The 56565-nt window shown below is 68.4% G+C and carries 56 protein-coding genes (2 of these 56 only partly in view); 38 read left to right on the plus strand and 18 right to left on the minus strand.

Going from position 1 to position 56565, the window contains the following annotated elements:
* The 9 genes from ABT352_RS05540 to ABT352_RS05580 all read left to right on the plus strand — a co-directional run.
* Positions 1-948, plus strand: partial view of an NAD-dependent epimerase/dehydratase family protein gene (locus ABT352_RS05540; RefSeq protein ID WP_350942726.1) — the 3' portion only. Its footprint begins 87 nt before the window's first position; 948 of the gene's 1035 nt are visible here — the last part of the coding sequence; its start codon lies off the left edge, out of view; the stop codon is at positions 946-948.
* Positions 949-992: 44 nt separating this feature from the next.
* Positions 993-2423, plus strand: a complete 1431-nt coding sequence (locus tag ABT352_RS05545) for a DUF4910 domain-containing protein (RefSeq protein WP_350942728.1) — start codon at positions 993-995, stop codon at positions 2421-2423.
* Positions 2420-3526 (plus strand): hypothetical protein, encoded by a 1107-nt coding sequence (locus ABT352_RS05550; RefSeq protein WP_350942730.1) that lies wholly within the window; start codon positions 2420-2422, stop codon positions 3524-3526. Before ABT352_RS05545 ends, ABT352_RS05550 begins: the two co-directional genes overlap by 4 nt.
* 76 nt (positions 3527-3602) lie before the next feature.
* The gene (locus ABT352_RS05555; protein WP_350942732.1) at positions 3603-5126 is read left to right on the plus strand and encodes a lipopolysaccharide biosynthesis protein; all 1524 of its coding nucleotides are present in this window, start codon (positions 3603-3605) and stop codon (positions 5124-5126) included.
* Positions 5127-5186: 60 nt separating this feature from the next.
* Positions 5187-6080: a glycosyltransferase family 2 protein gene (locus tag ABT352_RS05560; protein ID WP_350942733.1), complete on the plus strand. Its 894-nt coding sequence runs from the start codon at positions 5187-5189 to the stop codon at positions 6078-6080.
* A gap of 293 nt (positions 6081-6373) precedes the next feature.
* Entirely contained in the window at positions 6374-7270 is an 897-nt protein-coding gene (locus ABT352_RS05565; protein ID WP_350942735.1) for a phytanoyl-CoA dioxygenase family protein, read from the plus strand.
* 217 nt (positions 7271-7487) lie between these two features.
* Entirely contained in the window at positions 7488-8468 is a 981-nt protein-coding gene (locus tag ABT352_RS05570) for a hypothetical protein (protein WP_350942736.1), read from the plus strand.
* A gap of 114 nt (positions 8469-8582) precedes the next feature.
* Positions 8583-9293, plus strand: a complete 711-nt coding sequence (locus ABT352_RS05575) for a hypothetical protein (protein ID WP_350942737.1) — start codon at positions 8583-8585, stop codon at positions 9291-9293.
* 50 nt (positions 9294-9343) lie between these two features.
* Positions 9344-10696, plus strand: coding sequence for an O-antigen ligase family protein (locus ABT352_RS05580; protein ID WP_350942738.1), 1353 nt, complete (start codon positions 9344-9346; stop codon positions 10694-10696).
* A 44-nt stretch (positions 10697-10740) separates the two neighbouring features.
* Here ABT352_RS05580 and ABT352_RS05585 read toward each other — a convergent pair whose 3' ends face one another.
* Positions 10741-11289: a dTDP-4-dehydrorhamnose 3,5-epimerase family protein gene (locus ABT352_RS05585; RefSeq protein WP_350942740.1), complete on the minus strand. Its 549-nt coding sequence runs from the start codon at positions 11287-11289 to the stop codon at positions 10741-10743.
* A 234-nt stretch (positions 11290-11523) separates the two neighbouring features.
* On the opposite strand from ABT352_RS05585, the gene ABT352_RS05590 reads away from it, so the two are divergent.
* The 3 genes from ABT352_RS05590 to ABT352_RS05600 all read left to right on the plus strand — a co-directional run bounded on the left by ABT352_RS05590 (position 11524) and on the right by ABT352_RS05600 (position 16049).
* A complete protein-coding gene (locus tag ABT352_RS05590; RefSeq protein WP_350942742.1) occupies positions 11524-12321 on the plus strand; it encodes a WecB/TagA/CpsF family glycosyltransferase in 798 nt (265 codons plus the stop codon).
* Positions 12322-12473: 152 nt separating this feature from the next.
* The gene (locus tag ABT352_RS05595; RefSeq protein ID WP_350942743.1) at positions 12474-14615 is read left to right on the plus strand and encodes a glycosyltransferase; all 2142 of its coding nucleotides are present in this window, start codon (positions 12474-12476) and stop codon (positions 14613-14615) included.
* Positions 14616-14654: 39 nt separating this feature from the next.
* Positions 14655-16049: a hypothetical protein gene (locus ABT352_RS05600; protein WP_350942744.1), complete on the plus strand. Its 1395-nt coding sequence runs from the start codon at positions 14655-14657 to the stop codon at positions 16047-16049.
* Between the two features lie 138 nt (positions 16050-16187).
* On the opposite strand, the gene ABT352_RS05605 is transcribed toward ABT352_RS05600, so the two are convergent.
* Positions 16188-17066: a hypothetical protein gene (locus tag ABT352_RS05605; protein WP_350942745.1), complete on the minus strand. Its 879-nt coding sequence runs from the start codon at positions 17064-17066 to the stop codon at positions 16188-16190.
* A 1-nt stretch (position 17067) separates the two neighbouring features.
* Positions 17068-17568 (minus strand): SigE family RNA polymerase sigma factor, encoded by a 501-nt coding sequence (locus tag ABT352_RS05610; protein WP_350942746.1) that lies wholly within the window; start codon positions 17566-17568, stop codon positions 17068-17070.
* A gap of 152 nt (positions 17569-17720) precedes the next feature.
* Here ABT352_RS05610 and ABT352_RS05615 point away from each other — a divergent pair, with 152 nt between their 5' ends.
* On the plus strand, positions 17721-18839 hold the full coding sequence (locus ABT352_RS05615) for a helix-turn-helix domain-containing protein (protein WP_350943548.1): 1119 nt from the start codon (positions 17721-17723) through the stop codon (positions 18837-18839).
* A gap of 2 nt (positions 18840-18841) precedes the next feature.
* The gene (locus tag ABT352_RS05620) at positions 18842-19378 is read left to right on the plus strand and encodes a PIN domain-containing protein (RefSeq protein WP_350942747.1); all 537 of its coding nucleotides are present in this window, start codon (positions 18842-18844) and stop codon (positions 19376-19378) included.
* Between the two features lie 152 nt (positions 19379-19530).
* On the opposite strand, the gene ABT352_RS05625 is transcribed toward ABT352_RS05620, so the two are convergent.
* The gene (locus ABT352_RS05625; protein WP_350942748.1) at positions 19531-20280 is read right to left on the minus strand and encodes an ATP-binding protein; all 750 of its coding nucleotides are present in this window, start codon (positions 20278-20280) and stop codon (positions 19531-19533) included.
* Positions 20277-20702, minus strand: a complete 426-nt coding sequence (locus tag ABT352_RS05630) for a hypothetical protein (protein WP_350942749.1) — start codon at positions 20700-20702, stop codon at positions 20277-20279. Before ABT352_RS05630 ends, ABT352_RS05625 begins: the two co-directional genes overlap by 4 nt.
* A 460-nt stretch (positions 20703-21162) precedes the next feature.
* Here ABT352_RS05630 and ABT352_RS05635 point away from each other — a divergent pair, with 460 nt between their 5' ends.
* From ABT352_RS05635 to ABT352_RS05650, 4 genes are all read left to right on the plus strand, one after another.
* Complete coding sequence (locus ABT352_RS05635; protein WP_350942751.1) at positions 21163-21984, plus strand: helix-turn-helix domain-containing protein; 822 nt, start codon at positions 21163-21165, stop codon at positions 21982-21984.
* Positions 21975-22187 carry a DUF397 domain-containing protein gene (locus tag ABT352_RS05640; RefSeq protein WP_350942753.1) on the plus strand — a complete coding sequence of 71 codons (213 nt, stop codon included), beginning with the start codon at positions 21975-21977 and terminating at the stop codon, positions 22185-22187. Before ABT352_RS05635 ends, ABT352_RS05640 begins: the two co-directional genes overlap by 10 nt.
* Before the next feature lie 87 nt (positions 22188-22274).
* Positions 22275-22487 (plus strand): DUF397 domain-containing protein, encoded by a 213-nt coding sequence (locus tag ABT352_RS05645; protein ID WP_350942754.1) that lies wholly within the window; start codon positions 22275-22277, stop codon positions 22485-22487.
* Between the two features lie 496 nt (positions 22488-22983).
* Positions 22984-23760, plus strand: a complete 777-nt coding sequence (locus ABT352_RS05650) for a DUF5131 family protein (protein ID WP_350942756.1) — start codon at positions 22984-22986, stop codon at positions 23758-23760.
* Here the strand turns inward: ABT352_RS05650 and tcmP are convergent.
* Positions 23747-24955, minus strand: a complete 1209-nt coding sequence (gene tcmP, locus ABT352_RS05655) for a three-Cys-motif partner protein TcmP (RefSeq protein WP_350942758.1) — start codon at positions 24953-24955, stop codon at positions 23747-23749. The genes ABT352_RS05650 and tcmP overlap by 14 nt on opposite strands.
* 442 nt (positions 24956-25397) lie before the next feature.
* Between tcmP and ABT352_RS05660 the strand changes: the two genes are divergently transcribed.
* The 3 genes from ABT352_RS05660 to ABT352_RS05670 all read left to right on the plus strand — a co-directional run bounded on the left by ABT352_RS05660 (position 25398) and on the right by ABT352_RS05670 (position 26390).
* Complete coding sequence (locus ABT352_RS05660) at positions 25398-25610, plus strand: DUF397 domain-containing protein (RefSeq protein WP_350942760.1); 213 nt, start codon at positions 25398-25400, stop codon at positions 25608-25610.
* A gap of 118 nt (positions 25611-25728) precedes the next feature.
* A complete protein-coding gene (locus tag ABT352_RS05665; protein WP_350942761.1) occupies positions 25729-26061 on the plus strand; it encodes a transposase domain-containing protein in 333 nt (110 codons plus the stop codon).
* A gap of 11 nt (positions 26062-26072) precedes the next feature.
* Complete coding sequence (locus tag ABT352_RS05670; protein ID WP_350942763.1) at positions 26073-26390, plus strand: hypothetical protein; 318 nt, start codon at positions 26073-26075, stop codon at positions 26388-26390.
* Between the two features lie 36 nt (positions 26391-26426).
* On the opposite strand, the gene ABT352_RS05675 is transcribed toward ABT352_RS05670, so the two are convergent.
* The gene (locus tag ABT352_RS05675; protein ID WP_350942764.1) at positions 26427-26834 is read right to left on the minus strand and encodes a hypothetical protein; all 408 of its coding nucleotides are present in this window, start codon (positions 26832-26834) and stop codon (positions 26427-26429) included.
* Between the two features lie 526 nt (positions 26835-27360).
* On the opposite strand from ABT352_RS05675, the gene ABT352_RS05680 reads away from it, so the two are divergent.
* Genes ABT352_RS05680 through ABT352_RS05690 form a run of 3 tightly spaced genes read left to right on the plus strand, consistent with a single transcriptional unit; the run spans position 27361 to position 31064 of the window.
* Positions 27361-29211, plus strand: a complete 1851-nt coding sequence (locus ABT352_RS05680; RefSeq protein ID WP_350942766.1) for a sensor histidine kinase — start codon at positions 27361-27363, stop codon at positions 29209-29211.
* Positions 29208-29876, plus strand: a complete 669-nt coding sequence (locus tag ABT352_RS05685) for a response regulator (protein WP_350942767.1) — start codon at positions 29208-29210, stop codon at positions 29874-29876. Before ABT352_RS05680 ends, ABT352_RS05685 begins: the two co-directional genes overlap by 4 nt.
* Before the next feature lie 42 nt (positions 29877-29918).
* Entirely contained in the window at positions 29919-31064 is a 1146-nt protein-coding gene (locus tag ABT352_RS05690) for an alpha/beta fold hydrolase (RefSeq protein ID WP_350942769.1), read from the plus strand.
* 138 nt (positions 31065-31202) lie between these two features.
* Here ABT352_RS05690 and ABT352_RS05695 read toward each other — a convergent pair whose 3' ends face one another.
* Positions 31203-31946 carry an MBL fold metallo-hydrolase gene (locus tag ABT352_RS05695; protein ID WP_350942771.1) on the minus strand — a complete coding sequence of 248 codons (744 nt, stop codon included), beginning with the start codon at positions 31944-31946 and terminating at the stop codon, positions 31203-31205.
* A gap of 193 nt (positions 31947-32139) precedes the next feature.
* Between ABT352_RS05695 and ABT352_RS05700 the strand changes: the two genes are divergently transcribed.
* Positions 32140-32310 (plus strand): hypothetical protein, encoded by a 171-nt coding sequence (locus ABT352_RS05700; protein WP_350942772.1) that lies wholly within the window; start codon positions 32140-32142, stop codon positions 32308-32310.
* Positions 32311-32648: 338 nt separating this feature from the next.
* Complete coding sequence (locus ABT352_RS05705; RefSeq protein WP_350942774.1) at positions 32649-32945, plus strand: hypothetical protein; 297 nt, start codon at positions 32649-32651, stop codon at positions 32943-32945.
* A gap of 314 nt (positions 32946-33259) precedes the next feature.
* Here the strand turns inward: ABT352_RS05705 and ABT352_RS05710 are convergent, their stop codons facing one another.
* The 3 genes from ABT352_RS05710 to ABT352_RS05720 form a co-directional block, all read right to left on the minus strand.
* Positions 33260-33577 (minus strand): winged helix-turn-helix domain-containing protein, encoded by a 318-nt coding sequence (locus ABT352_RS05710; RefSeq protein ID WP_350942776.1) that lies wholly within the window; start codon positions 33575-33577, stop codon positions 33260-33262.
* Positions 33577-34050, minus strand: coding sequence for a hypothetical protein (locus ABT352_RS05715; protein ID WP_350942778.1), 474 nt, complete (start codon positions 34048-34050; stop codon positions 33577-33579). Before ABT352_RS05715 ends, ABT352_RS05710 begins: the two co-directional genes overlap by 1 nt.
* A gap of 358 nt (positions 34051-34408) precedes the next feature.
* Positions 34409-35035: a TetR/AcrR family transcriptional regulator gene (locus ABT352_RS05720; RefSeq protein ID WP_350942779.1), complete on the minus strand. Its 627-nt coding sequence runs from the start codon at positions 35033-35035 to the stop codon at positions 34409-34411.
* A 102-nt stretch (positions 35036-35137) separates the two neighbouring features.
* On the opposite strand from ABT352_RS05720, the gene ABT352_RS05725 reads away from it, so the two are divergent.
* The 4 genes from ABT352_RS05725 to ABT352_RS05740 all read left to right on the plus strand — a co-directional run bounded on the left by ABT352_RS05725 (position 35138) and on the right by ABT352_RS05740 (position 38376).
* A complete protein-coding gene (locus tag ABT352_RS05725; RefSeq protein WP_350942781.1) occupies positions 35138-35791 on the plus strand; it encodes a hypothetical protein in 654 nt (217 codons plus the stop codon).
* 26 nt (positions 35792-35817) lie between these two features.
* On the plus strand, positions 35818-36750 hold the full coding sequence (locus tag ABT352_RS05730; RefSeq protein ID WP_350942783.1) for a CPBP family intramembrane glutamic endopeptidase: 933 nt from the start codon (positions 35818-35820) through the stop codon (positions 36748-36750).
* A 205-nt stretch (positions 36751-36955) separates the two neighbouring features.
* On the plus strand, positions 36956-37327 hold the full coding sequence (locus ABT352_RS05735; RefSeq protein WP_350942785.1) for a MerR family transcriptional regulator: 372 nt from the start codon (positions 36956-36958) through the stop codon (positions 37325-37327).
* Positions 37328-37362: 35 nt separating this feature from the next.
* Complete coding sequence (locus ABT352_RS05740) at positions 37363-38376, plus strand: zinc-binding dehydrogenase (RefSeq protein ID WP_350942786.1); 1014 nt, start codon at positions 37363-37365, stop codon at positions 38374-38376.
* 129 nt (positions 38377-38505) lie between these two features.
* Here the strand turns inward: ABT352_RS05740 and ABT352_RS05750 are convergent, their stop codons facing one another.
* On the minus strand, positions 38506-39021 hold the full coding sequence (locus ABT352_RS05750; protein ID WP_350942787.1) for a hypothetical protein: 516 nt from the start codon (positions 39019-39021) through the stop codon (positions 38506-38508).
* Between the two features lie 301 nt (positions 39022-39322).
* Here ABT352_RS05750 and ABT352_RS05755 point away from each other — a divergent pair, with 301 nt between their 5' ends.
* Positions 39323-40453 carry a helix-turn-helix transcriptional regulator gene (locus ABT352_RS05755; RefSeq protein WP_350942788.1) on the plus strand — a complete coding sequence of 377 codons (1131 nt, stop codon included), beginning with the start codon at positions 39323-39325 and terminating at the stop codon, positions 40451-40453.
* A 35-nt stretch (positions 40454-40488) separates the two neighbouring features.
* On the opposite strand, the gene ABT352_RS05760 is transcribed toward ABT352_RS05755, so the two are convergent.
* Positions 40489-40917 carry a MerR family transcriptional regulator gene (locus ABT352_RS05760; RefSeq protein ID WP_350942789.1) on the minus strand — a complete coding sequence of 143 codons (429 nt, stop codon included), beginning with the start codon at positions 40915-40917 and terminating at the stop codon, positions 40489-40491.
* Positions 40918-40945: 28 nt separating this feature from the next.
* Here ABT352_RS05760 and ABT352_RS05765 point away from each other — a divergent pair, with 28 nt between their 5' ends.
* Together ABT352_RS05765 and ABT352_RS05770 are read left to right on the plus strand one after the other, a co-directional pair.
* Positions 40946-41632, plus strand: coding sequence for a methyltransferase domain-containing protein (locus ABT352_RS05765; protein ID WP_350942791.1), 687 nt, complete (start codon positions 40946-40948; stop codon positions 41630-41632).
* 146 nt (positions 41633-41778) lie between these two features.
* Complete coding sequence (locus ABT352_RS05770; RefSeq protein ID WP_502992836.1) at positions 41779-42420, plus strand: DNA alkylation repair protein; 642 nt, start codon at positions 41779-41781, stop codon at positions 42418-42420.
* Positions 42421-42547: 127 nt separating this feature from the next.
* Here ABT352_RS05770 and ABT352_RS05775 read toward each other — a convergent pair whose 3' ends face one another.
* Complete coding sequence (locus ABT352_RS05775) at positions 42548-43183, minus strand: TetR/AcrR family transcriptional regulator (protein WP_350942794.1); 636 nt, start codon at positions 43181-43183, stop codon at positions 42548-42550.
* A gap of 201 nt (positions 43184-43384) precedes the next feature.
* On the opposite strand from ABT352_RS05775, the gene ABT352_RS05780 reads away from it, so the two are divergent.
* The 4 genes from ABT352_RS05780 (at position 43385) to ABT352_RS05795 (ending at position 46833) form a co-directional block, all read left to right on the plus strand.
* Positions 43385-43945, plus strand: coding sequence for a hypothetical protein (locus ABT352_RS05780; protein ID WP_350942796.1), 561 nt, complete (start codon positions 43385-43387; stop codon positions 43943-43945).
* 244 nt (positions 43946-44189) lie between these two features.
* Positions 44190-45023, plus strand: coding sequence for a CPBP family intramembrane glutamic endopeptidase (locus ABT352_RS05785; protein ID WP_350942797.1), 834 nt, complete (start codon positions 44190-44192; stop codon positions 45021-45023).
* A complete protein-coding gene (locus ABT352_RS05790) occupies positions 45020-46177 on the plus strand; it encodes a sensor histidine kinase (RefSeq protein ID WP_350942798.1) in 1158 nt (385 codons plus the stop codon). Before ABT352_RS05785 ends, ABT352_RS05790 begins: the two co-directional genes overlap by 4 nt.
* Positions 46174-46833, plus strand: a complete 660-nt coding sequence (locus ABT352_RS05795) for a response regulator (RefSeq protein ID WP_350942800.1) — start codon at positions 46174-46176, stop codon at positions 46831-46833. Before ABT352_RS05790 ends, ABT352_RS05795 begins: the two co-directional genes overlap by 4 nt.
* A 132-nt stretch (positions 46834-46965) precedes the next feature.
* Here ABT352_RS05795 and ABT352_RS05800 read toward each other — a convergent pair whose 3' ends face one another.
* Positions 46966-51525, minus strand: coding sequence for a VWD domain-containing protein (locus tag ABT352_RS05800; protein ID WP_350943550.1), 4560 nt, complete (start codon positions 51523-51525; stop codon positions 46966-46968).
* Between the two features lie 419 nt (positions 51526-51944).
* On the opposite strand from ABT352_RS05800, the gene ABT352_RS05805 reads away from it, so the two are divergent.
* A complete protein-coding gene (locus tag ABT352_RS05805) occupies positions 51945-52865 on the plus strand; it encodes a TolB family protein (protein ID WP_350942802.1) in 921 nt (306 codons plus the stop codon).
* Between the two features lie 67 nt (positions 52866-52932).
* Here ABT352_RS05805 and ABT352_RS05810 read toward each other — a convergent pair whose 3' ends face one another.
* From ABT352_RS05810 to ABT352_RS05820, 3 genes are all read right to left on the minus strand, one after another.
* Complete coding sequence (locus ABT352_RS05810) at positions 52933-53859, minus strand: NAD-dependent epimerase/dehydratase family protein (RefSeq protein ID WP_350942804.1); 927 nt, start codon at positions 53857-53859, stop codon at positions 52933-52935.
* A 99-nt stretch (positions 53860-53958) separates the two neighbouring features.
* The gene (locus ABT352_RS05815; protein WP_350942806.1) at positions 53959-55029 is read right to left on the minus strand and encodes a 2-oxoacid:ferredoxin oxidoreductase subunit beta; all 1071 of its coding nucleotides are present in this window, start codon (positions 55027-55029) and stop codon (positions 53959-53961) included.
* Positions 55022-56565, minus strand: partial view of a 2-oxoacid:acceptor oxidoreductase subunit alpha gene (locus tag ABT352_RS05820; RefSeq protein ID WP_350942808.1) — the 3' portion only. The gene runs 310 nt beyond the window's last position; the window shows 1544 of its 1854 coding nt (coding positions 311-1854); its start codon lies beyond the right edge, outside the window; its stop codon occupies positions 55022-55024. Before ABT352_RS05820 ends, ABT352_RS05815 begins: the two co-directional genes overlap by 8 nt.

The raw sequence follows: 56565 nt of genomic DNA on the forward strand, positions 1-56565 counted from the left end.
CTCGACTCCGGGCTCTTCGCCGGATGCCTGCTGGGTCCCGCGCCCGACGACCCGCCGGGACACGCGGTCGACCTGCGGGACGTCACCCCCGAGGCGCTGGCGGGGATCGACGCGGTGGTGCACCTCGCCGCGCTCTCCAACGACCCGCTGGGCGCGCTCGCGCCCGAGCTGACCTACGACATCAACCACCGCGCGGCGGTGCGCCTGGCGAGGCTGGCCCGTGACGCGGGCGTACGCAGGTTCCTGTACGCGTCCACCTGCTCGGTCTACGGAGCCTCCGGCTCGGACCTGGTCGACGAGGACGCGCCGCTGCGCCCGGTCACCCCGTACGCCGACTCCAAGGTCCGGGTGGAGAACGACCTGCTCAAGCTGGCCGACGACGACTTCAGCCCGGTGTTCCTGCGCAACGCCACCGCGTTCGGGTTCTCGCCCAGGCTGCGCGCGGACATCGTGCTGAACAACCTCGTCGGGCACGCGCTGTTGTCCGGTGAGGTCAGGGTGCTGTCCGACGGCACCCCGTGGCGCCCGCTGGTGCACGCCGCCGACATCGCGAACGCCTTCGCGATGGCGTTGGACGCGCCGCGCGACGCCGTTCACGCGAAGGCGTTCAACGTCGGCACCGAGGAGAACAACGTGACGGTGGCGGAGATCGCCGCCGAGGTCGCGGAGGCGGTGCCCGGCTCCGAGGTCGTGATCACCGGGGAGAACGGGGCCGACCCGCGCTCCTACCGGGTCGACTTCTCCCGCATCCGCGCCGCGCTTCCCGGCTACCGGGCGCTGTGGACGGTGAAGGCGGGCGCGGTCGAGCTGGTCGAGGCGTACGGGCGGTTCGGCCTGACCGAGGACGCCTTCCGGCGCCGATTCACCAGGCTGGCGTGGCTGTCGGCCCGCCGCGAGGCCGGGACCGTCGACGGCGCGCTGCGACCAGGGCGGGGCGGTGAACGGTGACGGGCGAGGGCGGTGAACGAAGACCGGGAGCGGAGCACGGCGGCGTGGCGCCGGAGGTGAGAGGCGACGGCGAGACGCCGGAGGAGGAGAGCGGCGGCGAGCCGCCGGGCGTGATGAGCGGTGACGAGGTACCGAGCGTGATGCGCGGCGCCGAGGCGCCGAGCGTGACGAGCGGCGAGACGCCGGAGGAGGTGAACGGCGAGGCGCGGGAGATGCACGACCTCGTGGAGCGGCTCTACCCGCTCTGCAGGAGCATCACCGGCGACGGTGTGCGCCGCACCCTGGAGGTCGTCGGGGAGTTCCTCCGCCTGCAGGTCCGCGAGGTGCCGACGGGCACCCAGGTCCTCGACTGGACGGTGCCCAGGGAGTGGAACATCCGCGACGCCTACGTCAAGGACGCCTCGGGCACCAGGGTCGTCGACTTCGCCGCCTCCAACCTGCACGTGGTCGGCTACAGCGTCCCCGTGGCGGCGACCATGACCCTGGAGGAGCTCCGGCCCCACCTGCACACGCTCCCCGAGCAGCCCTCCCTGATCCCGTACCGCACGAGCTACTACGCGGAGACGTGGGGCTTCTGCCTCGCCCACGACACCCTGGAGAGCCTGGAGGACGGGCCGTACGAGGTCGTGATCGACTCCACGCTCGCCGACGGGCACCTCACCTACGCCGAGCACGTGGTGCCCGGCAGGGTCGCCGAGGAGGTGCTCGTCTCCTGTCACGTGTGCCACCCCTCGCTCGCCAACGACAACCTGGCGGGCATCGCGGTGGCGGTGAGGCTCGCGCGGCGGCTCGCCGGCGCCGACCCGTGGTACACCTACCGCTTCCTGTTCGCGCCGGGCACCATCGGCGCGATCAGCTGGCTGGCGCGCAACAGGGAACGCGCGAGCCGGATCAGGCACGGCCTGGTGCTGGCCTGCGCGGGGGACCGCGGCCCGCTGACGTACAAGCGCAGCAGGCAGGGCGACGCCGAGATCGACAGGGCCGTCCGGCACGTGTTGCGAAGCTCGGGGCGCGCCCACACGGTCGTCGACTTCTCCCCGTACGGCTACGACGAGCGGCAGTTCTGCTCGCCCGGCTTCGACCTGCCCGTCGGCTCGCTCACCAGGACCCCGTACGCGGGCTACCCGGAGTATCACACCTCCGCCGACAACCCGGACTTCGTCTCTCCCGAGGCGATGGCCGACACCCTGGAGACCTGCTGGGAGGTCACCCGGGTGCTTGAGGACAACCGCGCCTACCTCAACCTCAGCCCGTACGGGGAACCGCAGCTGGGCAGGCGGGGCCTGTACGGGTCGCTGGGCGGGCGCAGCGACACCAAGGAGACCCAGATGGCGATGTTGTGGGTGCTGAACCTCTCCGACGGGAGGCACAGCCTCCTGGACATCGCGGAACGTTCGGATCTTCCCTTCCGTGCCGTGGCGGAGGCGGCAGGGGCCCTTCGTGGTTCGGGACTTCTCAAGGAGTGTTCGCTGTGACGCGGTTCCAGGTCGTGACGGGCTCCCGGGCGGGCGAGGCGCTCAACCTCCGGGTCGGCGAGACGGTGGAGGTGCTCGGCGAGGCCGAGATCATGGCCACGCTGGACGAGAAGGGGGAACTGGACCGGCTGCCCTTCATGCCGGAGATGCTCGCCTTCTGCGGGCGGCGGCTCACCGTGCACAAGGTGGCGCACAAGCTCTGCGACACGATCGGCGGCAGCGGCATGCGGCGGATGGAGCGCGCCGTCCACCTGAGTGGCGCCCGCTGCGACGGGCAGGCGCACGGCGGCTGCCAGACGGCCTGCCAGTTCTACTGGAAGGAGGCCTGGCTCAAGCGGGTGGACCCGACCTCCCCTGCCTCGGACTCTCCGGTTCCGACCTCCCTGACCCCGACCTCCCCGATCCCGGATCCCTCCTCTCTCGCCTCCTCCGCCGCCTTCGTCGGTGGGAACGGTCTCGCCGCGGGCAGGCCCCTGCTGCCGATCCTGCAGGCCGCCACCAGGAAGGAGCCGGGCCCCGACGGGGAGGAGCGCTTCTCCTGCCAGGCGACCGAGTTGCTGCGCGCCGCGCCCACCTGCCTGCCCTTCAAGGACGTCAGGCAGTACGTCACCGACGTGCGCAGCGGGAACGTGGGCGTGCCCTGGATGCTGCGCTCGTTCCTCGTGGGGCTGTTCAACCGCTTCCAGCAGGTGGCGAAGCGCGTCCTGCCCAGGTGGATGTGGATCAAGGGCGGGATGCGCTGGGGTTTCGTCAGGGGCGAGGCGGGACGCACCACGCCGACGCTGAGCCTGGACCTGCGGCCGGGAGAGCTCGTCCGGGTGAAGTCCAAGGAGGAGATCCTCAAGACGCTCAACGACGACCTGCTCAACCGCGGCATGGGGTTCGAGGAGGAGATGTCGCGCTACTGCGGCCACGTCGCGCGGGTGAGCGCCCGCGTCGAGAAGTGTCTGGACGAGAAGACCGGCCGCATGCTCCGGATGAAGAACCCCTGCATCATCCTCGACGGCGTCATCTGCGCGGGCGCGTACAACGTCAGCTGCCCGCGCGAGTTCGTCCCCTTCTGGCGGGAGATCTGGCTCGAACGCGTCGAGGAGCCCGGCTGAGCGGGCCGTTCCGTGAAACAGGCGGCGAACCAGACGGACCAGACGAACCAGACGGAGAGACGGGCGGAAGACGCGGATGGAGCAGCGGACCGAGCCGAACCGTGAACAGGACGGGGACGCCGGTGAGCAGGTCGGGACGATCGGCAGGAAGGCCGGTCGCGGGCTGCGCTGGAGTCTCCTGGGCAACCTGGGCACGAAGGCGACCACCTTCGTCATGGGACTGGTGCTCGCCCGGCTCCTCGTGCCCGAGGACTTCGGCCTCTACGCCATCGCGCTCGCCGCGACCACCTTCGTCATGCACGTCAACGACGTCGGCATCATCGCCGCCACCGTGCAGTGGCGGGGCAGGGTCGAGGAGATGGCGCCGACGGCGACGGTGATGGCCGTGGTGTTCAGCGCGGGGATGTACGGGATCTTCTGGGTGGTGGCCCCGTACTTCGCGGAGCTGGCGGGCAGCGCGGAGGCCACCCCGGTGGTCCGGCTGCTCACCGTGATCATCCTCATCGACGGCGTCACCGCCGTGCGGGCGGGCTCGCTGATGCGCGGGTTCGGGCACGACAGGCTGACCAAGGCCAACATCGCGGGCTCGCTGGTCAACGCCGGGGTGGCCATCGCGCTCGCCGCGAACGGTGCCGGCGCCTACAGCTTCGCCTGCGGGCAGGTGGCTGCCAACACGGTCACCGGCGCGCTGGTGCTCGCCTGGGCCGGGCTGCCGTTCCGCGTCGGCTTCGACCGGGAGGTGGCGGTCAGGCTCCTGCGGTTCGGGGCGCCGCTGGCCCTGGGGCTCGGTATCGAGGCGGTGCTGATGAACGCCGACTACGTCATCGTCGGCGCCGTGCTCGGCCCCGTCGCCCTCGGCTTCTACCTGCTCGCGTTCAACGTCTCCAGCTGGGTGCCCAGCGTGATCGGGACCGCCCTGCGCTACGTCACCGTGCCCAGCTTCTCGCGGCTGGCCGAGCAGCGCTCCGAGTCGTTGTCGCTGGGAGTGCAGCGGTCGGTGCCGTTGCTGGTCGCGTTCGTGCTGCCGGTCGCCGTGGTGACGGCCACGCTGGCCCCGGCGATCGTGGCGTTCCTCTACGGCGAGAAGTGGGCACCGGCCGCCGGGGTCCTGGCGCTGCTGGCGGTCCTGATGGTCGTACGGATGCTCACCTCCCTCGCCTTCGACATCCTCACCTCTGCGGGCGCCACCAAGGCGACCGTGTGGATGAACCTCGCCTGGGCCGTGGCGCTGGTGCCCGCGCTGTGGGCGGGCACGCACTGGTACGGCATCCGCGGCGCGGCGGTCGGGCACGCGCTCGCCGGAGTCCTGGTCGCCCTGCCGGTGTCGGCCCTGCTGCTGAGCCGCGCGGGGGTGCGTCTCGCCCCCATCCTGCCCGCCCTCGTACGCCCGCTGCTGGGCGCCGTGGTCGCGGCGGCCGTCACGACGACGCTCGTCGGCCTGACGAGCGGGCCGACGGGCGGCGGGATGACCGCGGTTTCCGCGTTCGTCCAGCTCTGCGTGGCCGGCGGCGGGGGACTGCTCGCGTACGTCCTGATCGCCGTACCCATGACACGGCTCAAACAGCTGGGCGCACGGGTGGTCCCCGCCCGCGCCCGCTGACGGAACACCCGAACCCACGAGACCGACGAGACCGACGAGACCTGCGAGAGGAGAGGTCGGATGGAGAACTCCGACACGCTGGTGTCCATCGTGCTTCCCGTACGCAACGGGGCCGGACGGATCGAGGGCGCGATCCGTTCGGTGCTCGGCCAGGACCACGAGCGCCTCCAGCTGGTGATCTCCGACAACGCGTCCACGGACGGCACCGAGGAGATCTGCCGCGACCTGGCCGCGACCGACGACCGGATCGTCTACCGCAGGCACCCGGAGAACGTGGGCCTGTTCGACAACTTCGTCCGTACGACCGATCTGGTCGCGGGCACGTTCTTCCGCTGGGTGGGCGACGACGACCGGTTGGAGCCCACCTGCGTGTCCCGGTCTCTCCAGGCGTTCGCGGAGGACGACCGGCTCGTCCTGGTCACCACGCAGGTCGCCTACACCGGCCCCGACGGGACCGTGACCACCGCTCCCCTCGACCGCTCAGGACTCACCTCGGACGACCCGGTCGAGCGGTTCGCCGAGATGCTGGGGCTGCTCAACGAGAGTCACCTGCTCGTCGACCCGCTGTACGGCACGCTGCGGCGCGATCCCCTCGCGGGGATCCCCCGGCGGAACATGCTGCGCGAGGACGAGGTGTTCGCGGCGAAGCTCGCGCTCGCCGGACCGTGGGGGCACGTCCCCGAGGTCCTCGCCCACCGCAACTGGAAGCACGACAGCCTCTCCGCGATCGCCCGGCGCCTCGACGTGCCGCCCTGGCGGGCCCGCTGCTCCACCCTCCTGCAGTGCGCGGAACTGTTCCGCTGGCTGCGGCAGGCCGATCTCACCGCCGACCAGCGCCGCCGTGCCCGCGCCGCCGTACTCGGCATGTACGCGCGGCGCCAGCGGCTCACCGCGGCCCGCCGGGGGCGCAGGCTCGCGCTGATCGCCTCGGGGTTCGTCCCGGGCGGGCGGTGAGCGATGTCCCCTCGTGAGGCCGCCGCCGAGCCGCGGAGCCCGAGCCTCGAAGCCGGGGACCTCGGATTCCGAGGCCCAGGACCTTCCGGCCCCGTCGCTCCCGGACCGGCTGGTTCCAGACCGGTGATGCCAGAAAGACATCCCATCAGCGATCAACTCTCCCGGCCGACCCGCCGGGGCACGATCCTTCTTCAGGACTCGCGGTCCAGGAGAACAAAGTGCTCACCTACGGGCGGCTACCGGGCACCGAGTCCGCCGGATGGCGACTCGCTGACACTCATTAGGAGAACCCCGTGACCACCGTCTTCTCCAACAGCCTGGTGGACGACGACACGCGCAGGGAACTGCTCTACCAAGGGCAGGTCTTCGTCTACTCGGCGACGCCCGCCTCCACCCTGCTCGCCCTCTTCGCCAGGGAGCTGATCGCCGAGGCGTTCGGCGAACGTGACCCGGAGACCGCGCAGTTCGACATGCCGGTGGAGGAGTTCGCCGACCTGCTCGCCCGGCTCAAGCCCCGCTTCATCCATCACCCCCGGTGCAAGGAACTGCTGCCCGCGGTGCTGGAGGAGCTGGGCTGCGACCTGGACCGCACCTACTTCGACGTGCCCCGGTTGCGCACCTCCACCTCCCACGACTACCTCACCTCCGGCATCTCCTACGCCTTCCACCCTCACCGCGACTGCTGGTACTCAGCCCCGTTCAACCAGCTCAACTGGTGGATCCCCGTCTTCGAGGTGGTCCCGGAGAACGTGATGGCCTTCCATCCCCAGTACTTCGCCAGCCCGGTGCGCAACGGCAGCGCGCGCTACGACTACGCGGAGTGGAACAGGACCAGCCGGCTCACCGCCGCACAGCACGTGCGCGGCGACACCAGGGACCAGCCGCGTCCCGAGGAGGCCGTCGTGCTCGACCCGCAGGTGCGGGTGGTGCCGGAGCCGGGGGGCGTCATGGTGTTCTCCGGCGCCCAGCTGCACTCCACGGTGCCCAACACCTCGGGCAGGACCCGCTTCAGCATCGACTTCCGCACGGTGAACATCGACGACGTGCGCACCCGCCGGGGCGCACGCAACGTGGACGCGAAGTGCACCGGTACCACTCTGCGCGACTTCGTACGCTGCTCCGACCTCGACCCGATGCCGGAGGAACTGGCGCTGGAGTACGAGGCGGAGGCCCTGAGCAGGGTCGGGTGAGCGGCGGATCCCCGGCCGCACGGCCGTGACGCCGACGCCGTGACGTCGCCGACATCGTGACGCCGTGACCGTGACGCCGACGCCGTGATGCCGGGTGACGCCCGGTGAAGCCCGGTAAAACCCGGTGACGCCCGTAGTGACAAGGAGTTCGTGTGCCGCGACCAATACGCATCGTGTCCTGGGCGTCTGGCGCGCTCGGGGGAGCGGGGACGACGTAGTGGAGTTCTGGAAGACCATCCTCGACCTCGCCAAAAGGAAGCGGGTCGGGTTTCCGCTGGTCGGCCTGGCGCTCCTCGCCGCCGTGGTCGTCTTCTTCCTGGTGCCCCCGCGCTACGTGTCGAGCGCCTCCATGGTGCTGACCACGCCCCCCGCGGGAGGAACGACGGACCCGGCCAAGCCGCCGGGGCGGAGCAACCCGCTGCTGCAGTTCAGCGACGGCCTCAGAACCACGGCGGGCATCCTCATCCTGTCCATGAACACCGAGGCGGTCGCGACGGAGCTGGGGATCGTGAAGGACGGTCCCGTCGAGGTCACGATCAACGACGGGCGCACCAACCCCAACATGCTGGGCATCCTCATGAACGGCCCGTTCGTGTACGTGGAGGTGGAGAGCGACTCGGCCGAGGTCACCCGTACGGTCATGGCCAGGACCCAGTTCCGCCTCAAGACCGAACTGGTCCGCAGGCAGGAGGTGCTCGGCGCCCCACGCTCCACCTTCATCGGGTTCGTGGAGGTGGTGCCCGCCGCCTATCCCGTGATGAACCGGAGCGGTACGTGGCAGGCCGCGGGCGGAGCGGCGTTCGTCGTCGTCTTTCTCGGCCTGGGCGTCACGTACGCGGTGGAGCGCCGGAGGGTGTTCCGGCGAAGAGCCGAGGCAGGAAGGTCCGACGAGTCCCGCCCGGGCCCGGACACGGCCCCTGCTCCGTCCATGGAGGCGGCCGGGGCGGGCCGGGCCGACGAGACGCGTCCCGGTGACCGTCAGGAAAAGGCCCGGGCGCACGAGGGCGGCGAGGAGGACGCCGAGCCCGCGCCCGACAGGGAGGGCAACGGCCGTGACGGCAAGCGCGGTAGGGGACCCGGGGGCCGTGACGGCAGAGGTGCATCCGAGCCCCAGGTCACCGTGTATCCGGCGGAGGTGATGTCCCCGGCGCCCTCGGCGACACCGGGACGACAGCGACACGCGGACGACGACACGTAGTGACGACATGCGGCGACGACACGTGAACGGCTACCCGCAGGCGACGACGAGCAGGCGACGACACGCAGAACGGCGACGAGCAGGCGACCGCGACAGGCAGACGGAGGAGAACGCGTGGACTTCTGGGGGACCGTACTCATCGTGTTACGGCGTTGGTACGTCGCCCTGCCGGCGTTCCTGCTGTCCATCGGCGGCGCGTTGGGCGTCTACTCGTCGATCCCGACGGTCTACGTCTCGAACGCGGTGCTCGTGCTGACCATCCCGCCCACCGGTGGAAGCCTGCCGAGCGATCCCGAGCGCCCCAACGGACTGACCAACCCCCTGCTGAACTTCGACTGGGGCCTGAGCATGTCCGCCTCGATCCTCATCCAGGCGATCAGCGCGCCGGAGACGGTGGAGTCCCTCGGCGTACACCCCGAGGGCGACACCACCTTCACGGCCACCAACGGCAGCACCAACCCGGAGGCACTGGACGGCGGGCCGTTCGTGTACATCGAGGGCACGAGCACAACGCCGGCCGGGGCGCGGGACATCGTGACACGGGTGAGGGACCGGGCGAGGGGCGAGCTCGCCGCTCGCCAGAGACAGCTCGACGCGCCCCCGGCGACCTACATCACGATGAACGAGATGGTGCCGCCGACGGAGCCGCAACCCCAGCGAGGGGGGAAGATGCGCGGGGCCGCCGCCGCGCTGCTGCTCGGGGTGCTCGCCAGTCTCGCCTCGGTGTTCTCCCTGGAGAGTTTCCTCGACGCCAGGCGGCGAAGGCGAGGGGTGCCCGTGGCGACGTCCGGACTGCCCGCCGAGCCCTCCCTCCTGAGGCGGTGAGGGACCTGGCCTCCACACTTCGCACGGCCCCGGCCCCGGCTCCGCCCCCCGTGTCCGTCGCCTCCCTCGACCGTCCCGGCCTCCGCCGCGCCGACGGTGCCACCCTCGCCGCCGCGTTCGCGGTGGTCCTGATGCTGTCTCCGGCGCGGCTGGTCTTCCGCGGCCTGCCCTTCTCGCTCACGCCCGCCGACGCGGTCGGTCTCTTCGCCGCGCTCTGGTGGTTCTGCGCGCAGCTCACCACCACGCTCGGCGCGGCGAAGGGCTCCAATCCCGTACGTACCGCGCTTTTCCTGTACAGCGTGGCGATGCTGGCCACCTACGGATACTCCAGCGCCGCCTACCTGCCGCCCGACGAGCTCGACATGGCCGACCACAGCATCGTCCTCGTGGTGGCGACGGTGGGCATCGGACTTCAGGCGTGCGACGGCATCCGGGGCAAGGCGCGGCTGGACTTCGTCCTGAGGTGTCTCGTGATCGCCGGTGCGGTCGTCGGGGTCATCGCGGCGCTCCAGTTCGTGCTCGAATTCGACCTGACGAAGTACCTCACCTTCCCCGGCTTCCGGTTCACCTCGGATCTGCCGGCGATCCTCGAAAGAAACACCCTGCGCCGGGTCGCGGCGACCGCCGGACACCCCATCGAGCTCGGCGTGGTCTGCGCGATGATCATTCCTCTCGCGCTGCACTACGCGTTCGGCGCCCGGGACAGGGGTGAGCCCTCCCTGCGGTGGTGGGTCTGCTGCGGGCTGATCGGCACAGGGCTGATGTTCTCCGTGTCGCGCTCCGCGGTCCTCGGGATCGCCGTCGTCGGCGCGGTACTGGTCACCGGGTGGCCCGCGCGCAGGCGGCTGTGGGCGGCGATCGGCGGCGCGGGCTTCCTGGTCGCGATGAAGGTGGCCGTGCCCGGCCTGATGAGCGTCTTCCTCGGGCTGTTCACCAGCCTGTCCAGCGATTCGAGCATCCAGTACCGGACGCACGACTACGCGGTGGCGGCCACCGAGATCGGAAACCACTTCTGGGTCGGCAGAGGTCTGGGCACCTGGTACGCGCCCAAGCACCTGATCTTCGACAACCAGTACATCCTGTCGCTGGTGGAGACCGGGATCATCGGCATGGCCACCTTCGCCGGGATCTTCCTCACCGGTATCTGGGCGGCGTTACGCGTCCGCCGCCTCAGCTCCGACCCCGCCGTACGGGACCTGGGACTCACCCTGGCCGCCTGCCTGGTCGTCCCCCTGGTCGGGGCGGCCACCTTCGACCTGCGCTCGTTCGCGATCGTGACGGGCCTGTCGTTCCTGATCATCGGGTCCGCCGGCTCGCTGCTGCGCGCCACCCGGCAGCCGAGGACCCGAGCCGTCCGCCCGCCGGAGAGACCGGGCGGAGAAGCCGGGCGGGGAATGCGGTGAGTCATTCGGTGAGGCTGCCGAGGGCGATGAGGTCGCCGGGAAGGTCACCCTGCCAGTCGGTCGCGCAGGTCGGCCCAGGATCCCGCGGCCAGGTCGCGTTCGCTGATCGCGGTGACCGGCAGCGGCCAGCCGATGGCGAGGTCGGGGTCGTCGTAGCGGACGGAGACGTCCTCGGCGGGGTCGTGCTCCCGGTCGATCCGGTAGCAGACGTCGGCCTGCTCGGTCAGTGCCTGATAGCCGTGCAACAAGCCAGGAGGAACGTAGAGGTGAACGAACGTCTCATCGTCCAGAACCACCGACATCCGGCGGCCGAAGGTGGGGGAGTCCGGCCTGGCGTCGACGAGCACGTCGTGCACGGCTCCTCGGGCGCACCGGACGAGCTTGGCCTCCCCCCTGCCGCCCCGGCCGTGCAATGCCCTGATCGTTCCCAGCCGGGACCGCGACTGACTGTCCTGGACGAACGCCTCGGGCCGCAGCCCGTGGGCGGCGGCGAGCGTCGTGTCGAAGGTGCGGGTGAACAGGCCCCGGTCGTCCCTGTGCGGGGTGGGGACGAACAGCAGAACACCGTCGATCTCGGCGCGTTCGACTCTCATGCGGCCATCCTTCCGGCTCCCGAACCTCCCGGTCACGAAGAAGCGGAAAACGGTTCGGGTGTGGGGATATCCGGTCACGAAGAAACGAAAAACGGTCCGGGTATTGGGCCATCCGGCCATGAAGAAACGAAAAACGGTCCGGGTGCGGGGCCGTCCGGCCATGAGGAAGCGGGAAACGGTGCGGACCGACGTTCCCCGCGGGACGTTTCTCTCGCGGACGGGCCGTCCCCTCCGATGGCGCCGGAGAGGCCCGAGGCCGGGTTCGCACGGATCGGGGTCGGGGCCGTCGAGGTCATGGCGCTCGGCGAGGAGGAGCTTCTCGACCACGTGGCGGAGGGATGGCGGCGAGGACGCGGCGGCGCGATCGTCACCGCGAACGTCGACATCGTCCGCGCCGCCACGCGCGATCCCGCCCTCGCGGACCTCGTCACCCGTTCCGAGATCGTGGTCGCCGACGGCATGCCGGTGGTCTGGGCGTCGAGGCTCGCCGGCCTGGCGGTTCCCGGAAGGGTCACCGGTGCCTCGCTCGTACACTCCCTCACCGGGCGGGCCGCGCGCGAGAACCGTTCGGTCTACCTGCTCGGAGGAGAACCCGGCGTGCCGGAGGCCGCGGCGCGGGTCCTCGCCGAACGCTGCCCGGGGCTGCGCGTGGCGGGCACCTGCTCGCCCCCCTTCGGGTTCGACGGCACACCGGACGGGGTGCGCGCGGTGGTCGAGGAGGTGGTCGCCGCCGCACCCGACCTCGTTCTCGTCGGGCTGGGCTTCCCCAAGCAGGAAAGGGTGATCGAGGCGCTCAGGGCGGAGCTGCCCGACGCCTGGTATCTCGGCTGCGGGGCCGGGATCCCGATGGCGGCCGGGCGGTTCAGCCGCGCCCCCGGGGCCGTGCAGCGGGTGGGCGCGGAGTGGCTGTACCGGCTCGCCCTGGAGCCGCGCCGCCTGGCCCGCCGCTACCTGCGCGACGACGCGCCGTTCGCGATCACCCTCCTCGCGGGCGCCCTGCGCACCCGCCTGACACCGGGGCGTCGCTCATGAGCGGTGATTCCTCGCGAGGAGCCGAGGCGCCGCGCACAGCCGGTGTTTCCCCGCCAGGAGTCGAGGGGCCACACGTGATCCGTGGTTTCCCGACCGCCGACTCCCCGCTCGCTCTCCCCGTACGGTCCTCTTCCACGAGAAACGGCTCCGACATGGCTGTTCCAGACCGGCTCCCGCTCGCCATAGTGATCGTCACGTATTCGAGTGGCAAGGTCATCGAAGGCTGCCTGCGCTCGCTCGACGTGGCACTCGCCGACGCGGGTCCCGCACGGGTCGTGGTGGTGGACAACGCCTCGGCCGACGACACCCTCGCGCGGGTGCGCGAGGTCGCTCCCGAGGCCGAGGTGGTCCAGACCGGGCGTAACGCGGGCTTCGCCGCCGGAGTGAACGCGGGCATCGCCGCCGCGGACGGCTGCGACGTACTGGTGCTGAACCCCGACATCCGGCTCGCGCCCGGTTCCGTGCTCCTGCTCAGGCAGGCGCTCGCCCTGCCGGGAACCGGGATCGCCGCCCCCCGCCTCACCGGTGAGGCGGGGGAGCTCCACCTCTCCCTGCGCAGGCGCCCCACCGTGCCGAGAGCGCTCGGGGAGGCGCTGCTCGGCGGGCACAGGGCCGGGCGGATCCCGGCGCTCGGCGAGCTGGTCGTGGACCCGGCCGCCTACGACAGGCCGCAGACGGCCGACTGGGTGTCCGGTGCGGCCTGGCTGATCTCCCGCGCGTGCCTGGACGCCCTGGACCCCCTCGACGAGCGCTACTTCCTGTACTCGGAGGAGACCGAGTACATGCTCAGGGCGGGGGAGGCGGGGTTCGCCGTCCGGTACGAGCCCCGTGCCGTGGCCGTGCATCTCGGTGGCGAGCAGTCCACGTCGAGCACGCTGTGGGCGCTGTCGTCGGCCAACCGGGTCCGGATGCACCGGGAGCGGTACGGCCGCCCGCGCGGGCAGCTGATGCGGCTGGCCGTCGGGCTCAACGAGCTGGTCCGCGCGGTCGCGAAGGGCCGGGCGGGCGGGAGGCGGCACCGGGCCGCCCTGCGACAGCTGTTCGCCCTGCGCGAGTGGCCCCTCCTACCCGGCGAGGCCCCCCGACCGGCATCCCCCGCCCGTACGACGGGTGAGGCGGCATCCTCCCCCGGCTACGTCTGCTTCTCGGCGCAGGACTGGTGGTACCACAACCGGGCGCACTCGGACTTCCAGCTCATGCGTTCGATCGCCGCGCACAGGAAGGTCCTCGTCGTCAACAGCATCGGGATGCGCATGCCGATGCCGGGCAGGTCCACGCAGGTGCTGCGACGCGTCGGGCGCAAGCTGCGCAGCGTCGCGATGCTGGTCAGGAGACCGCTGCGGGAGCTGCCCGGCTTCTACGTGATGTCCCCGCTGCCACTGCCCTTCTACGGGTCGCCGCTGGCGAGGCGGGTGAACGCGCTGCTGGTCCGTGCCCAGGTGCTCGCCGTCTCGCGGGCACTCGGTCTGCGCCGACCCGTGATCATGGTGACCATCCCCACGGCGTGGGACGTGGTGCGGCCGATGCGCAGGCGCGCGCTGGTGTTCAACCGCTCCGACCGGCACTCGTCATTCCCCGAGTCCGACCGGCCGACCATCGAGGCGCTGGAACGCGGCCTGCTGGAGCGCTCCGACCACGTGATCTACGTCAGCAACGCGCTGATGGGCGAGGAGAGGGGCGTGACCGGAGAGCGCGCGCACTTCCTCGACCACGGCGTGGACACCGACCACTTCCGGCGGCGCCCGGAGAGCGAGCAGCCCGCCGACCTCCGCGCGATCCCCGGGCCGAGGGTGGGTTTCTTCGGCGCGCTGGACGACTATCTCGTCGACTTCGACCTGCTCGAACGGCTCGCCGTCGAGCTGCCGGACGTCTCGCTGGTCCTCATCGGCGACGCGACCGTCCCGATGGAACGGCTCACCCGCCACCCGAACGTCCACTGGCTCGGCTTCAGGCCGTACGAGCGGATTCCCGCGTACGGATCGGGGTTCGACGTCGCGATCATGCCGTGGCTGGACAACCCGTGGATCAGGCACTCGAACCCGATCAAACTCAAGGAATACCTCGCCCTGGGCCTGCCGGTCGTCAGCACCGACTTCCAGGAACTCGCGAACTATGCCGACCGGGTGAGAATCGCGGCCGACGGCGGCCTTTTCGTCGATGCTGTTCGTGCGACGCTGCGCGACGGCGGGTTGCAACCGGCCGAGGCCGTGCGGAAATCCGTGCTCGGTGCCTCCTGGGCGTCGCGTGCCGCCCAGTTGATGGCACTCGCCGAGCTGTCACCGGGTCCGCGATGAGGGTTCGGGGTGAGGGGCCGCGATGAGAAGGACAGGGTCATGAGATCTGAGAACCACGCCGGGACGCCGGGACGCCGGGCCAGACGGTCGTTGCCGCTGCTGGTCGGGGCGGGAGCCGTCTCGGTGTCGGTGGCGGTGCTCGGACTCACCCTGATCGACGCGCCCGACGGCCAGGACCGGGGCCCGCTCGCCGGGGCGTCTGCCGACGCCGGGAGCGCGTGGGCCCCGGGGCCTCCCGCGACGGCCGCGCGGGTGCCGTGGGAGGGCGGCCCCGCCTACTACGGGCGGTTCGCCGCACCGACGGCGGCGGGCTGGACGAAATCGTCGTTCTTCCCGGTGGGCGTCTGGTTCGAGTCCGTGATCACCCAGGGCGACGTGGACAAGGACCGGGCCGCCGGGATCAACACCTACGTGGAGCTGACCGAGACCAGCGACATGGCGCTGGTGCGCAGGAACGGCATGTCGGCGCTGACCCGCGCCCCTCTGCCCGGCTACGGCAACGAGACGGTGGGCTGGCTGCTCAACGACGAGGTCGACATGTGGGCGAAGGCGGGGGACGCGCAGTGGACCGGCAAGCACCCCGGTGAGGGCTCCCTGTGTGTGCCCGAGGACAAGGGGTGCGGTTTCACCGTGCTGCGTACCCGCAAGGAGGAGGTCCCGAAGGGCGACGGCAGGATGCACTACGCCAACTACGGCAAGGGCGTGATGATGTGGGAGAGGGACGCGGACGCCGCCACGTTCGTCAACCGCTTCACCGACGTCGTCTCCTCCGACGTCTACTGGTACACCAGCGCGAGCGTCTGCCTGGACGGGCAGAACTTCCTGTCCCTGCCGGCCTCCAGGTGCCGCAGGGCCGCCAACTACGGCGCCGTCCTCGACCGCCAGCGCGAACTGGACGCGCTGGACGGCCGCCGCCAGCCGATCTACGGCTTCGTCGAGGTCGGCTGGCCCGCCGAGAACGACACCCGGGCGATCCGGCCGGAGCAGGTGACGGGTGCGGTGATGAGCTCGCTGATCCACGAGGCCAGGGGCATCATCTACTTCAACCACAACTTCGGCGGGCCGTGCCACTCCCAGCACGTGCTGCGCGAGGCGTGCGGAAAGGAGGTCAGGCCCGCGGTTGCCGAGATCAACCGGCGGATCGGGCGGCTCGCCCCGGTGCTGAACACCCAGTCGTACGCGCACCGCTTCGGCCCCGGCCTCGACACCATGCTGAAACACCACCAGGGCTCGTACTACGTCTTCGCGATGCTCGAAGCGACCACGTCCCCCGGCAGGCGCACCTTCACGCTGCCGCGCGGGCTGCGGGCCACCCACGCCGAGGTCCTCTTCGAGAACCGGACGGTCCCCGTCGACGCCCAGGGCAGGTTCACCGACTCCTTCGCCGCCGAACACTCCCACCACATCTACCGGATCACGCCTCAGCGCCCCTGAGACCCGCCGGACAGGACACCGGAACACCCGGCCGGGCGGCCCTCGCCAGGTGAGATGTCAGAGGGCCGGCCAGGCTCGCATGCCTGGCTGAAAGGGCGGCCGAGGCCCGTCAGATGAGACGCGAGAGGACGCGGACGGTCAGTCTCCGTGTTCCGAGCCCGTCCACAGGTAGGTGACGTCTCGCACCCGCCCGGCGACCGCGCCCGCCTCGTCATAGGCGGTTACGGTGACGGGCGGGGTGTCGGCGACCCGCAGTGGATCGCCGAACGCGTCCACGCGGCCACCGGGATCAGGGCTGTGCTTCGCGGGGATCCGTCCGACGAAGAACCCGTTCGCCACCCGGGCGTCGGCCTGCTGCCCAGGCGCCCAGTCGATCGTCACCCGCCGCACTTCCGGGGCGACACGTCCGGCCACGACGCGGAAATACCCGGTCTTCGCCTGTTCCTCGCGGACCGGGAGCCCGTCCGTCCGCACCACGTACGCGTCCACGGTGAGGTCACCCGTGAGGCCCGCCGTCAGGTCGCCGGGGGCCTTGCCGCCCCAGTATGTGAATACCGCGGGGTCGCCCTCCTTCCCCTCCTTCGCCGGCGTGCAGAGAACGAACCCGGCCGTACTGCCGAGAAGTGCCGTCGAACCCTCGCCGTCGCCGTACTGCGCCAGCAGGTGGAAGTCGTCGACGTCGCCCTGCTCGGGCAGCCGCCGGTTGGAGTCCATCTCGTGCACCGGGCCGCCCTTGGGCATGCAGTCGCGTACCGTCCGAGCCTGTTGCGGGGTGTTGTCCGGCAGCTCGGCCACCCCGGCGGCGACGTCGCGCCCTCCGGCCGCCAGGAGCGTCGGATTCGCGATGACCGTACCCACCAGGCACGCGGCGGCCAGACCCGCCACGGACCAGGACACCCGGCGGCGGCGTACGGAGCGGGTGACGGCCCTGTCGATCTGGACACGAGGGTGGACCGGCCGCGCCTGGTCGGCCAGCAGGCGAAGCTCCTCGGCGATGTTCCGCTCGTCCAGGTTCATTTCAGGCCTCCAGGGTGACGGGTCGGCCGATCAGCTCGCGCAGTCGGGTGATGGCCTGATGGGTCTGGCTGCGTACGGTCCCGACCGAGCAACCCATGATCTTCGCGACCTCCGATTCGGGCAGGTCCTCGTAGTAGCGCAGCACCAGCACCGCGCGCTTGCGGGCCGGGAGTGCCCGCAGCGCCTGCTGCATGGTGATGCGGGTCTCGATCTCGTCGGGGCGCTCGGCCTCGGGCTGGTCGGGGAGGCTCGCCGCCGTACGCTCACGCCCCCAGCGGGAGCTGCGCCATCGGCTGACCTGCTCGTTGTACATCACCCGCCGCACGTACGCCTCGGGGGCGGAGCGGATCTTGCGCCAGCGGCCCGCGGTCTTCGTCAGAGCGGTCTGCAGCAGGTCCTCGGCCGCGTGTTGATCACCGGTCAGCACATAGGCGAGCCTGATCAGGCTGCCCGAACGAGCCGCCACGAACTCGGCGAACTCGCTTTGGTGGTCGAAATGCAAGAGGCCTCCTCTGGTCTCACCCGCTTAGATGTGACCGAGGCGGTGAATCTATGGCGCGCGGCTCGCATGTCACGCTGTGCGATGTCGGGCTGTCGGCAGATGGAGTGTCCCGCTCGGCGACGGGGAGGCGATGTTCTATTATCGAACACGTGATGGTTGACGCGGAGACGCTGGGACGGCGGATCGCCGAGGCGCGTGGGCGAGCCGGTCTCACGCAGGTCGAGCTGGCCGCCCTGATCCCGCTGGATCGTTCGGCTCTGGCGAAGATCGAACGGGGAGACCGTCGTATCTCGGCGTTGGAGCTGGCCAAGCTGGCTGACGCCATCGACATGCGAATCGAGTGGTTCATCCAGGATGCGCCTGCCGCGATCGTCTCCCGCCGTAACGCACAGGAGCCGGGTGCGCCCAGCCCGAAGATCGATCTGATGGTCGAGCGGCTCACCCGGGCAGTCGAGTTCGTCGCCGAACAGGCGGAGCACTTCGCCCTGCCCGGCACTCCGAGCAGGGAGATGCCTGAGACCAATGCCCAGGCCGAGAAGCTCGCCTCGGACGCACGAGCGCTGCTGGGTGTGGACGGTGACGGTCCGATCGTGGGTTTGGACGAGAAGGCGGCCTCGATCGGCCTGCTTGTGTTCTCATATGACCTCGGCATCGACACGGCCGACGCGGCGACGGTCCTGCTGCGCAGCGGAGGCGTAGCGCTCATCAACGGACAGCGACGTGTGGGCAGAAGGCGTCTCGCGCTCGCTCATGAGCTCGGTCACTATCTTGTGGCCGACGAATACACGGTGGACTGGCGTATCGCCGAGCAACAGAACGTCGAACAGCGAGAGAGCCTTTTCGACCGTTTTGCACGTGCTCTGCTGCTACCGCAGGCGAGCATCGAGCGTGAATGGAAGAACCTTGTGGCCGACAGCGAAGGCGAACTGCGGACGGCTGCCGTGCGCATTGCCAGCGCTTATCGCGTCGACATGACGACACTCGCCCGACGGCTCAACGAACTCGGCCTCATTACTCACGGCGATGCCGGAAAAATCCGAATTATCAGGACGACGCGTGCGGATATCGTAGATTTCGACCTTGTGGTGGCGAAGGACGAGCTCGTTCCTCCCGGCTTGCCGCGAAATTACGAGCGTGCCGTTCTGGGGTTGTATCGTAGCGAGGCGATTTCCGCGGAACGAGCCTTGGACCTCCTGTTCGACACCTGGGACGAGAGCATGTTGCCCCCGCTGCCCAGGCGTTCCGAAGGTGCGATCTGGCAGTACGTCTGACCATGTCGGATCACGTTGACATCCTGGTTTTCGACACCGGCCCGTTAAGCCACTTCGCCAAGCAGAGCTGGCTCGGAGTACTGCGTGCGGTTGTCGGCGAGAGAACCGCTGTGATCCCGGATACCGTGGTCCACGAGCTTCAAAACGGTGTTCACGAACACGCATATCTTCATTCTGTGCTCAATGCGTCCTGGATAGAGCAGCGCGAACTCATCGACGAATATGAAGAGTTCGCGACGTTCAGCGCGTTGTTGGTCGGATCCGGTAACCGCAACCTGGGCGAGGCCGGTGTGCTCGCGTACGCCAAGGCACACGGTGCCACGGCGATCATTGACGACGGTCCGGCACGTCGAGCGGCGAAGACTCATAACGTGCATCACCAGGGCACACTGGCTCTCCTTTGCGAGAGTATTCGATCTGAACTGCTCACGGTTGACCTGGTCTCAGCGGTTGCCGACCATTTGATCGAGGGTGAATACCGTCTTCCTTTCGGTCCTGGCGGTTTCAAGCGGTGGGCGGCCAACCAGGACATGATCTGAGGGACGCTCGCAAGTCATCGCGCTCTTGCTGGATTCGACATTTCGTGGATTTGTCCCGATCAGTTTTCTGAACGGTTGCGGCTGTCGGCCGCGTTCGACGGTAGGACCCTGCGCGATGGTCTCCTGTCCGGCGGCGAGCCAGGGGACCCGGTTCAGGGAGTGGGGTGGGCACCTCGTGGGGGTAGGTGCCAGCGGGCCCAGACGGTTTTGCCGGGGCGGTCGGGGAGGGGGGTGACGCCGTGATCGTGGGCGAGGGCGCCGACGATCGCGAGGCCGCGGCCGTGGGTGGCCTCGGCGTCCAGGGTGAGGTGGCGTGGCTGTCCGGTGCCCCGGTCGGTGACCTGGATCTGGAGCTCGTCAGGGCTGGTCCACAGGGAGAGCCTGACCACGGGCTCGCCGTGGACGATCGCGTTGGCGAGCAGTTCGCCGGCCACCAGGACGGCGTCGTCGGCGAGGTGCTGCAGTGCCCAGGCGGCGAGGGTCTCGCTCACCATGGCGCGGGCCTTGCCGACGATCGGCAGGTCGTGCGGCAGGTCCCAGCAGACGGTGCGCGGGTCGCCGGGAGTCCGCGAGTCGTCCGGTGCCGGTGGGGTGTCCGGGGTCTCGGGCATGGCTCCTCCTCGGGATGGCGGTGTGGTGTCCTCGGCCTCGCGCATCAAGGCGCGTAGTTCGTCGGCGGTGCGGGCTCGCACGATGAGGGGTTCGGGGGCGGGCCAGCCGGCGACGGCGTGGAAGTGCCGGGTGCCGGTGCCGTACCAGACGGTCCAGGCGGGCTCGATCTGGTCGAGCTGCTCGGCGGCGGCGCGCTCGGCCAGGTCCCAGATCCGGGAGTCGACCCGCTCGATGGCCGTTCCCCGCCGATGCCGCCCGCCCTGCCGGGGCTGGGGGACGCGTTCGTTCATGTCGTCGCCCCCTGCCGGTGCGAGGTGTGCTTGCCGGAGGGGGTACGGGGACCCGGTGGTCGTCCTCGCCGGTACGGCACGGGAGCCGTGACCCCGGGCTGCTCCGGTCGCCGATGCCGACCGGGGGAGACCGCCACGGACCGCGCGGGGAGAGCGGCGGAGGCCGTGGGGCCGGGGATCGCGCGGATGGGCGTTGAGACGGGTGGGCGGCTGGAGAGGTTGAGGCGGCGGCGGACGGTCATCCGGGCGTGGACCTGGGCGGGGGTGGGCTGCTCCCAGTGGTGGCGGGCGCGGTGCGGGAGGCTGTCGGCCTCGTGCGCGTACGGGGGATGACCGCACCAGCGGCAACCGAGCGGCATCGGCGGCCGGTTCGCGTGCCAACGGACCCTGATCGGCCTGGGGTTTCCTCTAGGGTGATGCATGAGATCGGACCTCCGGTGTCCGGTCGAGGGGCTTGTCATGGCGTGTCGTCCCGTGGCAGGCCCCGCTTTGTTGTGGGTATTAGGGGCAACAGGGCGAGGTATTTCCGTCTTGCCCGAAGTGGTTTTCGGACACCTTGCAGGACTTACTTGGCGGTGACAGGTGTGTGTCCGGCAGAGGTGTGAGCCGCGTCCATCGATGCCTTTTCCAATGAATAAATGGACATTTCAGTCCTTCTTATCCGGACATACGTGGTGATTTTTTCGATGGCTTTGGAAGGTTGCTCTCCGCAGGCAGGGGAGGGCTACTCCGGAAGCGTTTCCACTTCCCCAGATCACTTCACAGGGTGCCCCCGGATGGCTACTTTGGGTATCGAAATCCTCAGCACATTGCCACACAGCTTGTACTGGGCTGTGCTCTCTTGTGCTGACGGAGTGGCCTTCCCTGTCGGACGGAGCTTAAATGTCCGTAACCCCCAACTCTGGACCTCTAAAGAGACCTCTGTCTGATTTCGGTGTAGAGCTACGCAGGCGACGTAAAGTGGCTGGACTGTCGCAAGATCGGCTGGCGGAAATCACCCAATTCAGTCAAAGCCTGATCGGCTTCACCGAAAGAGGTAAGCGCAATCCGGGCCGTAGCTTCGCCCAGCGCTGCGACGATGCCCTGGAGGCGAACGGGGAGCTCGTCCTTCTGTGGGAGCAGCTGACTCGGGGGACGAGCCCTCGATGGTTCAGGGACTGGCTCGACGTTGAACCATCAGCGCATACGCTGCACACTTGGCAACCGCTTGTCGTGCCTGGTCTTCTGCAGATTGAGGACTATGCGCGAGCGGTTATTCGCGGAGAGCCAGATATAGGCGATGAGCAGGCAGAGAAGGCTGTCGTGGCTCGGATGGCACGACAGGCGATCTTTGACCGCCCTAAACCACCGATGTTTCGCGTAGTACTGGACGAAGGCGTTCTGTACCGCCCTATCGGAGGCAAGGAAGTAATGCATCGTCAACTCGAACGTCTCGCAGAGGCGATAGAGTCTCCGCGTATCTGCATTCAGATCATCCCCATGGCATTGGGGGTAACGACTGGGATCCTTGGGGGATTCTCGATCGCACAGATCGCAGGAAATGCAGATACGGTGTACATCCAGTCGGCAACTCACGGGTACGTGACAAATCGCCCTAAAGATGTTGAAGCTATATACAGCAGATACGAGACCCTGCGAGTTGAGGCACAGCCTCAGCATCTATCCATCGCGTTGATCAGAGAGGCAGCGAAGCTGTGGACTTGAGCGACGAACTGAAGAGCGCGGCCTGGCGTAAGGCCATCAAGAGCGGATCTGACCAGGGTGACTGCCTGGAGGTGGCTCCGTTGTCGGGTGGTCGGGTGGGTCTGCGGGATACGGAGGCGCCGGAGCGGGCGCCGTTCGTGGTGAGTGCGAGCGTGTGGGATGCCTTCATCGATGGCGCCAAAAAGGGCGAGTTCGACTTCTGATTCTCGCTCCCTGTCGTAGGGGAAGCTCCCGGTCGTTGCTGGGAGCTTTCCCGTGCGCCGTTATCCGAGTGGAGAGGCGGAGAGACCGTGGACCTGGGTGATGAGTTGAAGGGCGCGGCCTGGCGCAAGGCCACCAAGAGTGGCCCCAATGGTGGGGACTGTCTTGAGGTGGCTCCGCTGTCGGGTGGTCGGGTGGGTCTGCGGGACACGGAGGCTCTGGAGCAGGCGCCGTTCGTGGTGAGTGCGAGCGTGTGGGACGCGTTCATCGACGGTGCCAAGAAGGGCGAGTTCGACTTCTGAGCCACCCCCGGAAGCACCCGAAACCCCTGGCCGCTCGGTCAGGGGTTCCGTCGTTGGCCTACTTGCGGTCGGTGTCGGAGGCTTTCAGGCCGGATGCTTCCATGACGGTGCCTGCGTCGCACCGGGGCAGATCTTGCTCATGCCTGATCTCCATGGTGATCCTCATCGTGGCGGTCTTCTCGACATCCGCTCTCCGTGATCTCACCTGTCCCGGCCGAGGGCGATCAGCCTGCGTACCGGGACCGGGTGGGAGACGAACCCCTTCCGGACACGTCGGCTCATCGGCGAATGTGCCTCGCTCCCTCGGACAGGCTCAGGTCTGCGGCATCATTTCAAATCCGGATTTGCCGTGCTTTGCCAGATCGGAGCATGGAAAGATAACTTCGTGGATCCTTAATTATGAGTGTTGCAGAGAAAGTGATGGCGATATGGTGTATCAATAATCACGTCGGTATCCGTACACTCGGCGGGATTGCCCGAGCGGAGGGAATGACCAATGGCTGACCGAAGCCGGATCGAATGGACCGAGGTTACCTGGAACCCCACGACCGGGTGTGATCGCGTTTCGGCTGGTTGCGATAATTGTTACGCGCTTACGCTCGCGAAGCGACTTAAAGCCATGGGCGCCGCGAAGTACCAGCGGGATGGCGACCCTCGCACCAGTGGACCCGGTTTCGGGGTGACCTTGCACGAGGACACGCTGGCGGCGCCGCTACGCTGGCGCGAACCACGAATCGTTTTCGTGAACTCGATGAGCGATCTGTTCCACGCACGGGTTCCTGTCGGCTTCGTCCGCCAGGTCTTCGACGTCATGGCGGCGACGCCTCAGCACACCTACCAGGTGCTGACAAAGCGTGCCACCCGGCTCGCGCGCATCGCCGACCAACTCCCATGGCCGGACAACGTCTGGATGGGCGTCAGCGTCGAGAACCGGGAGGTAGCGGCCCGGGTCGATGCTCTGCGGCAGGTGCCGGCCGCCGTGAGGTTCATCTCCGCGGAGCCCCTTTTGGGCTCGTTGAGCGGCATCGACCTCGCGGGCATTCACTGGTTGATCGCCGGTGGAGAGAGCGGAGCCGGTGCCAGGCCCATCGACCCCCGGTGGGTGCGTGAGCTCCGTGACCAGTGTCTTCGGGACGGGGTCGACTTCTTCTTCAAGCAGTGGGGTGGCAGGACTCCCAAGGCCGGTGGACGCCTGCTGGACGAGCGCACCTGGGACGAGATGCCGGTGCGCCGTCCTGCCGCCTCACGTTCGGCCCGCCCTATGACGGCTTAGCCCGGCTGATCACCTCCAGGTGAAATTTGCCTCTGCTGTCTTTGTCGATCACTCCCGCACTGTTAAGGCGTTTTACCGCCTCTCTGATATGCGGTATCCACGCTGATCCGAGGGTGGTGCCGTAGACATCGGTCAAGTGGTCGACGATACGAAAACTTCCGTGTGAGGCCAGTAATCTCTGAAGATTATTCTCGATTTCCGCGACCCATTTCGGCTCTTCATCCTGCCGATACCTTTTGCTGTCGAAGGCCGGTGGTTCTTCGTCACCGAAGAGCGATGCCTGCCCGGCTGTCTCGTGTTTTCGACGATTTCTGGTCACCCGGTCGTTTCGCCATGCCTCATGCCAGTCCATGCCCGCCTTCCCCAGGGCATCGGCGAACTGCCACTTGCCTTCCACGTGGCGGGTGAAGAGGACGAGGACGTATCTCGGCTGGTTGTCCGGATGTGGCCGGACGGGCATGCTCACGGAGTCGAAGCCGGTCTCGTCTCTGATGACTTCGCGATACCTGTCACTCACGGTGAGGGCCGCAGAGGTGGCGCTGCCGAGGTCATCGGCGCCGGCAACGCGTGCGAAATGCTGGTGCCACCAGTCTCCGCCGAGGAAACGGTTCAGTCGTTCGATCTTCTTCATGTCTTCCGGCGGTGGGCTTTCGTGGTCGCGTACCTGCCTGACAGCGGGTCCGAGTCGGGCGACCCCGCTCACGCTGAAATGGAGGAGAACCTCTGTCGGAGCGAGGTCGTCCCTCATGAGGATCTGCCCGAGCTGATCATGATGGAGTGCCGTTCCGAACGGGTCGAGGAACACGAAGAGCGCTGCTCCCCGTGCCTCGGTGAGCACCTCCGGCAGACGCTCCCCCAGGTCGCCGTGGAGAGTCGCATGCTTGAGCCCGCGTCCCTCCTCGGTGAGTAGGCGTGTCAGGTAGGCGTAGTGCCGGGGATCCTTCTCCACGAAGAGCCCGGTGATGTTTCGGTAGTCCTTGACGAACTCCGCAGCCTGCACCAGGAGTAGCGGGGACCCTGGGGAACCATCCTCATACCGCCCTCGACCGGCGTAGCCGTCCACGAAGACCACTCGATGATCTTTCACTCTGAATCCGGCCTTCGCTGCGAACACCGGCGGATATCGCTTCAAGATCCCATGCTTGAACACTGCCGCAGCGCGCTTTTCGCGAAAGAAGTCCTCGTTTGCGGTCATTTCGATGATCCTGTCGACGGGAGGATAGACGCCTCGTAGCACGGCAAACATGTGGCACTGGAAAGCTTCGACAAGAATGACACATGAAGGTTCACCTGCTCCCGTTTTCCTGCGAGATACGGTCGGCCGATATTCGATAAAAATGCTTATTTATTGTAGATTTTCGCTGCTTGGAAGCGGAAAGATCTTCGTTGAGGCGTCTCGATGTAGGAGTGTCATAACGGGGACATCTCGCTCATCCATTGCTTAACCCTGGCATTAAGGTGGCGCAAGGAGGTGGTCCTCTGCTCAGAGGAGTAAGTCGCCCGTTCCACTTCTGCTGGCTCATCCGCTCGTGACCGTTTGTGGGTATGGATTGTCCAGAAGATGTGGAAGCCGTCCGTGCCAGATGCAAGGCACTGCGCGCGGAGGCGCAGCTCCGATGAGCGTAAAGGTGGAAGCCGTGGATCTGAATGATGAGCTGAAGAGCGCGGCCTGGTGTAAGGCCACCAAGAGTGCGTCAAACCAAGGGAACTGCCTGGAGGTGGCTCCGTTGTCGGGTGGTCGGGTGGGTCTGCGGGATACGGAGGCTCCGGAGCGGGCGCCGTTCGTGGTGAGTGCGAGTGTGTGGGACGCGTTCGTGGACGGCGCGAAGAAGGGCGAGTTCGACTTCTAGTACCAACGCCGTTCAGTTAGGGGAGAGGGCGGTTCGTCAAGACCGGTGAACAAAACAGCGGAGCCGCTGTAGAGGAGGTCTGTCACTCCAAGACATCCTCACTACAGGAGCGCCGCTGTTGGAACAGGTCGCCATGCAACGAACGACCGGGGTGGCCGCTGGGGTGTTCGCGCCGGGACACCTGGGCGAACTGACCCGGATCGTCCCGTTCGAGATGGTCGATGAGGTGCTGGCAGAGACTCGTGCGCAGGAGCGCAGGGTGTGGCTGGTGCCGGCTCGGGTCACGGTCTACCTGCTGCCGGCCGCGGGCTTGTTCACCGACTTGGGTTACCGGCAGGTCTTCGACCGATTGTGTGCCGGGCCGGCGGGCCTGGCATTGGTACGGCCCAGCGGCAGCGCTCTTCGCCAGGCTCGCCAGAGACTGGGGTCAGCCCCGATGAAAGCGCGCTGACCGTCTACCAGGTGCTACGGACCGCGATGACCGACGCCACCGACAGCGTCCCGGGCACCGACCCGGACCGGGCCGGCTTCACCACCGCTCTGGCCGCCGCCCGCGACCAGCTCGTCCTGGCCGCCGGCGTCGTCTCCGGCACCGACATCGACCTGATCGGCACCATCGTCCGTCACGTCCTGGCTCATCCCCTGCCCGCCCGGCGAGTCCGCACCAAAGACCGCATCGTCAAACGCGCAATCTTCAAGTACAACGCCCGCGGACCCGCCATCGACCGGACCACCTACAAAGCCACCATCAGCACCAACATGCTCCCGGCCAGCCCTTGACACCACCGTCCCGACGCTGACTGAACGGCGTCGGGTTCAGGCCTCCTCGCATGCGATCTCGGGCGGGCAGCTGACCTTCGCGCCGCCGAACCTGACCCGGGTACCGCCAGGCACGCTCAGCCGGTAGTCGGCGCCGCAGTCGCCGCCCCCGCATTCGTAGTCGATGGTCATGCGGCGCTCGCTCCACGACTCGGTGTGGCGCTTGGGGCCGGTCCAGCGCAGCCTGCGGTCGACCACGACCTCGCCCGCCGGCCCGGTGACCACGGTGATCGTCACCGGGCCGCTGGAGTCGACCTCCAGCTCGTCTCCGGTCAGTCGGTACGTGCCGCGGGTGGTCTCCGAAGCGGGCACAATCGGCTCGCGGCTGTTGCTGTGGATCAGCATCGCGCCCCCGGTGATTGCGGCAGCAGCCAGCAGGGCGGTGGCTCCGAAGATCTTCTTCATGCTTCAAAGGTAGGAACTCGCGGCCCGGCGAACGATGGTGCTGCGTTCCCACTTGAGGGTGGTGCCGGCACCCCCCTCGAACCGATGAGCTTCCCCCCGCAGGACGGACACCTCGCCTGAGTTTCGTGAGCGCGCCGTCGCGCCGGCCCGGTTCCGGCCGTGGCAGAACGATTTCACCGGCCGAGCCGGTCCCCGCCGGCACGGGTGACCGCTCAACGCCGAGAGCTTCCGGTCATGGTCGGGAGCTCTCGGCGCCTCAAGGGCCGGCCCCGGGGGACACCCGGTGCCGTGACCGGCGAACCTTCCCGGTCACCGTTCCGATGTCCTCAGACCCCGAGAATGCTGGATGAGGGTCGGGCGGTCAGATGTGCTACTCATGCACGATGGGGGACGTAGGTATCGGTAGAAGTCGGCGGATCCTGGTTGCGGCGGTCGTGACCATGATGATCAGGCTGGTCGTCCTGGTGGCCGGGACCCTGGACGACCGGATTTCGCGCTACCGCCGCCTTGAACCCTGCTGACCGCCATGCAGTGGGTTGCGCTCGTCCTGGCCATGCTGATCGTGTACGGCGCGGCTGTACGGCGCACCGCGGAGACGGCCGGGGTGGTGGCGCTCGCCTTTGTCGTCATTGCGGGTGGGGTCTCCGGTTTTCCGGGGTGGCGGGTCCGCGATGTCGTCGGGAGCCTGTTGCTGGCTGCCGGATTGGCCGCGGTGGCGTGGGCGCTGGGGCGGTGGCGGCGGCGGGTCCTCGCCAAGCGGAACGCGCTCGCCGCTTTTCTGGCGGGGGTCGAGGCAGTGCCCGCGACGGCTGCCGCGGTGGAGCGGCTTCGGCTGGCCGGTGAGTTGCACGACACCGCGGCTCATCGGCTCACCGGCATCGTGGTCGGTGCGGCCTCGGCGCTGCGGCTGGGGGATGCGCGGCTGGTGGCGTCCGCGCTGGAGCACGCGGCGGCTGAGGGGCGGCTGGTGGTGAGGGAACTGGCCGCGCTCACGGATGGCGTTCCCGGGGTGCCGCGGCTGGCCGACGTCGACACGCTGGCCGGACCAGGGGTGGTGTACCGCAGGACGGTGGACGAGGTGCCGGAGAAGGTGGCGGCGGTCGCGTACCGGGTGGTGCGGGAGGCGCTGACCAACGCCGCCCGATACGCGCCGGGCGCGCAGGTGCGGGTGGAGCTCGCCGCCACAGACGGAGACCTGATGGTGACGGTGATCAACCAGGCCGGGGAAGGCGGCAGGGCGGAGGACGGCCTCGGGGCGGGAAAGGGGCTGGCCGGGCTCAGGGTGGCCGTGGCCGAGTGTGGGGGAACGCTGACCGCCGGTCCCCAGGGCGACGGGTGGGCCGTGGTGGCGTCCTTCCGGATGACGACCCGGGGGCCGGGAAGGAAGGACGGGTGGCGAGGGAGACGGGGGGCGGATTGGGCGCTGGTGGCATTGGCCGTCGGACTGTCGGTCGGGACCAGCCTGCTCGACAGTGACCCTGCCGACCTGCTGCTTCTTCTTCCGCTCTGCGCACTCCACGCACTGCCGCTCGGCTGGCGCAGACGGGCACCCGGCTTCGCGCTGGCGGTGGCGCTGTCGATCTACCCGGTGCTGGTGGCGACGCGAAGCGTACCGCCCGCGGGAGATGTGTTCCTGTGGTGCTCGTGGGTGGAACTGGCGCTGCTCTACGCCGTCGGACTGAGCGGGAAGGGCCTTACCGCTTGCCTGGGCATGGCGGCGGTAGGTGGACTGGCGCTGGCGGCCGGCCCGGGGATCACGGGCGATCGGCTCGGCGCGTGGGTGGTGCTGGGCCTGGGTGTCACCGTGCCCGCCGTCACCGCCTGGGCACTTGGCGCGGCCGTCGCGACGATTCGGGCGCGGCGTTCGGTCGGAGAGGCGCAGGTGCGCACGGCGACGGATGAGCTGACGGCGGCAGCCGTACGAACGGAGCGGGACAGGATCGCGGACGGCTTGCGGCGTACGGCGATGCGCCACGCGAAGGCGGTCGTGGCGGCGGCGGACGCGGGCCGGCTCGCCGACGCGCTGGCCGAGGCCAGGCGGGGCCTCACCGCGCTCAGAGACCTGCTCGAAGAGCTGGGCGAAACTGGAGATCCGGCCCCTACGCTGGCTGGAGTAGCGGCGCTGGCCTCCCGCAAAGGCGCCGTCGTCAAGTTCACGGGCGAGCGCCGCGAGGTGGACCCGGCGGTTCAGGTGGCCGCGTTCAGAGCGGCGGAGCGATTCTTCGAGCACAGCGACGAGGTAACCGTGGCCTACCTGAACGGTGGCGTAAGCATTGAGGGCAGGGCCACGGCCGGGCTCCGAGACCTCGCCGACGCGGTCGGGGGAGAACTGATCACCATGGCTGATGGCACGATACGGGTATGGCTCCCCGAATGATCACCATTCTTGTCGCCGACGATCAGGCGGTCGTGCGGGCGGGCATAGCAGCCGTCCTGGACGCCGAGCGCGATATGACCGTGGTGGGTCAGGTGGCCGACGGGCAGGCGGCGGTCGAGTCGACTCTCCGATCGCGTCCCGACGTGGTGCTGATGGACGTCAGGATGCCCGGCCTCGACGGCCTGCGGGCCACGGCGCGCATCACCGCCGAGGTGCCCGGGACGCGGGTGGTGGTGCTGACCACGTTCGGGTTGGACGACTACGTCTTCGGCGCGTTGCGTGCCGGCGCCGCCGGGTTCCTGCTGAAGGACGCGGAGCCCGAGCGGGTGATCGACGCGGTCCGGGTGGTCGCGGCCGGAGACGCCATGCTCGACCCAGGCATCACGAGGCGGCTTATCGACCGATTCGCGGAAGAGCCGCCGCCGTACAACGGCGGCACGGGTGTGCTCACGCCGCGCGAGACCGAAGTGCTCAAGCAGGTCGCCACCGGCCTGAGTAACGCCGAGATCGGCGCGGTGCTCGGCATCAGCCCGGCCACCGTCAAGGACCACATCGCGGTGATCCTCGGCAAGCTCGGCGTACGCAACCGCCTTCAGGCCACCATCGTCGCGTACGAGACGGGCCTGGTCCGCCCCGCCGCGCGGCGGGGGAGCAGTCCATCCTGACGAAGGAAGAGCCGGCCCTCTCACCTTCCTAGCGTTGATCCCATGAAGCTCGTCCTGGGGGCCGTCCTCGCCCTGATCCTCTCGCCGCTGGTCTTCTTCGGCGTCGCCATGGTCGTTCCCGTATACCCGGTCTTCGCCGGAGCGGCCGCCGCCTCGATCGTGGCGATCGCGTGGCTGGTCACGCGAAAAGCGCTGTATGCCGCAGGTGTCACCGTCGTGCTCTGCGGCATCGCCGCCGTCACCGTCATGCTCCCGTCTCCCGCACCGGTGCCGGTGATTCCGGCGGGTGTGCGGTTCTGGGACCTGCCCACCGGTTCCCGCCTGGCCTATGTCAGCGAACCGGCCAGGGGTACGGCCGGACCGTACCCGGTGATCTTTCTGCACGGTGGCCCCGGCACACCGGGTGAGGGGGTGCCGGAGGGCGGGCGGGAACTGGCCGGTGAGGGGTTCGACGTCTATGCCTACGACCAACTCGGCGCTGGACGCTCCACGCGCCTCGACGATGTCAGCGGTTACACGGTGGCCAGGCATGTCGCCGATCTCGACGCCGTCCGCAGCGCGATCGGCGCCGAGCGGGTGATCCTGGTCGGCAGGTCCTGGGGCGGCACCCTGGCGGCCGCGTACATGGCCGCCCATCCCGACCGCGTCGCCAGGGCCGTGCTGACCTCGCCGGGAGCGATCTGGGAGCCTGCCTATCCCGACGGCGTGGGCTCGCCCTGGGGCAACGGGGACGGGCCCGACGGTTCGCTGCGCTTCCTCGTCCAGAACGTCCTGCTCGGGCTCAACCCGGCGGCCGCGCACAGCATGGTGCCCGACCGCGAGGCGGACGCCTACTTCCGCGAACTGCTCATCTCCGTCAAGGACGCCACCGGCTGCCCGGGGGCGGCGCCCGCGCCCACGCACACCAACCAGCCCGGCTTCTACGTCAACCAGGTCACCTCCGCAGACGCGGAGACCGTACCCGATCCCAGGCCCAAGCTGCGTCAGGTCCACGTGCCGACGCTGATCGTGCGCGGCCAGTGCGACTACCTCAAGTGGCAGGTCACCGACGAATATCGGCGCACTCTGCCGAACTCGACATTCCTCTACGTGCCCGGAGCAGGGCACTCCATCGCCAACGGCCGCCCTGACCTCTACCGTGAGCTCCTGACGGCCTTCCTCCTCGGGAGAAAGCTACCTACGCCCTAGCGCTTTGCGATCTTGGTGGTTGCGGTGGCGTGGACTTCTGATAACCGTCCCGAAGATGATGATCGGTGCCATCGAAGTACGCCGCATTCCGAAGGCCGGAGAACCACGCGAGGCATTCGAAGCCCAAGGAGACCTTCCTCAGGAAAGATCGATGGCGAGGCCGGAAGTGGCGATGCCGAGCTCGCCGTCGTATTCGGCCCCGGCGGCGGCTCGCGCGGCTGTGGCGTCCGTCCCCGGTTGCAGGTGAGTCAGCAGCAGGTTCCGGACGTCGGCCTCCTTGGCCTGCCGACCTGCCTGGCGGGCGCTCGACAGGTTGCGCCGCGAAACCTCGGGGACCCGGTCCGCATAGGTGGCCTCGGCCAGGAACAGGTCGGCGCCGCGCGCCAACTCCACCACTTCGGGGCTCGGGCCGGTGTCGCCGGTGTACGCGAGCACCCGCCCGCCCGCCGTCAGCCGTACGCCGGCATTGGGCACCGAGTGTGGCAGCAGACGGGTCCGCGCGTGGAACGGGCCGATGTCGATCCGGTCGCCGGGGGTGAACTCGCGCAGGACATGGGCGTCGGCCAGCATTTCCGGGCGGTCCAGCGCGAGCACCGCGTCCAGGGCGCCGGGCAGTGCGTACACCGGCAGGGGAGGCGGCGGATCGTCACGGAACGCGCGTGCCCGCAGCAGCGGGTTCAGGTCGGCGCAGTGATCGGGATGTCCGTGACTGACGAACACCGCGTCGACCTGATCGGCGGTGATCCGTTCCAGCAGCCGCGGCACCGTCGCGTACCCGGGGTCGACGAGCAGCCTGAACCCGTCGTGCTCCACGAGATAACCGCCGCAGGCCTGGCCCGCTCCCGGCCATGCGCCGCATCCGCCAAGGATCGTCAGCAGCATCCACGAACCCTAACCGCGTCGGCCGTGGCGCGTCCGTGGGAGTGCCGACGAGGAATTCCGGTCGCGTACGGCTCGGGCCGGCCGAAGTCGAGCAGGACGGAGACTTTCGGTCCCTCCCAGTGACTTGCAAGTGGGTTTGCAGAGGCCCTTGGTTTGATTCTGGAGCAGCACACAGCGATGGAAAGGGATTCGAATGAGGACTTTTGTCAGGCGTACGGTCGCCCTCGCCGCCACCACCACCGTGGCGCTGATGATCGTCGGTTTCGCGACCACGGGCGCCGCCCAGGCTAAGCCGCGCGAGCTCCCCTGGTACCCGTGCGTCATCGACGGCAAGCCGATGATGTGCTCCGACGGTCCTTTCTAGCACCCACCGGGACGGCCATCGAAGTGTAAGGGGGAGCGTCCGGCCATGTTCGGAAGCTGAAAAGGCGTCCCGGTCACCCCTGACGAAGCCCCGCTCCTCGCACCTCGGAGGAGACGGGGCTTCAGTGTGTGCCGCCGTTCGAAAGCCCGGGGAGGATCGGACGGACGGCGAAGTCGTCATTGTCTGCGGCGGGTGAGGTGCTTCCACCTCCCCGGCTGAGAGATGGTGCCGGGTTTTCGGGTTCGAGGGATGGCCGATGTCGGACACGCTTGGTTGCCGGTGAGTCACCAAGGGTATGTCGTGGCACGTTGCCAAACCCCCGCGAAAAGGCATTTCCTATGACCTTCTCCCGCACGACCATCAGCCGCGCCGCCTTACTTCTGACGGTTCTCGCCGCACCGTTCGTCATCCCGGCGACCGCGTACGCCGACAGCCACTACGTCTGCGCGGACGGCACCCGCTTCCAGCTCTCGGAGATGCTCGGCTACCACGTGCTGGCGAACCAGTGCACCGGCAGCGGAACCGAGAGCCCGGTCATGATCACCATCACCTCCGGCTACTACGCGGGCGAGCACTTCTGCCAGCAGCTCCTCGCCCACGGACCGGAGCTGGTCAGCGGCATGCAGTGCACCTGAGCCGGACAGCCTGCTGCTTCTACACCTCCACGATCAAGGTTTTGCGACGGCCGGTTGAATCCACCCTGGAACCCAGGTGCCGGCTCCCGGCCTCATCCGGGCGGCCTTGCTCGGGCATCGACCGGATGCCCTGGCAAGGGCCTCGCCGAGGGCCTGCGCGTCCGCACCGCGGTGGCTGTACCCCGTCCGTTCCGCGTTCGCCTTCGTCCAGCGGTCATGGCCGGGCTGATCCAGCTGATGGTGGACCACACAGGGTGCATGGTTGGCCAGATGCTCAACGCTCCATCTACCGTGCTGTGGGCGGGCGATCACTGCTACTCGGCGGCGGGCTGCTTGTCGAACGTACGGGCGAGCGCGACGATCCGCTCCAGCGCCGCCGCGTGCCGCACGAATGCCTCGCGGCCCTGAGGAGTGAGCTGCGCGTACGTACGCCGCGCCCGCTTGTCCTGGCTCTTGCGCACGATGACGTATCCGGCGTCGGCCAGCGCGGAGAGTTGCTTGGACAGGGCCGAGTCGCTGGTGCCGATCGCGTCCCGGAGGAAGCCGAAGTCCACCCAGTCGGCCGGCGCCAGCACCGCCACGATCGATAGCCTGGCCGGTACATGCAGGAACTCGTCGAACTGCGGATCCATCAGCTCCGCCTGCCGCCCTGCTGGACGAACGACCTCATGACCAAGCGATTGACGGGCGCGGTCGCGACATATGCGAGGGATGCCAGGATGGCGCCGAACATGGCCTGCGACATCAGACCATGCGCGGGCGCGTCAAGGAGCGCGAAAGCGAGGGTCCGCCCGACACCGAAGATCATGCAGATGCCGATCAGCACCGCGCCGTGGTACAGCACCTCCTGGATGATGGGTTGCCTCTGGACCGAGGCCCGATATTCGTAAACGATGCCCACCGCTACGTACAGGAAGAGTCCGAGTGCGCCGCCGATGAGCCGCCACGGCGTTTCCAGATCGATCGAGGCGAAGGTGACGAAGAGGCCGAGCGCGACGATGATCACGCGGGGCATCGCGAAGCTGCGGCGGACGATCTCGTTCTTGGTCGTTTCCTGGAGTCGGCGGATGTCCTCAAGTGAGGACTGAGCGTCGTGCGGGTTCAAGAAGGCCACCTTCGTGGTCGATATGACTGTTTTCCTGTGAGGAAAGTAGCAGCTGTTTTCCTCTAAGGAAAGTCGTCGTGGAGTCCTTCCCTCCGAGGCGCGCCGACCGCGGCATACGGCGGGGGGATCACGCAGAACCCGTCCGACGCAGGAGTGCGGTAGCGGCCCGAGCCTGAACCGGCGGGGGATGGCGCCGCATACGTGAGGGCGTCGAGCTGAGTCCACCGTCTCAAGGGCCATGATCTCGACCTGGGTGATCCGAAGAACCGGCGCCCACGGACCGGAACCGGTCAGCGGCATGCGATGCACCTGAGCCGGGCAACCTGCTGCCTTCCGATGGGCCGATGGGCCGGGTGCGTCAGTGCTCGGACTGCTCGGCCCCGGTGTGGTCGCTCATGACGGCGTCGACGGCCATGCGGAGCGTGTCGGTCTCGAATTCGAGTCGCGAGGCGGCGGCGGGAAGCGCGCGCTCGACGAGGAGGCCGTTGAGGACGGATGCCAGGAACCGTGCGCGTCGCTCGACGTCGTTCGCCGGGATCGCGCCTTCGTCGGCGAGGACGGTCAGCCAGCGCTCGATGCGGTGCAGGCCCAGTCGCTCCAGCGAACGGTATGTAGCGACCTGATCATCCGTCAGGTCGGGCGCGATGTACGTCTCGTGGACCGTGCGCCAATACTCGCGCGCCCGGTTTCCGGTACCGACCTGTGAAAGCAGTTGTCGCAGGCACTCGACGAGGCGCTCCGTCGGCGCTCGTTCGATGTCGAGGATGGGATCGTCGGGGATGTCGATGTCGTAGACGCCGGCGACGACGGTGTCGATGAGCTCCCGTTGCGTCGGGAAGAAGTGGCGAAGCGAACCCATGCTGACGCCTGCTCGGGCGGCGACTCCTCGGACGCTCAGCCGAGCGCCCGGGTCCTCTCCGAGCATGGTCGCCGCGGCGATCAGGATCCTGTCGCGGGTGTCCCGTTTCGGTGGACGGTCGGTCATCGTCGGAACCTCCTCACGCCCCATTTTTAGCACAGTGTGCTAGCTTCAATGAACTAGCACAGTGTACTAGTGATGGCGTGACCGAAGACAGGAGGTTCTCGGGTGGCGTTCGGAGGATGGAGCAACCGTCGCGCGGCACGGCGCGTGCGCCCTGGCAACGGCGTGCCGCTGCCACGTTTTCGCTGGTGGCAGCTGCTGAGCAGGTCGGTACGCACGCTGACGCTTCGCGCACCGGACGGCACCGTGTCCACCTACGCGGTCGACGTCCGTCAGCTGGGTGATCGCGACGACGGCGCGGTACGCGCGCGGCTCTATCGCGACGGCGCACTCGTTTCGCTCTCGACGACACCGGCCCGCTTCCCCGTGCCGGGCGGTCACATCGAGGTCGTCGTCGGCACCTACGGCTTACGACGCTGCCACTACGTGCGGGCCGACGGCACTGAGGCGCAGTTGACGCCCCATCCCGCTTCCGCCGAGGGGCGACGCGCTCACCTGCATCGGACGCACCCGGAGCTGAGCCGCCTCGTCGGCGTCGTCTCGACACTGCTCGTGCTCGTCGGGATCTGCGTGGCCGTGCCACAACTCGTCGAGACCATCTCGCACATTCCGCCCGTGGCGGATGCGCTCGGGACATTCGATCTCCCTGTGCACATCCCGGTCGAGGCGAACATCGCCGCCGGCGTCGCAGCGGTCGCGGGCAGCACCGAACGCGCACTGCGACTGCGTTCGAACTGGCTCGACTCTCTCGCGAGCTGACCATGAGGACCACGAGGAAGGACGCCATGACGAACACCACCGAGGGTTGGCTCCTTCGAGCCGACGAGCCCGAACGCCCGACTCGCGTGCCTGCCGGCGTCGAATACCACCGCATCTACGCGGGCGACAAGCGCCGGATCGCGCGCGGCATCCTCGCGATCGTACTGCTGTTCGCCGGGCTCATCGGCTTCGCGCAGCTGTTCCTGATCGGCGCCGCCGTCATCGACGCGCGACTCCTCGGCCGTACGGGCTTCACCCCGCTGCGACAAGCCGCCGGCGCGCTCTCGCTCGCCGTGCTCATCCCCTACAGCATGCTGCTGCAGCGCCTGCTCTACGGTGTGCCCGCAGGTTCGCTGCACTCCGTTTCGGGACGTTTCCGCTATGGCGTCCTCGGCCGCTCGCTGCTCGTCTTCGGGCCGCTGCTCCTCCTCGTCGTCTCCGTCGGGTTCTTTCTCGTGCCCGGCGAGGCGGTCCCCTGGACGGCCGCCGATCTCGTCGCGTTCATCGTCATCAGCACGCTGCTCAGCCCGCTGGCGGCGGCCGGTGAGGAGTACGGGCTGCGGGGCCTGATGTTCCGCGTCCTCGGCGGCTGGACCCGCGGCGCCCGCTCCGGGGCGATCCTCGGCATCGTCGTCACGACCGTGCTGTTCTCGCTCTTCCACGGCACGCTCGATCCCTACCTGCTCACCTCGTATCTCGTGCTGTTCTCGGCACTGGCGATCGTCACCTGGCGCACCGGCGGGCTTGAGGTCGCCGTCGTGCTGCACGCCGTCTACAACGCCACGGCGTTCGTCCTCGCCACGACACTCCATCTCGACCTCGGCGGAGCCCTCAGCAGTCGTGGCGAGACGGTCGGTTCGGTCGGGAACCTGGTGCCGAGCGCCGGGCTTGTCGTCATCACCGCGATCATCTGGTGGATGACCAGGAAGTCGGGTCCGGCACGCACGCCTTCAGCGTGACGTGAGGCGGCGCGAGCCTTTTTCCTGGGCCGTTCACCAGCACCTCATGAGTGCAAGCACGCGGGACGCGTTCGTGGACGGAGTGAAGGAGGGGTCGACTTCCGGCCGTCGTGGGGCAGCAGGTTCGTGACGCCCGTGGCCGCTCTCGGGTGTGTCGCGGGATGGTCCGGGAAGATCGTGGCGACTTCGTGGGTTGGGATCGAGCATGAAGATCGGCGAGGCGGCCAGGAGCAGCGGCGTCAGCGTCAGGTCGCTGCGGTTCTACGAGGACGAAGGTCTCATCGTTCCCGGCCGGTGCGGTAACGGATACCGCGATTATTGCGGCTCCACCATCGACCGAGTGATCGTCATTCGCTCACTGCTGGATTCGGGACTGTCCGTGCGACTGATCAGGGACGTGCTGCCCCACGTCACGGGCGAATCCATGGGCCGCGATCAACTGTGTGAAGAGTTCCTGGCCGAGGTCCGACGCTATCGCGATCGACTCAAGACCCGCGTTGCCGCGCTCACCACCCAACTGTCGGCGCTCGACGCGTTCCTGGACGAGAGTTCACACCGGCCGAAGCGAACGACTTGACCTTGACACCAGCGTGAGGCTTCTACGTTCCAGGGATGGACATCGAGAACGTGACATCCGCCGAAACGATGCGTGCCCTGGTGCAATACTCACGTAGCGGCCCGAAAGACCTGGCGCTGGTGGTCGACCATCCGCGTCCCATCGGTCCGGGTCCGGGTGACTACGTGATCCGGGTGGGTGCGGCGGGGATCAACTTCGCGGACGTGATGCAGACCCACGGGACTTACGGTGGCGGGCCGCATCCTCCCTATGTGGCCGGGTTCGAAGCAGCCGGTGAGATCGTCGCCGCCGGTGCTGAGATCGATGATCCGCTCCCGGCGGGCACCCATGTCATAGGAGTCGGCCCCGGTGCCTTCGCCGAGTACATGCTGATGCCGGCCAGGGGTGTCCTCCCGGTTCCTTCTGGGTGGAGCGACGCCGAAGCCTTGGGCATGGTGCTGAACTGGGCGACGGCCCTGGCGGCGCTGCGGCCACTGGGCGATCTCAAGGCCGGTGAGGTGGTGCTCGTTCATGCCGCCGCGGGAGGCGTGGGACAGGCCGCCGTCCGCCTCGCCCGTCACTACGGGGCCCAGGTCATCGCCACCGCGTCGCCGGCGAAACACGACGACGTCAGGGCGCTCGGAGCCGACGTGGTTCTGGATCCCTCGCGTGGCGATCTGGCCGAGGAGATCCTGCGCCGGACCGCCGGTGTCGATTTGGTGCTCGAATCGGTCGGCAAGACCACCTTCGAGGCCGGTTTGTCGGTGACCAAACCCTTCACCGGCCGGGTCGTCGTCTTCGGCGCCGCCTCCGGAGACGCCCGCCTGACGACCCATGACCTGGTCTTCACCCACCGGGTGCAGATCAAGGGACTCCACATCGGCGCGCTGGCAGAGGCGGCGCCCTCCATCTACCGGGAGGTGCTCGACGAGATCGAGCGGTTGATCGCGCAGGGCGTCTACCTGCCCGGCACCCCTCAGGTGCATTCCCTCGACGAGGGCCCGATGGTCCTGCAAGACCTCGGGGCAGGTCTGACCCGCGGCAAGCACACCCTTGACCCGAGACGCTAGAGGAGCGCAAGGCGGCTCACCGCAACGCTCATCCGCCCCCGGAGGGTCGGCGGCGTCTCGTCGAACGCCGCCGAACACGTCCGATCGCGCATGTCACCACCGAGTCGGGCGTCTCGCGCGTGGGAACGCTCATTCCACCCACTCGTAGCCCGAGTAGAGGGTGCCGCCGAACCAGAGGAAGCGGCCGGCGCTGTCGACGTAGCGGTAGCTCTGCGCTTCGGCCTTCGTCCGGTGCCAGCCGGGACCGCAGGGGGTGTAGGGCATGTAAATGGAGGGTCCGGTGAGGCCGAACTCGTTTCTGCCCGTCGTACCCTCCACCAGGTTCGAGGTCGCGCACACCTCCCACGCGCCGCGGGACTCGTTCCATTTCTGCACCTCAAGTCGCACCCTGGCCCGCGCGCCATGCACGGTGGTGCAGTCTCCCGCGAGCGCGTAGGCGCTCGCCCACGCCTGGTTGCTCGAAAACGTGCCGGGGATGCGGTGGTCGATGCCCGCGGTGGCCTTGACACAGAAGGAGGCTCCCCGCTCCACCGTGACCTGGTGCTGTTGGGTGTACGCCTGCGCCGGCTGTGGCACCGCCACGGTCAGCAGCAGTGCGGAGGTTACGGACAGTGGGCCAAGAAGCAGGGCGCTCCGTCTCGGCATGGCGTCTCCCGTGGGTCGTCCGGTCGGTGGGCACGGATCCGGTACGGCGTCGTCGGCGTGGTGCGACGTGGCCGCGGAGGAGCGCCGGTGAGGAAGAGTTGTGGTGCTTCCGGGGAGGCGACTCCACGGCTGGATCCGTGGTGGTCCTCGGCCCCGAGACACCCGTCCCGGGCCTGCTGCCGGCTTCCAGACTGCGGTGTGGCCCGTCGGTCGAGGGACCCCGCAAATGTGTGCTGAACGACTTGTGAAAACCCCCATTTGAGGGCTTGCGTGACGACATGTGGTCGTTCATTGTCAAGAAATGGAGTCAGCCCTGCGTCGTGCGCCGGCCCGGCACACGTTCGAGCGGATTCTGCGGCTGACGCGGACGGGCATCGCCGACGGCGAGTTCCTGGGTGACCTCTCGCGCCTGCTGCGCGAGGTCGTTCCTTTCGACGCCTCGTTCTGGACGGGGGCCGATCCGGTGACGATGCTCGCCACCTCGCCCTCGCGACTGGAGAACCTGGGGTCCGGTGAATACTGCGACCTCTACTGGGAGAACGAGTTCTTCGTCGAGGACGTCAACCACTTTCACACGCTGGCCGGTCTGCCGACGCCGGCCGCGTCCCTGTGTCGCGTCACGGGCGGGCGTCCGGCGCGGAGCTCCCGCTACCGCACCGTGAACATCGTGCAGGGGCTCGGCGACGAGCTGCGATGCGTGTTCCGGGCCGGAGGCGATGTCTGGGGCTACATGTGCCTGTGGCGAGCCGCCGACGCGCGGCCGTTCGACCTCGGGGAGGAGCATCTGGTCGCGAGCCTCTCCGCTCCGATCGGCGAGGCCTTCCGGCGCTCGGCGCTGTCGCGGCCGAACCCGGTGATCGGTGTGCCCCACGGCCCCGGGCTGCTCATGTTCGACCGGACCGGGGCCCTCGAATCGCTCAACGAGCCCGCGGAGGCATGGCTGCAGCGGTTGCCGTTCACCCGGTTGAGCCATGACGACCCCGGCGCCACCCCCATACCCGCCGAGCTGCGCGCGGTGGTGAACAAGGCCCGCGCCATCGCCGCCGGGCGCGACACGGGCGCCGCTCGGGCCCGGCTACAGGTGGGTGGGCGGTGGGTGGTGATCCACGGTTTCGTGTTGCGGGAGGCCGGCAGCGAGGGTGGCCGGACGGCTCTGGTGATCGAGTCGGCCAACGCCGCCGAGATGGCGCCCCTGATCGTGAGGGCCTACCAGCTGGGGCGACGGGAACAGCAGGTCATCCACCTGATCGCCGCGGGCCTGACCACTTCGGAGATCGCGGTGAGGCTCTGTCTGTCCACCCATACCGTGCGCGGCTACCTCAAGCGGATATTCGAGAAGGTCGAGGTGTCGACCCGCGGTGAACTCACCGCGAAGATCTTCGCCGACCACTACAAGGAGACGATGCACCCGGACTTCGCCCTCGACCTGTGAGGCGTCCGTCGCGGCAGGGAAAGCCGAGCGGGCCTTCAGGGGGCAGGCGTGTCCGGCCGCGTCCGGTCCGTGTCCGTCGCGGGAGACGGCGGCAGCCGGTCGGTCAGAAGACTCTGGAAGTGCGGGCACGTCATGAGGTCGTCGTGCGGGCATTCCAGGCCGCCCTCCAGCATGTCGAGCGCGACCTGTGCTCGGGCGATCCGGGTCAGCAACCTCTCGCGGTGGTGGGCCATCACCTCGTGGCGAGCCGGTGCGGACCGGGCGGTCAGCATGGTCCGGATGTCCGCGAGTCCGAAGCCCGCCTCCTTCGAGATCAGGATCGCCGCCACCCGGTGCAGGTCCGCGTCGGTGTAGCGGCGGCGGTCGCCCGCGCGGGCCGGTGTCATCAGCCCTTCCGCCTCCCAGTGGCGCAGCACGTGTGCCGGTAACCCGAACTGAGCCGCCACCTCGCCAATTGACTTCATGTCGACATTAAGTCGCACAATGACGCCCATGTCCACGTTACTTAGTGTTCTTGACGCCTATGACGACCTACCTCAGGCCCGCCACCTGCGGGAACGCACGTACCAGGCGCTGGGCGACACCGTCGTCGACGTCGGCTGCGGGAGCGGGCGCGCCGTCGGCGAGCTGGCCGCCCGTGGGGTGAGGGCGATCGGCGTCGACCTGGATCCCGCCATGATCAAGATAGCCGCCGAGCGCCGGCCCGCGGGCGAGTTTCGTCTCGCCGACGCCACCGCCCTGCCTCTGGACGACGGCTCGGTCACCGGCTACCGCGCCGACAAGGTCCTGCACACCCTCGCCGAGCCCGAGCGGGCCGTCGCCGAGGCCCGCAGGGTCCTGGCGAGGAACGGCCGCGCGGTGCTCGTCGGCCAGGACTGGGACACCCTCGTGATCGACTCCGACGATCCCGACCTCATCCGCACGCTCGTGCACGCTCGCGCGGACGTCGTGCCGAGCCCTCGGGTCGCCCGCCGACACAGGAACCTCCTGCTGGAGAACGGGTTCGTCGACGTCACCGTCGAGGTCCACACGATCGTGTGGACGGGCACCGAGGGCCTGCCGGTGCTCGCAACCCTGGGCGAAGGCGCCTGGCTCGACGACCAGGCCGCGCGGGCACGCGACGACCGGCTGTTCGTCGCCATCCCGTTCTTCCTCGCCTCCGGGACCCGCGCCGACTGAGCACGCGGTCGCCGGACGGGGAAACCGCCCTCCTCGCCGGTGGCCGCCGAGCCGGAACGTACGAAAATGACAGGGGGCCGTCGTAGGCTGATCCTCGCCCATGACGGAGGGAGCCCGAGGTGGCCGAGACGACGGTGGCCGACGTGATGGCCGAGCTGGCCGAGCTTGAGGACCCGAGGATGCGCGAGGTGAACGAGAGACACGGTGACGATCACGGTGTGAACCTCGGCAGGCTGCGCGCGATCGCGAAGCGGCTGAAGACGCAGCAGGAGCTCGCGGTCCGGCTCTGGGAGACCGATGACACCGCGGCGAGACTGCTCGCGCTCCTGATCTGCCGCCCGAAGGCGTTCGGACGTGACGAGCTGGACGCGATGGTGCGCGAGGCACGCGCACCGAAGGTGCACGACTGGCTCGTGAACTACGTGGTGAAGAAGAGCCCGCACTCCGAAGAGCTGCGGCTCGCCTGGCTGGCCGATCCGGATCCGGTGGTCGCGAGTGCGGGGTGGGCGCTCACCGTCGAGCGCGTGGCGAAGAAGCCCGAGGTCCTCGACCTCGTAGGACTGCTCGACGTCATCGAGGCGGAGATGAAAGGCGCCCCTGATCGCCTGCAGTGGGCGATGAACCACTGCCTGGCCCAGATCGGGATCGAGCACGCCGAGCACCGCGCCCGCGCGATCGACATCGGTGAGCGCCTGGAGGTGCTCAAGGACTATCCGACCTCCCCGGGCTGCACGTCTCCGTTCGCGCCCGTCTGGATCACCGAGATGGTGCACCGGCAGGCACGTTGAGGCGGTGACCCGTCCGGCGAGCCACTTCCGCCCCCCGATCTCGTGATACGGAGGGCTCTCGGTCAAGGACTTTTCCGTCCGTGCCGTCGGCAGCGGAGAGGCGGAATGGGATCAGCGATGGAGCCGGTCAACGTGTAGGTGGGTTGACGGCGTCTTCGGAGCCCACCGGTCCGGCGTCGTCGGTGGTGGCATGAACCTGCACGAGCCTCTCGACCCCGCGTAGGAAGGTCTCGCAGACCAGCGCCGGGTCGAACAGGCAGCCGGCGGCCATGGCACCGTCGCGCATCATCACGAAGTGGCGGGCGGCGGGGTCGGCGTCTGTCTCCCGGACCTTGGCCAGCAGTTCCGTGACGGTTTCCAGGAACCATTGGCGGTGGGCGAGCACGGCCTTGTGCACCGGGGACTCGGGGTCGGGATACTCGGCGGCGGCGTTGAGGAAGGCGCATCCCCGGAAGCCGGGAGACCGGATGCCCCGGGCGATCGATTCGCCGAGGGCTTGGACGGTGCCGGCGGCAGGGAGCCCGGCGGCGAGGGCCTCGTCCGCCTGGCTTCGCATGGCCCGGTCGACCACGTTCAGGTAGGAGAGGACAAGGTCTTCCTTGCCGGGGAAGTGCCGGTAGAGGGTGGCCCGCGTCACCTGTGCCTCCGCGACGATGCGATCGATGCCGACGGAGTGGATGCCCTCCGCGTAGAAGAGCCGGGTGGCCGTGTCGAGCAGCCGGGATCGTGCTTCGGACGGCCGGCCTTCGGATTGGCTGCGCATGCCGCCATCTTAGTAGGTAGAACGTTCGGTCTTGACAGTTCATGACACAGGGGGCCATGCTCAGTGAAGGTAGAACGTTCTGTCTTGTTGAGGATCGTTCCTCGGGTCCCACGCCGGCTCGGTCGCCAACCTGATCGAGAAGATCGGCCACGGGACGCGCCGAACCGCTCTCCTCGTCATCCGTCCCCCGAAAGGATCATCGTGAGCACGATCGCTGCTTCGCCCGCCATCTCAGGGACCGCGTCCGCACTGCGGCGGCTGTACTTCGTCCGGTTCGTGTTCGCCATCGCCTGGGCCCTCGCGATGTTCACCACCGCCTCGGCACTGGGCCCGGTCGCGGTCACCCTGCTCGTGCTCTACCCGCTGTTCGACGTGGCCGCCGCCGTCGTCGACGCCCGCGCGACGCGCACCACCGGATCACCCGCCCTGCCGTACGTGAACATCGCGGTCAGCCTGATCACCGCCATCGGCGTGGCCGTCGCCTGCGCGTCCGGTATCCCGGCGGTGCTGCGCGTGTGGGGAGCCTGGGCGGTCGTGGCCGGGCTGGTCCAGCTGATCGTGGGTGTCACCCGCCGTGGGATGGGCGGCCAGTGGCCGATGATCATCAGTGGCGGTATCTCCGTGCTCGCCGGCGCGTCGTTCATCCTCGGCGCCTCCGCGGACAACCCGACGCTGACCAACGCGGCCGGCTACGCCATCCCCGGCGGCATCTTCTTCCTCATCTCGGCCTTCCGTCTCGGTCGCGCCGCGAAGGGAGACTGACACGGACGGCAACATCTGCGACGTCGTCCTCGGGGCCGGCCCGGCGGGGGAGAACGTCGCCGACCGGGTGGTGCGGGACGGGCTGAGCGTCACCCCGCTCAACCCTGCGCGCGGGGTGCGTTCGTCCCCCGTGAGAGCTACCCGCGAGTGTCCACCGCGCGGTGACGATTCCAGGGCGCCGAATCCATAGCGTTCTCCACGTGACCGCGGCGCTCCGGCCGCGGTGTCTCGTGAGGGAGTCGTCATGCGCCTGTTGAAGCAGCTTCTGGTCGTCGCGGCGGTCGCCTTCGTCGGCAGCGCGGCCGTGGAAGCGGTGCGGGGGAACGCGTTTCTCACCCTGGTTCTCGGGGTCGCGACAGCCGTTCTCGCGGTCGTCGCGTACGCCTGGGTGGTGCGCTGGTCCGAGCGCAGGGTACCGGTCGAGGTGGCTCGGGCAGGCGCCGCCACCGCTGTCGGCCGGGGGGTGCTGATCGGTGTCGGGATGTTCGCGGCGGTCATCGCGAACATCGCCCTGCTGGGCGGCTACCGAATCGACGGTGCGGGCTCGGTGACGGGCGCGGTCGCGCTGTTCGGCTTCATGGCGGCCGCCGCCGTGACGGAGGAGCTGATCTTTCGTGGCATCCTGTTCCGGATCATCGAGGAACGCGCAGGCACGTGGATCGCGCTGGCACTGACCAGCGTGCTGTTCGGCCTGGTGCACCTGTTCAACGAGCACGCCGGCCTGTGGGGCGCGATCGCCATCGCGGTCGAGGCCGGGGGCATGCTCGCCGCCGCCTACGTCGCCACCCGCACCCTGTGGGTGCCGATCGGCCTGCACTTCGGCTGGAATTTCGCGGCGGCCGGCATCTTCGGCACCGAGGTCTCGGGCAACGGCGCGTCGCAAGGTCTGCTGAACGGTGTGACGTCGGGCCCGGCCCTGCTCACCGGCGGTGAGTTCGGGCCGGAGGCGAGCCCGTACGCGGTCCTGTTCGGGGTGCTGCTGACGATCGCCTTCATGTGGCTGGCCCGTCGGCGCGGCAACCTGTTCCCACGCCGGCGCGGTGCGCGGTCCGGCGAGACCGCTACGCTCCCCCAGTGATCGATCTGTGGCGGTTCCCGGATCTGTGGCGGCGGCTCGACGTCACGGTCCGGGACCTTCCGTTCGCGCTGTCGCTGATCGTCGCGTCACTCCTGCCGGCGCTTCACGACAACGGGACGCAACTCGGCGACCTGCCGGGCCGCCCCTTCGACACGGCGGCCGTCGCGGTGATCGCCCTGGAGTGCCTCCCGCTCGCCGTACGCCGACGGTGGCCGGCCGTCTGTCTCGTCCTGGTGTCGCTCGGCTTCGCCCTCGACCAGCTCCGCGCGTACCACCTGGTGGCGGGCGTCGCCCTGCCCGTCGCACTCGTGAGCGCGGGCGCCTATCTGGAACGTCACCGGCGTGTCACCGCGATCCTGCTCTCCGCGGCGTACCTGTCACTCGCGCTCGCGCTCGACCGGCTCGGCTCGACCGAGGGGCCGGAGGGGTACGTGACGTTCTACCTGGCGCTGGTCCTCGCGTGGGGCATCGGGGCCTGGCTGCGCTCCGCCTGGGCCGCCGAGGCCGAACGCCGCCGCCACGTCGCCGAGACCACCCGCATGGCCGAACGCACCCGCATCGCCCGCGAACTCCACGACGTCGTCACCCACCACGTGACGGCGATGGTCGTGCAGGCCGAGGCGGCACGCTACCTGACCGCCGCCCCCGATCGCCTTGACGCGACCCTGAGCGCCGTCACCGACACCGGCCGGCGGGCCATCGCCGATCTGCGGCACCTGCTCGATCTGCTCAACCCCGACCACGATGAGGCCGTCAGGCGGATACCGTCCATCGGCGAGCTTCACACGCTGGTGGAGCAGACGCGCCTGGCCGGGCAGCCGGTGGAGTTCACCGAGGAGGGCAGACCGGCGCGATCCGCCGGCAGCGCCGAGTTCGTCGCCTACAGGGTCGTGCAGGAGTCCCTGACGAACGCCCTCAAATACGCCCACGGCAGCCGCACCGTGGTCCATGTGCGCTTCGGCGAGAAGGAGATCACCGTGCAGGTCGGCACCGACGGATCCGGTTCGCGGAACGGCTCGCCCGGCGGGAGCGGGCGGGGCCTCGCCGGGCTCCACGAGCGGGTCGACGCCCTGGGCGGCGAGTTCGGCGCCGAACGGCGGGCGGACGGCGGTTTCGTCGTGCGGGCACGCATCCCGGTGGGGAGCCCGTCGTGAACGCGCCGATTCGGGTCCTGGTCTGCGATGACCAGGCGCTGATCCGCACCGGGTTCGCGACGATCCTCGACGCGCAGGCCGACCTTGAGGTGGTGGGCGAGTGCGGGGACGGTCGCGCCGCGGTCGACCTCGCCCGCCGGCTGAACCCGGACGTCGTGGTGATGGACGTCCGCATGCCGGTGCTCGACGGCATCGAGGCGACCCGCCTGCTGGCCGGTGCCGGAGTGGCGCACCCCGTCAAGGTCCTCGTGGTGACGACGTTCAACCTGGACGAGTACGTGTACGAGGCACTGCGCGCGGGGGCGAGCGGGTTCCTGCTCAAGGACGCCCCACCGGCGCAGTTGCTGCACGGCATCCGTACCGTCGCGGCGGGTGCCGCGCTGCTGGCACCCGAGGTGACGCGACAGCTCGTCGGCAGGTACGCGGCGCGGATTCGTCCCGCGGAAGGCGCGCAGGGCGAGACCGCGCTGACCCCGCGCGAGCTGGAGGTACTGCGCCACATCGCCGAGGGCCTGTCCAACAGCGAGATCGCCGCGACGTTGGTGATCAGCCAGGAGACCGTGAAGACCTACGTGTCGCGCATCCTCACCAAACTCGACCTGCGTGACCGCGTGCAGGCGGTGGTCTACGCCTACCGCACGGGTTTGGTGACCTGAGACGCGGTGAATGGCCGTACCTGGGGAGACCGCTCGTTGCCCGGGTATGCCGTGGTGAGCCGGCCATACCGCTGGGTGACGCCCCGAGGCGCGGGGAGCGAGCGCCTCGCTCCCCGCGCCGTCAAACTGAACTCAGCCGGTGACAGCTCCGGAGATGGTGCCGATCGCCGGGCCGGACGGATCCACGAAGATCGTGTAAGTACCCGCCGTCGGTAGGGCGAGACTTGGGAAACTGACACTGGCAGAGGAGGTGGACTTGCTGGTCAGCGTAGTGCCGTCGGGTTTGCGGACGATGAAGGACGTGCTCCCGTAGGCGTTTCCCGTCAACGTGACCGTGACGGTTTGGCCTGCCGTGCCGGAGAACGTGAAGCTCGCGTTCTGGCCCGGGCTCGTGATGGTGACGGGGCGGCTGCCACCGTTGACCGTCAGGGCGGTGGTGACATCCGCCGGGACCTCGGTGAGCGTCGCCGTCAGCGCGCCGACGGCGGCTGCCTGCCCGTCCAGGAGGATCGTGTACGTGCCGTCCACGGGAAGAACCGTGGTGTCCCACTGGCAGGACGTCCCGCAGAACTGATCACTCTTCAGTATCGAACCATCGGGCTTTTTGAGTGAGACTTTGGCGTCGTAGAGGTCGCCGAAGGTTCCGCCGGTGAAACGCAGGTACACCTTCTTGTTCGCGGTGCCCGTGAATTTCCACATACCGTCCTGGCCGGGTGAGGCGATGGTGATGGTGGAAGGGGAGCCTCCAATGGTGATGTTGTTGGTGATGTATCCGGTGTCGATTGTTGCGGTGAGTTTTCCGGTGTAGGCGCTTTCGGGGACGAGGGCGACGGTGTAGGTGCCGTCGGTGGGGAGGGTGGCGGGGGTTAGTGAGCAGGAGGTGCCGCAGAAGGTGGGGTTGATGAGTGTTGTTCCGTCGGGTTTTTTGACGGAGACTTTGGCGTTGTAGAGGCTGCCGAAGGTGCCGTTGGTGAATCCGAAGGAGACGTGTTGGCCTTGGGTGCCGGTGAATTTCCAGGCGCCGTTTTGGCCGGGTGAGTTGAGGGTGATGGTGGTGGCGGGGTCTCCGACGGTGATGTTGTTGGTGATGTATCCGGTGTCGATTGTTGCGGTGAGTTTTCCGGTGTAGGCGCTTTCGGGGACGAGGGCGACGGTGTAGGTGCCGTCGGTGGGGAGGGTGGCGGGGGTTAGTGAGCAGGAGGTGCCGCAGAAGGTGGGGTTGATGAGTGTTGTTCCGTCGGGTTTTTTGACGGAGACTTTGGCGTTGTAGAGGCTGCCGAAGGTGCCGTTGGTGAATCCGAAGGAGACGTGTTGGCCTTGGGTGCCGGTGAATTTCCAGGCGCCGTTCTGGCCGGGCGAGTTGAGGGTGATCGTGGACTCCGGACCGCCCACCGTCACGTTCTTCGTCACGTCGCCGACATCCAGTTTCGCCGACAGGGAGCCGACCTTGCTCCCCTCCGGATTCAGCACGATCGTGTAGGTGCCGTCAACCGGAAGGCTCGCCGGAGCCAGCGAACACGAGGTGCCGCAGTACGCCGTGTTGACGAGTGTCGCCCCGTCGGGCTTCATGACCGAGACTCTGGCGTCGTACAGGCTGCCGAACGTGCCGCTGGTGAATCCGAACGAGACGCTCTGACCGGCGAGACCCGCGAAGGTCCACACTCCGTTCTGGCCCGGAACCGTTATCGCCAGCGGGACGGCGGGGCCGCCGACCGTCACTGTGGCGGAGGCGTCGGAGGGAATCTCCAGGACGCCTGCCGACAGTGAGCCGGTCAGGCCACCGGCAGGGTCGAAGACGATCGTGTACGTACCGCTGGCCGGGAGTTCCGTCACGTCGATGAAGCAGGAATCGTCGCAGTAGGTCGAATTGACGAGGTTCTTCCCGTCCGGTTTCCTGACCGAGACCTGGGCTTCGAGGATGCCGTCGAGGGTGCCTGCCGTGAACTTGAAAGACATGCGCTGTCCGGCGGTTCCGGCGAAGGTCCAGTTGCCGTTCTGCCCGGCGTCGACGGTGGTGAGCGGAACCGCGGTGCCGTTGGTCGGCACTTGCAGCGACACGTCGGCCGCAACCGTGGTGATCTTCGCGGTGAGCTTTCCGACGTAGGACCCGGTGGGGTTCAGGGCGACCGTGTACGTCCCGCTCACCGGCAGGGTGATCGTGTCGATGAAGCACTCGGCACCGCAGAACATCGAGCTCTTCAGCGTGGATCCGTCCGGCTTCTTGAGAGTGGCGTCCGCGTTGAGGCTGCCGAAGGTTCCGTCGGTGAAGGAGAGGAAGATACGCTGTCCGGCCGTTCCGGTGAAGGTCCAGGCGCCGTTCTGTCCTGGTGCCGTCAGGTTGAGGTCGACCGTCGCGCCTCCGATGGTGATCGGAACGGACAGGTCGACCGGGATGGTGGTGACGCTCACGGCGTAGGTGCCGCTCTCCTCACCCTGTGCCTGGATGTTCAACCGGTAGGTGCCGGCCGGCAGGTTGCGGACCTCCTTGTCGGAACAGTAGCCGTACGTGACCGCTGTGCCGCTCTGGTCGAGCAGTGTCCATTTGAAATCGCGGCATTCCCTGACGTCGACATAGATCGCGCCGGGTTGGTCGAGGGTGAACCGGTACTGATCCGCCGACACGACCGTCTCCAGGTTGCCCGCACCCGCTGCGGGCACACCGTTGGAGACGGAGAACGGCACGGAGGTCTGGAACTCCTGAGGGGGCACCACCGGCATGGTCAACCGTACGTTGTCGATGCCGAACCCCTGGTTCGAGAGCCCCGCGACGCCGGTGGCGTCGACGGTGAACTCGGCCTGGCTCTCCTTGTGGTCGAAGGGGACGTTCAGCCGGTACTTGGCGAAGGGCAGGCCGCCGGCGAGTGTTCCGGTGGCCGTCGGAGTGAGCTGACTGGGAGTGAACGTGACCGGATTTTTCCGGTCTGTTCTGACGGTCACCGTCTCGATGTCGCTGTCGGAAGCCCAGTCACCGATGGTGAGAAGGTCGAGTTCCAGGGTTCCGTTGATATGTGAGGGAAGCTGCTGGACGTAGAAACGGTAGGACTCCGTGCCGCCGAACGGGCCGGCGAAGACGCTTGTCGCCGGGTCCTGCGACACCCTGGCCGGCTGGAGGTTCTTGGCCATGGTGCCCGACTGGAAGTCGACGGACAGGCCACCCTGGGCGTCGAGGGTCGCGGTGAGCGGGTCAACGACGGTGGTCACCTGTTCGGCGGCCATGTCGGCGAAGCTGGCGTCCGAGGTCAGCGCGATGTCGAGGACGCAGGCGTCGAACACCGGACCGGGAGGAACGTCCTTCCCCTGGCAGTAGGCGCTCGCCGCGGAGATCTGTTCCGGTGTCAGATCATGGATGGTGACGATCTCGGAGGGGAAGGTCAGGTCGGTGTAGGTCGCGGTGCTCTTTCCCTGCGCGTAGGTGAACAGCGACTCCTCGTTGGTGATCCGCCAGGAGTCGGCGTACTGACCGTGGATGACCGTCGCGGAGGCGTTCGCCGGTAGCTGGGTGCCGTCGCGGAGTTTCAGGTCGTTTTTGGGGTCGCCGTCGGCGTTGCCCAGCAGTCCGACGAGGTCGCTGGGAGGCTCGTGTCCGAAGGCCAGCCCGGCGTGACAGCAACTGCCGTCCCACTGGAACACGCCCCCGTCCATACCGCCCCAGAAGACCATGTAGCTGTTCCCGTCGCGCAGGACGCCCGTGGTCTCGCCGAACTGCACCGCGTGGCCGTTCGCGAGTGTGCGCGGCTCGCCGTCGATGACAAGGTTGTCGCCGATCTCGACGACGTGGTCGTCGACCGCCACGGCCACCCGGTCGATGACCGACACGTTGTCGCGCCGCTCGGTGAACCGGGCGTGGATCCTGAGATCGTGGCTGTCGGACTCGGCCAGGACGAACTCACCGACGGACTGCATGTCGTACGCCAGCCGGTCCATGGTGATCAGGTGCGGCTCACCCCAGACCTTGGAGAACCTCAGGCCGCGAAGCCACTCCATGAAGTCGGTGTAGGTCTCCCATATCGTGTGCGCCTGGAGAATGGCCAGTGCGAACGCGGCCTGGGTGACGATGGTGATGACGCTGACGTCGTTGTCGGGCAGCGGGATCGGGTTCGGGACGGGCACCGGCCAGGGCTGCGGGACCGGGACGGGAAGCGGGTCGGGAACCGGGATGGGGAGAGGGTCGGGCAGGGGGTCGACCGGCTCGCCGGGCACCCTCTTCTTGCAGTTCTTCACCTCTTTCGCCAGCGTGATGAGCAGGAGGCCATCGCGTGGGGAGGTGACCGTGTACGCCTGGATCCGGTAGCCGTACTCGGTCCGGCTACATCCGAAGTTCACCCAGAACTGGTCGACGTAGTCGCGGAGGACGTTGCCGAGGCCGACGTTGGTCATGCCGCGGCTGGTCATCTCCCTGATCTGCTTCTTGACCTGGGTGTTCCAGTCGTTGGGCTTGTAGTTGGTCGCGACCTTCGCCTCGATGACCTGGACGAAAGGCTGCTGCTGGGGGGTGAGGGTGTGCTTGTAGTAGATGATGTCCGGCCTGGACTGCCCGAACGTCGTCTCCCACTGAAGGTCGGGGTGGATCCCCTCCCCCGAACCACCGGTGATCTTGGTGTTGAGGTAGGAGATGGCTCGCGCCTGACCGATGTACTCGATACCGGAATTCGTTTCCGGGCCGTTCTGGCCGCACTGGTTCTTCGAGTACATCTCCACCGGGCCGTTGAGTCTGCCGAGTAGACAGCCCGGACCCTTTGAAATTCGGGCCCTGGTGTTCGCGACCACTCCGTTCACGCAGCGTCTTTCACCCTGGGTATTCGGTACACTCCAATTCGTGTCGTTCGTGCACGCCGCCCCCGCGGCGTTTGCGGACTGTGCTTCCTTGAAAGGTCCCACGGGCACGAGCAGCCCGGCGACCAGCGATAACGCAACGACAATGACTTGTAAACCCTTGTGTCGCATGAGCTCCCCGTATGCGAGATGTGCGCAAGATGATCAGGCGCGATGCGATGTTAAGCTAAAAATGTCGTAAAAAAATAAGAAGTGTGATCCATGTCACATGGAATGCATTTCAAATTGGCGCACGAAGTTTGCGTGCGAAGAGTTTTCTGGTCACAGCGGAGAGTGATTTGGCGCGTTATCCTGCGGAATTCGCTCTCGATTCGCTGCCCGAGCGGCTTGTTCGCAGGGCGGCACTGCTCATCGAGACGGAGGGCGACCGGTCCGTAGTGCTCGACGCGGACCGGAACGAGTTCGCCCGCCTGCCGGAGTCGGCGGACGGAACGGTCGTCGGTTCCCTGTCGCACGACGGCACTCATCTGATACTGGTGGCGCGCTCCGGCAGCGGCGTGGGGGTGCGGGCTCTCGGCGGCGGCGAACCGCGATGGTTCGACGGCCCCGATCCCGAGTACGAGCACGACCGGCATGCGACGTCATCACCCGACGGCACGACCATCGCGGTTCTCAGCGGCGACGACGGAGACGAGCCGGGCACAGCGGTGGTGAGCCTGCTCGACCCCGCCTCCGGAGCGCGCCGCCGCCTCTGGTCGGCGGTCGGGGCGGCGAGTTGGGAGTGCGGGCTGTGCTGGTCACCGGACGGGCGGCTGCTCGCCGTGACCTACATGATCTGGGACGACGAACGCGACGACGACGCACTGTCGACCGTGGTCCTCGACCCCGCCACCGGACAGGTCCTGGCGTCCTACCCGATCGCCACGATCGCCGCAGCCACCTACGCCACCTGGGCGAATGACCACGAACTCCTTTACCGGCACGAATACGACGACGTGAACCGCCGTTTCGTGGCGGACCCGCGCACCGGGACGGTGTGGACCACGCCTGAGCTCACCGGCAGGCTCTGGGGGGTCGTCGGCGGACGTCATCTTCATGAGGTCGCCGCCTACGAGGAGCCGACCGCGTCACACAGCGCGTTCTACACCACGAACCTCGACGGGACGGCCCGGCGTTCGTTTTTCGGTTACCACCCCAAGACGAACGTCGGCCGGGTTCACCTCGCTCCCGGGGCGTTTCCCGACCTCGCGACCCGCTGAATTCGGCCGGTGTCAAAATGGGGCCGCTCGATGGGAAGGTGTGGGGTGGTCTGAACGAGGGATGCGCTCAGCGGCCTTCGCGGGCGAACCAGTCGACGGTCCTGCGCAGCCCCTCCTCCAGGCCGACGGCGGGGCGCCAGCCGAGGATCTCGGCGGCGAGGGCCGGGTCGGCGATCCTGGCGCTGTCCAGCGCCCTGTCGGCGAGCACGCCGTAGCGGGGCCGGGTCCGGCCGCCGACGATCTCGGAGAGGAGTTCCACGGTGTCGCGGATGGAGGTGCCCGTCCCGGTGCCGATGTCGAAGGCGCGGCCCGCCGCCTCCGGGGTCTCGCCCGCGGCGAGGAAGGCGTCGACCACGTCGTCGACGTACACCCAGTCGAGGTGGCGCGTCCCGCTGCCGAGCTCGGGCTCTCGCCCGCGCAGCAGCGCGAGTGCCACGTAGGGGACCAGCTTGTGGGTGTCCTGGCGGCCGGGGCCGTAGACCATGCCGATCCGCAGGTTGCTGACCTGGACGCCCCACAGGTGGTGGAACATCCGCGCGTAGCCGTCGGCGGCCCACTTGGACACCGCGTACGGCGAGGACGGTGCCTTGTCGCCCTCCTCCGGCCGGAGCTCCTCCAGCGAGCCCGCGAGCACCACCCTGGTCTCGGGGACGGCGGCGACCGCCGTCAGCAGGTTGACCACGCCGGTGAGGTTGCTGTGCAGCATCGGCAGCACGAGCTTCGGATCCCTCGCCCCGGCGACCTCGCTGGCGAGGTGGAACACGACGGCGGGGCGGGTCGATTCGACGAGCCACTCGACCTCGCCCGCGTCGGCGACGTCCGCGACGTGCCACGTCTCGCCGTACGCGCTCTCCCGCAGGCGGCGGCCGACCGCGTGCACCCGCGCGCCGAGCGCGCACAGGCGTCGCACCAGATGTGCCCCGATGAAGCCGGCGGCACCCGTCACCAGTACGGGCCTCGCCCGCCAGTATTCTTCCGCCACCGGGCCATCCATGCGTTTTTCTCCTGTTTTAGGGGGATTTGCCGCAGGTAAGCGGTAAGGCCCGCTCCGAAGAGCGGGCCTTACCGGGTGATGCCGTGTGTTCGTTTCGGATCAGCTGATGCGCCAGGTGTCCCCGCCGAGCAGCAGGTCGTTCAGGTCACCGGGACCCCGCGCGCCGACGGCCTCCTGGAGCTGCTCGGCCATGAGCTCGTCGTAGGAGGGGCGGTCGACGTTGCGGAAGACGCCGATCGGGACGTGCTCGAAGGCGGGCTCGTCCAGCCGGGAGAGCGCGAAGGCGAGCGAGGGGTCGGCGCGGTGGACGTCGTGCACGAGGATCTCCTCCTCGCTCACCGACGACCTCGGGACGACCTCGATGCCGCCGTCGGCCGCCCTGCGCACCGCCTTGGAGGCCGAGGCGATGGGCTGCCCGTGCTCCAGGCGCAGCGTGATGTCGTCGCGCTGCTCCGGGTCCTTCAGCTGCTCGAAGGCGTTGTCGTTGAAGATGTTGCAGTTCTGGTAGATCTCGACGAGCGAGGTGCCCCGGTGCTCGGCGGCCTCGCGCAGCACCGACTGGAGGTGCTTGCGGTCGGAGTCGATCGTCCTGGCGACGAAGGAGGCCTCGGCGCCGATGGCGAGCGAGATCGGGTTGAACGGCTTGTCCAGCGAACCCATCGGGGTCGACTTCGTGATCTTGCCGATCTCGGAGGTTGGGGAGTACTGGCCCTTGGTCAGACCGTAGATCCTGTTGTTGAACAGCAGGATGTTCAGGTTGACGTTGCGGCGCAGCGCGTGGATGAGGTGGTTGCCGCCGATGGACAGCGCGTCGCCGTCACCGGTGATCACCCACACCGACAGGTCGGGACGCGAGGCGGCCAGACCGGTCGCGATCGCCGGGGCGCGGCCGTGGATCGAGTGGAACCCGTAGGTGTCCATGTAGTAGGGAAACCGGGAGGAGCACCCGATGCCCGAGACGAACACCATGTTCTCGCGCTTGAGCCCGAGCTCGGGCACGAACGACTGGACCGCGGCGAGGATGGCGTAGTCACCGCATCCGGGGCACCAGCGGACCTCCTGGTCGGTCTTGAAGTCCTTCATGCCGAGTTTCACCTCGGACTTCGGGACGAGCGAGAGCGCACCGCCCCTCGAAGGGGTGGAGATCTCGGGCAACTTAGCACTACTCACTGTCGATCACGTCCTGGATCACGCCGGCGAGTTCCTCTGCCTTGAACGGAAGCCCGCGCACTCGGTTGTAGCTGATGATGTCGACCAGGAAGCGGGCGCGGAGCAGCAGCGCGAGCTGGCCGAGGTTGATCTCCGGCAGGAGGACCTTGTCGTACGCGCGCAGGACCTCGCCGGTGTTGGCGGGCAGCGGGTTGAGGTGCCGCAGGTGGGCCTGGGCGACCTTGCCCCCACCCCTCCTGATGCGCCGCACGGCCGCGGCGATCGGCCCGTACGTCGACCCCCAGCCGAGCACCAGCACGCGCGCGTCGCCTTCGGGGTCGTCCACGGTGAGCGGCGGGATGTCGTTCGCGATCCCGTCGATCTTGGCCTGGCGGACCCGGACCATCCGGTCGTGGTTGTCGGGGTCGTAGGAGATGTTGCCGGTGTTCTCGGCCTTCTCGATGCCGCCGATCCGGTGCTCAAGGCCCGCGGTGCCGGGGATCGCCCAGGGGCGGGCGAGGGTCTCGGCGTCGCGCTTGAACGGCAGGAAGGTGACGCCGTCCTCGGCGTTCGGCCCCGTGGCGAACTCGGTGGAGATGTCGGGAAGGTCGGCGGCGTCGGGCAGCTTCCACGGCTCGGAGCCGTTGGCGAGGTAGCCGTCGGAGAGCAGCATGACCGGGGTGCGGTACTTCACCGCGATCCGCACCGCCTCCACCGCCGCGTCGAAGCAGTCGGAGGGGGTCGAGGGCGCCACGATCGGCAGCGGCGACTCGCCGTTGCGGCCGTACATCGCCATCAGCAGGTCGGTCTGCTCGGTCTTGGTGGGCATGCCGGTGCTGGGACCCGCGCGCTGCACGTCGACCACGATGAGCGGCAGCTCGGTGGTCACCGCGAGGCCGACGGTCTCGGCCTTCAGCGCCACGCCCGGCCCCGAGGTCGTCGTGACGCCGAGCGCCCCGCCGAAGGCGGCGCCGAGCGCCGCGCCGACGCCCGCGATCTCGTCCTCGGCCTGGAAGGTGCGGATGCCGAACCGCTTGTGCTTGGACAGCTCGTGCAGGATGTCACTGGCCGGGGTGATCGGGTACGAGCCGAGGAACAACGGCAGCCTTGACTGCACCGAACCGGCGATCAGACCGTAGGCGAGCGCCTGGTTGCCGGAGATGTTGCGGTATACGCCGGGGGCGAGCTTGGCCGGCTTGACCTCGTACGAGACCGAGAAGGACTCGGTGGTCTCGCCGTAGTTCCAGCCCGCCTGGAAGGCGGCGATGTTCGCCTTGGCGATGTCGGGCTTCTTGGCGAACTTGGTCTCCAGGAACTGGATCGTCGCCTCGGTGGGCCGGTGGTAGAGCCAGCTCAGGAGCCCGAGGGCGAACATGTTCTTCGACCGCTCGGCGTCCTTCTTGGACAGCGCGAAACCTTCGAGCGCCTTGACCGTGAGCGAGGTGAGCGGCACCGAGTGGACCCGCCACTCCGAAAGCGAGTCGTCCTCCAGGGGACTGACCGCGTAGCCGACCTTCTGCAGGTTGCGCTTGGTGAACTCGTCGGTGTTGGCGATGA

It is taken from the genome of Streptosporangium sp. NPDC000563, assembly GCF_040299985.1.
Classification (GTDB): domain Bacteria; phylum Actinomycetota; class Actinomycetes; order Streptosporangiales; family Streptosporangiaceae; genus Streptosporangium.

Coding starts and splice junctions, on each gene's coding strand:
- ABT352_RS05800 (WP_350943550.1), bottom strand. CDS start 51,525: ATGTACTCGAAGAACCAGTGCGGCCAGAACGGCCCGGAAACGAATTCC.
- ABT352_RS05740 (WP_350942786.1), top strand. CDS start 37,363: ATGGACATCGAGAACGTGACATCCGCCGAAACGATGCGTGCCCTGGTG.
- tcmP (WP_350942758.1), bottom strand. CDS start 24,955: ATGACCGCAAACGAGGACTTCTTTCGCGAAAAGCGCGCTGCGGCAGTG.
- ABT352_RS05615 (WP_350943548.1), top strand. CDS start 17,721: ATGGTTGACGCGGAGACGCTGGGACGGCGGATCGCCGAGGCGCGTGGG.
- ABT352_RS05760 (WP_350942789.1), bottom strand. CDS start 40,917: ATGAAGTCAATTGGCGAGGTGGCGGCTCAGTTCGGGTTACCGGCACAC.
- ABT352_RS05630 (WP_350942749.1), bottom strand. CDS start 20,702: ATGCATCACCCTAGAGGAAACCCCAGGCCGATCAGGGTCCGTTGGCAC.
- ABT352_RS05620 (WP_350942747.1), top strand. CDS start 18,842: ATGTCGGATCACGTTGACATCCTGGTTTTCGACACCGGCCCGTTAAGC.
- ABT352_RS05735 (WP_350942785.1), top strand. CDS start 36,956: ATGAAGATCGGCGAGGCGGCCAGGAGCAGCGGCGTCAGCGTCAGGTCG.
- ABT352_RS05765 (WP_350942791.1), top strand. CDS start 40,946: ATGTCCACGTTACTTAGTGTTCTTGACGCCTATGACGACCTACCTCAG.
- ABT352_RS05705 (WP_350942774.1), top strand. CDS start 32,649: ATGACCTTCTCCCGCACGACCATCAGCCGCGCCGCCTTACTTCTGACG.
- ABT352_RS05600 (WP_350942744.1), top strand. CDS start 14,655: ATGAGATCTGAGAACCACGCCGGGACGCCGGGACGCCGGGCCAGACGG.
- ABT352_RS05750 (WP_350942787.1), bottom strand. CDS start 39,021: ATGCCGAGACGGAGCGCCCTGCTTCTTGGCCCACTGTCCGTAACCTCC.
- ABT352_RS05625 (WP_350942748.1), bottom strand. CDS start 20,280: ATGAACGAACGCGTCCCCCAGCCCCGGCAGGGCGGGCGGCATCGGCGG.
- ABT352_RS05690 (WP_350942769.1), top strand. CDS start 29,919: ATGAAGCTCGTCCTGGGGGCCGTCCTCGCCCTGATCCTCTCGCCGCTG.
- ABT352_RS05590 (WP_350942742.1), top strand. CDS start 11,524: ATGGCGCCGGAGAGGCCCGAGGCCGGGTTCGCACGGATCGGGGTCGGG.
- ABT352_RS05650 (WP_350942756.1), top strand. CDS start 22,984: ATGGCTGACCGAAGCCGGATCGAATGGACCGAGGTTACCTGGAACCCC.
- ABT352_RS05720 (WP_350942779.1), bottom strand. CDS start 35,035: ATGACCGACCGTCCACCGAAACGGGACACCCGCGACAGGATCCTGATC.
- ABT352_RS05595 (WP_350942743.1), top strand. CDS start 12,474: ATGGCTGTTCCAGACCGGCTCCCGCTCGCCATAGTGATCGTCACGTAT.
- ABT352_RS05810 (WP_350942804.1), bottom strand. CDS start 53,859: ATGGATGGCCCGGTGGCGGAAGAATACTGGCGGGCGAGGCCCGTACTG.
- ABT352_RS05585 (WP_350942740.1), bottom strand. CDS start 11,289: ATGAGAGTCGAACGCGCCGAGATCGACGGTGTTCTGCTGTTCGTCCCC.
- ABT352_RS05775 (WP_350942794.1), bottom strand. CDS start 43,183: ATGCGCAGCCAATCCGAAGGCCGGCCGTCCGAAGCACGATCCCGGCTG.
- ABT352_RS05605 (WP_350942745.1), bottom strand. CDS start 17,066: ATGAACCTGGACGAGCGGAACATCGCCGAGGAGCTTCGCCTGCTGGCC.
- ABT352_RS05755 (WP_350942788.1), top strand. CDS start 39,323: ATGGAGTCAGCCCTGCGTCGTGCGCCGGCCCGGCACACGTTCGAGCGG.
- ABT352_RS05555 (WP_350942732.1), top strand. CDS start 3,603: ATGGAGCAGCGGACCGAGCCGAACCGTGAACAGGACGGGGACGCCGGT.
- ABT352_RS05730 (WP_350942783.1), top strand. CDS start 35,818: ATGACGAACACCACCGAGGGTTGGCTCCTTCGAGCCGACGAGCCCGAA.
- ABT352_RS05770 (WP_502992836.1), top strand. CDS start 41,779: ATGGCCGAGCTGGCCGAGCTTGAGGACCCGAGGATGCGCGAGGTGAAC.
- ABT352_RS05560 (WP_350942733.1), top strand. CDS start 5,187: ATGGAGAACTCCGACACGCTGGTGTCCATCGTGCTTCCCGTACGCAAC.
- ABT352_RS05785 (WP_350942797.1), top strand. CDS start 44,190: ATGCGCCTGTTGAAGCAGCTTCTGGTCGTCGCGGCGGTCGCCTTCGTC.
- ABT352_RS05675 (WP_350942764.1), bottom strand. CDS start 26,834: ATGAAGAAGATCTTCGGAGCCACCGCCCTGCTGGCTGCTGCCGCAATC.
- ABT352_RS05695 (WP_350942771.1), bottom strand. CDS start 31,946: ATGCTGCTGACGATCCTTGGCGGATGCGGCGCATGGCCGGGAGCGGGC.
- ABT352_RS05710 (WP_350942776.1), bottom strand. CDS start 33,577: ATGGATCCGCAGTTCGACGAGTTCCTGCATGTACCGGCCAGGCTATCG.
- ABT352_RS05685 (WP_350942767.1), top strand. CDS start 29,208: ATGATCACCATTCTTGTCGCCGACGATCAGGCGGTCGTGCGGGCGGGC.
- ABT352_RS05635 (WP_350942751.1), top strand. CDS start 21,163: ATGTCCGTAACCCCCAACTCTGGACCTCTAAAGAGACCTCTGTCTGAT.
- ABT352_RS05680 (WP_350942766.1), top strand. CDS start 27,361: ATGCAGTGGGTTGCGCTCGTCCTGGCCATGCTGATCGTGTACGGCGCG.
- ABT352_RS05700 (WP_350942772.1), top strand. CDS start 32,140: ATGAGGACTTTTGTCAGGCGTACGGTCGCCCTCGCCGCCACCACCACC.